52 protein-coding genes, 1 rRNA gene and 2 pseudogenes are annotated in these 51,012 nt (G+C 40.8%); 7 read left to right on the top strand and 48 right to left on the bottom strand.

The genetic code is table 11. The annotated features are described in order from the left end of the window. Both VIR50_RS09025 and VIR50_RS09020 read right to left on the bottom strand, forming a co-directional pair. Positions 1-339, bottom strand: a 16S ribosomal RNA gene (locus VIR50_RS09025); the annotation flags it as partial. Between the two features lie 458 nt (positions 340-797). Further along, positions 798-1,445, bottom strand: a complete 648-nt coding sequence (locus VIR50_RS09020) for a DUF1349 domain-containing protein (protein WP_331934799.1) — start codon at positions 1,443-1,445, stop codon at positions 798-800. Between the two features lie 91 nt (positions 1,446-1,536). On the opposite strand from VIR50_RS09020, the gene VIR50_RS09015 reads away from it, so the two are divergent. Continuing rightward, the gene (locus VIR50_RS09015) at positions 1,537-2,295 is read left to right on the top strand and encodes a response regulator transcription factor (protein ID WP_331934798.1); all 759 of its coding nucleotides are present in this window, start codon (positions 1,537-1,539) and stop codon (positions 2,293-2,295) included. Between the two features lie 688 nt (positions 2,296-2,983). On the opposite strand, the gene VIR50_RS09010 is transcribed toward VIR50_RS09015, so the two are convergent. The 5 genes from VIR50_RS09010 to VIR50_RS08990 form a co-directional block, all read right to left on the bottom strand. Beyond that, positions 2,984-3,994, bottom strand: coding sequence for a zinc ribbon domain-containing protein (locus VIR50_RS09010; protein WP_331934797.1), 1,011 nt, complete (start codon positions 3,992-3,994; stop codon positions 2,984-2,986). A 19-nt stretch (positions 3,995-4,013) separates the two neighbouring features. Further along, positions 4,014-5,810: a peptidase U32 family protein gene (locus VIR50_RS09005; protein ID WP_331934804.1), complete on the bottom strand. Its 1,797-nt coding sequence runs from the start codon at positions 5,808-5,810 to the stop codon at positions 4,014-4,016. A gap of 53 nt (positions 5,811-5,863) precedes the next feature. Beyond that, positions 5,864-6,781: a homoserine O-acetyltransferase MetA gene (metA, locus tag VIR50_RS09000; RefSeq protein WP_331934796.1), complete on the bottom strand. Its 918-nt coding sequence runs from the start codon at positions 6,779-6,781 to the stop codon at positions 5,864-5,866. An 89-nt stretch (positions 6,782-6,870) separates the two neighbouring features. Beyond that, positions 6,871-7,665 (bottom strand): immunoglobulin-like domain-containing protein, encoded by a 795-nt coding sequence (locus VIR50_RS08995; RefSeq protein WP_331934795.1) that lies wholly within the window; start codon positions 7,663-7,665, stop codon positions 6,871-6,873. 142 nt (positions 7,666-7,807) lie between these two features. Then, positions 7,808-8,620, bottom strand: coding sequence for a class I SAM-dependent methyltransferase (locus tag VIR50_RS08990; RefSeq protein WP_331934794.1), 813 nt, complete (start codon positions 8,618-8,620; stop codon positions 7,808-7,810). Between the two features lie 160 nt (positions 8,621-8,780). On the opposite strand from VIR50_RS08990, the gene VIR50_RS08985 reads away from it, so the two are divergent. Beyond that, complete coding sequence (locus tag VIR50_RS08985; protein ID WP_331934793.1) at positions 8,781-10,019, top strand: D-alanyl-D-alanine carboxypeptidase/D-alanyl-D-alanine-endopeptidase; 1,239 nt, start codon at positions 8,781-8,783, stop codon at positions 10,017-10,019. Positions 10,020-10,059: 40 nt separating this feature from the next. Next, complete coding sequence (locus VIR50_RS08980) at positions 10,060-10,413, top strand: hypothetical protein (RefSeq protein WP_331934792.1); 354 nt, start codon at positions 10,060-10,062, stop codon at positions 10,411-10,413. 92 nt (positions 10,414-10,505) lie between these two features. Here the strand turns inward: VIR50_RS08980 and VIR50_RS08975 are convergent, their stop codons facing one another. The 3 genes from VIR50_RS08975 to VIR50_RS08965 all read right to left on the bottom strand — a co-directional run bounded on the left by VIR50_RS08975 (position 10,506) and on the right by VIR50_RS08965 (position 15,377). After that, the gene (locus VIR50_RS08975) at positions 10,506-12,539 is read right to left on the bottom strand and encodes a M13 family metallopeptidase (protein WP_331934791.1); all 2,034 of its coding nucleotides are present in this window, start codon (positions 12,537-12,539) and stop codon (positions 10,506-10,508) included. Positions 12,540-12,626: 87 nt separating this feature from the next. After that, positions 12,627-14,576 carry an ABC-F family ATP-binding cassette domain-containing protein gene (locus VIR50_RS08970; protein WP_331934790.1) on the bottom strand — a complete coding sequence of 650 codons (1,950 nt, stop codon included), beginning with the start codon at positions 14,574-14,576 and terminating at the stop codon, positions 12,627-12,629. 537 nt (positions 14,577-15,113) lie between these two features. Then, on the bottom strand, positions 15,114-15,377 hold the full coding sequence (locus VIR50_RS08965) for a hypothetical protein (protein WP_331934789.1): 264 nt from the start codon (positions 15,375-15,377) through the stop codon (positions 15,114-15,116). A gap of 130 nt (positions 15,378-15,507) precedes the next feature. Between VIR50_RS08965 and VIR50_RS08960 the strand changes: the two genes are divergently transcribed. Next, the gene (locus VIR50_RS08960; RefSeq protein ID WP_331934788.1) at positions 15,508-17,631 is read left to right on the top strand and encodes a Tex family protein; all 2,124 of its coding nucleotides are present in this window, start codon (positions 15,508-15,510) and stop codon (positions 17,629-17,631) included. A gap of 302 nt (positions 17,632-17,933) precedes the next feature. Here VIR50_RS08960 and rplT read toward each other — a convergent pair whose 3' ends face one another. From rplT to VIR50_RS08915, 9 genes are all read right to left on the bottom strand, one after another. Then, positions 17,934-18,278: a 50S ribosomal protein L20 gene (rplT, locus tag VIR50_RS08955; protein WP_314754681.1), complete on the bottom strand. Its 345-nt coding sequence runs from the start codon at positions 18,276-18,278 to the stop codon at positions 17,934-17,936. A 42-nt stretch (positions 18,279-18,320) separates the two neighbouring features. After that, positions 18,321-18,518, bottom strand: coding sequence for a 50S ribosomal protein L35 (gene rpmI, locus VIR50_RS08950; protein ID WP_331934787.1), 198 nt, complete (start codon positions 18,516-18,518; stop codon positions 18,321-18,323). Positions 18,519-18,594: 76 nt separating this feature from the next. Then, complete coding sequence (gene infC / locus VIR50_RS08945) at positions 18,595-19,278, bottom strand: translation initiation factor IF-3 (RefSeq protein ID WP_331934786.1); 684 nt, start codon at positions 19,276-19,278, stop codon at positions 18,595-18,597. 183 nt (positions 19,279-19,461) lie between these two features. Next, positions 19,462-21,273: a leucine-rich repeat domain-containing protein gene (locus VIR50_RS08940; RefSeq protein ID WP_331934785.1), complete on the bottom strand. Its 1,812-nt coding sequence runs from the start codon at positions 21,271-21,273 to the stop codon at positions 19,462-19,464. Positions 21,274-21,425: 152 nt separating this feature from the next. Continuing rightward, positions 21,426-23,378, bottom strand: coding sequence for a threonine--tRNA ligase (thrS, locus tag VIR50_RS08935; RefSeq protein WP_331934784.1), 1,953 nt, complete (start codon positions 23,376-23,378; stop codon positions 21,426-21,428). Between the two features lie 820 nt (positions 23,379-24,198). Further along, positions 24,199-26,166 carry a tetratricopeptide repeat protein gene (locus VIR50_RS08930; RefSeq protein ID WP_331934783.1) on the bottom strand — a complete coding sequence of 656 codons (1,968 nt, stop codon included), beginning with the start codon at positions 26,164-26,166 and terminating at the stop codon, positions 24,199-24,201. A gap of 3 nt (positions 26,167-26,169) precedes the next feature. Next, positions 26,170-26,733 (bottom strand): peptide deformylase, encoded by a 564-nt coding sequence (def, locus tag VIR50_RS08925; protein ID WP_331934782.1) that lies wholly within the window; start codon positions 26,731-26,733, stop codon positions 26,170-26,172. A gap of 305 nt (positions 26,734-27,038) precedes the next feature. After that, a complete protein-coding gene (gene ruvX / locus VIR50_RS08920) occupies positions 27,039-27,455 on the bottom strand; it encodes a Holliday junction resolvase RuvX (protein WP_331934803.1) in 417 nt (138 codons plus the stop codon). Next, the gene (locus VIR50_RS08915) at positions 27,452-27,934 is read right to left on the bottom strand and encodes an SPOR domain-containing protein (RefSeq protein WP_331934781.1); all 483 of its coding nucleotides are present in this window, start codon (positions 27,932-27,934) and stop codon (positions 27,452-27,454) included. The genes ruvX and VIR50_RS08915 overlap by 4 nt, the downstream gene beginning before the upstream one ends. Positions 27,935-28,141: 207 nt before the next feature. Between VIR50_RS08915 and VIR50_RS08910 the strand changes: the two genes are divergently transcribed. From VIR50_RS08910 to VIR50_RS08900, 3 genes are read left to right on the top strand one after another with little or no spacing between them, the layout of a single operon-like run. Then, on the top strand, positions 28,142-28,357 hold the full coding sequence (locus VIR50_RS08910; RefSeq protein ID WP_331934780.1) for a YtxH domain-containing protein: 216 nt from the start codon (positions 28,142-28,144) through the stop codon (positions 28,355-28,357). Between the two features lie 29 nt (positions 28,358-28,386). Further along, positions 28,387-28,737 (top strand): phage holin family protein, encoded by a 351-nt coding sequence (locus tag VIR50_RS08905; RefSeq protein WP_331934779.1) that lies wholly within the window; start codon positions 28,387-28,389, stop codon positions 28,735-28,737. A gap of 1 nt (position 28,738) precedes the next feature. Further along, entirely contained in the window at positions 28,739-29,002 is a 264-nt protein-coding gene (locus tag VIR50_RS08900) for a hypothetical protein (RefSeq protein ID WP_331934778.1), read from the top strand. Positions 29,003-29,511: 509 nt separating this feature from the next. On the opposite strand, the gene VIR50_RS08895 is transcribed toward VIR50_RS08900, so the two are convergent. The 29 genes and pseudogenes from VIR50_RS08895 to VIR50_RS08755 form a co-directional block, all read right to left on the bottom strand. Then, complete coding sequence (locus VIR50_RS08895; protein ID WP_331934777.1) at positions 29,512-29,931, bottom strand: DUF5675 family protein; 420 nt, start codon at positions 29,929-29,931, stop codon at positions 29,512-29,514. Positions 29,932-30,771: 840 nt separating this feature from the next. Then, complete coding sequence (locus VIR50_RS08890) at positions 30,772-31,104, bottom strand: hypothetical protein (RefSeq protein WP_331934776.1); 333 nt, start codon at positions 31,102-31,104, stop codon at positions 30,772-30,774. A gap of 360 nt (positions 31,105-31,464) precedes the next feature. Continuing rightward, the gene (locus VIR50_RS08885) at positions 31,465-31,911 is read right to left on the bottom strand and encodes a hypothetical protein (protein WP_331934775.1); all 447 of its coding nucleotides are present in this window, start codon (positions 31,909-31,911) and stop codon (positions 31,465-31,467) included. Positions 31,912-32,581: 670 nt separating this feature from the next. Beyond that, positions 32,582-33,055: a hypothetical protein gene (locus VIR50_RS08880; RefSeq protein WP_331934774.1), complete on the bottom strand. Its 474-nt coding sequence runs from the start codon at positions 33,053-33,055 to the stop codon at positions 32,582-32,584. A 972-nt stretch (positions 33,056-34,027) separates the two neighbouring features. Further along, positions 34,028-34,396 carry a hypothetical protein gene (locus VIR50_RS08875; protein WP_331934773.1) on the bottom strand — a complete coding sequence of 123 codons (369 nt, stop codon included), beginning with the start codon at positions 34,394-34,396 and terminating at the stop codon, positions 34,028-34,030. A gap of 920 nt (positions 34,397-35,316) precedes the next feature. After that, entirely contained in the window at positions 35,317-36,762 is a 1,446-nt protein-coding gene (locus VIR50_RS08870) for a hypothetical protein (RefSeq protein ID WP_331934772.1), read from the bottom strand. Between the two features lie 213 nt (positions 36,763-36,975). Next, the gene (locus VIR50_RS08865) at positions 36,976-37,143 is read right to left on the bottom strand and encodes a hypothetical protein (protein WP_331934771.1); all 168 of its coding nucleotides are present in this window, start codon (positions 37,141-37,143) and stop codon (positions 36,976-36,978) included. 39 nt (positions 37,144-37,182) lie between these two features. Then, a complete protein-coding gene (locus tag VIR50_RS08860) occupies positions 37,183-37,605 on the bottom strand; it encodes a hypothetical protein (protein WP_331934770.1) in 423 nt (140 codons plus the stop codon). Beyond that, positions 37,602-38,150 (bottom strand): hypothetical protein, encoded by a 549-nt coding sequence (locus VIR50_RS08855; RefSeq protein ID WP_331934769.1) that lies wholly within the window; start codon positions 38,148-38,150, stop codon positions 37,602-37,604. Before VIR50_RS08855 ends, VIR50_RS08860 begins: the two co-directional genes overlap by 4 nt. Then, a complete protein-coding gene (locus VIR50_RS08850; RefSeq protein ID WP_331934768.1) occupies positions 38,151-38,876 on the bottom strand; it encodes a hypothetical protein in 726 nt (241 codons plus the stop codon). It abuts the gene before it with no gap. Between the two features lie 240 nt (positions 38,877-39,116). Further along, positions 39,117-39,635, bottom strand: coding sequence for a hypothetical protein (locus VIR50_RS08845; RefSeq protein ID WP_331934767.1), 519 nt, complete (start codon positions 39,633-39,635; stop codon positions 39,117-39,119). 51 nt (positions 39,636-39,686) lie between these two features. After that, entirely contained in the window at positions 39,687-39,869 is a 183-nt protein-coding gene (locus VIR50_RS08840) for a hypothetical protein (RefSeq protein WP_331934766.1), read from the bottom strand. A gap of 3 nt (positions 39,870-39,872) precedes the next feature. After that, complete coding sequence (locus VIR50_RS08835) at positions 39,873-40,016, bottom strand: hypothetical protein (RefSeq protein WP_331934765.1); 144 nt, start codon at positions 40,014-40,016, stop codon at positions 39,873-39,875. A 187-nt stretch (positions 40,017-40,203) separates the two neighbouring features. Then, positions 40,204-40,437: a hypothetical protein gene (locus tag VIR50_RS08830; protein WP_331934764.1), complete on the bottom strand. Its 234-nt coding sequence runs from the start codon at positions 40,435-40,437 to the stop codon at positions 40,204-40,206. A 95-nt stretch (positions 40,438-40,532) separates the two neighbouring features. Next, entirely contained in the window at positions 40,533-40,832 is a 300-nt protein-coding gene (locus tag VIR50_RS08825) for a hypothetical protein (RefSeq protein ID WP_331934763.1), read from the bottom strand. 127 nt (positions 40,833-40,959) lie between these two features. Then, the gene (locus VIR50_RS08820) at positions 40,960-41,376 is read right to left on the bottom strand and encodes a phage tail tube protein (RefSeq protein WP_331934762.1); all 417 of its coding nucleotides are present in this window, start codon (positions 41,374-41,376) and stop codon (positions 40,960-40,962) included. A 381-nt stretch (positions 41,377-41,757) separates the two neighbouring features. Next, complete coding sequence (locus tag VIR50_RS08815) at positions 41,758-42,033, bottom strand: hypothetical protein (protein ID WP_331934761.1); 276 nt, start codon at positions 42,031-42,033, stop codon at positions 41,758-41,760. A 241-nt stretch (positions 42,034-42,274) separates the two neighbouring features. After that, positions 42,275-42,469: pseudogene (locus VIR50_RS08810) on the bottom strand (phage head closure protein); the annotation flags it as partial. Between the two features lie 83 nt (positions 42,470-42,552). Beyond that, complete coding sequence (locus VIR50_RS08805) at positions 42,553-42,765, bottom strand: head-tail connector protein (RefSeq protein WP_331934760.1); 213 nt, start codon at positions 42,763-42,765, stop codon at positions 42,553-42,555. A gap of 107 nt (positions 42,766-42,872) precedes the next feature. Next, positions 42,873-43,682 carry a phage major capsid protein gene (locus VIR50_RS08800; RefSeq protein ID WP_331934802.1) on the bottom strand — a complete coding sequence of 270 codons (810 nt, stop codon included), beginning with the start codon at positions 43,680-43,682 and terminating at the stop codon, positions 42,873-42,875. A gap of 45 nt (positions 43,683-43,727) precedes the next feature. Then, positions 43,728-44,072 (bottom strand): hypothetical protein, encoded by a 345-nt coding sequence (locus VIR50_RS08795; protein WP_331934759.1) that lies wholly within the window; start codon positions 44,070-44,072, stop codon positions 43,728-43,730. Positions 44,073-44,074: 2 nt separating this feature from the next. Continuing rightward, a pseudogene (locus VIR50_RS08790) lies at positions 44,075-44,533 on the bottom strand (HK97 family phage prohead protease); the annotation flags it as partial. Positions 44,534-44,689: 156 nt separating this feature from the next. After that, positions 44,690-44,818 (bottom strand): hypothetical protein, encoded by a 129-nt coding sequence (locus VIR50_RS08785; protein WP_331934758.1) that lies wholly within the window; start codon positions 44,816-44,818, stop codon positions 44,690-44,692. Between the two features lie 75 nt (positions 44,819-44,893). Further along, a complete protein-coding gene (locus tag VIR50_RS08780; RefSeq protein WP_331934801.1) occupies positions 44,894-45,835 on the bottom strand; it encodes a phage portal protein in 942 nt (313 codons plus the stop codon). Between the two features lie 140 nt (positions 45,836-45,975). Further along, positions 45,976-47,376, bottom strand: a complete 1,401-nt coding sequence (locus VIR50_RS08775; RefSeq protein WP_331934800.1) for a terminase large subunit — start codon at positions 47,374-47,376, stop codon at positions 45,976-45,978. Positions 47,377-47,382: 6 nt separating this feature from the next. After that, entirely contained in the window at positions 47,383-47,601 is a 219-nt protein-coding gene (locus VIR50_RS08770) for a hypothetical protein (RefSeq protein ID WP_331934757.1), read from the bottom strand. Continuing rightward, entirely contained in the window at positions 47,598-47,969 is a 372-nt protein-coding gene (locus VIR50_RS08765; protein WP_331934756.1) for a phage terminase small subunit P27 family, read from the bottom strand. Before VIR50_RS08765 ends, VIR50_RS08770 begins: the two co-directional genes overlap by 4 nt. A gap of 291 nt (positions 47,970-48,260) precedes the next feature. After that, a complete protein-coding gene (locus VIR50_RS08760) occupies positions 48,261-48,623 on the bottom strand; it encodes an HNH endonuclease signature motif containing protein (RefSeq protein ID WP_331934755.1) in 363 nt (120 codons plus the stop codon). 42 nt (positions 48,624-48,665) lie between these two features. After that, positions 48,666-50,327, bottom strand: coding sequence for a hypothetical protein (locus tag VIR50_RS08755; RefSeq protein WP_331934754.1), 1,662 nt, complete (start codon positions 50,325-50,327; stop codon positions 48,666-48,668). Positions 50,328-51,012: the final 685 nt, after the last annotated feature.

The raw sequence follows: 51,012 nt of genomic DNA, 5'->3' as shown, positions 1-51,012 counted from the left end.
GACCGTGTCTCAGTTCCAATGTGGGGGACCTTCCTCTCAGAACCCCTACTGATCGTTGCCTTGGTGGGCCGTTACCCCGCCAACAAGCTAATCAGACGCATCCCCATCCCTTACCGATAAATCTTTACTCAACGTCTGATGTCATCTGTTGAGTGCGTGCGGTATTAGTCTGCCTTTCGGCAGGTTATTCCACAGTAAGGGGAAGGTTGGATACGCGTTACTCACCCGTGCGCCGGTCGCCATCACGGTTTGCAAGCAAACCGCATGCTGCCCCTCGACTTGCATGTGTTAAGCCTATAGCTAGCGTTCATCCTGAGCCAGGATCAAACTCTCCATTGTAAAATATTGATTATATACCCTTCTCTCATCCGAGGACAAAAGGAAGGCATACATTGATTGTCTGTTCAGAACGCCTGTCTTTATTGTAGTCTAAAAAAACCTTTTATGTCAAAAATTGACGAGTCGTTTCTTTTACCCAAATACACATATATTATAAAACATAAGTGCACTCGATTCTTGTACTACTACTTCTCTGTTTATGTAAAATTCTTCAAAGAACGCTTCTTTATACGGCGAAAATCTCATACAAGACTCTCAGCCTTGCTATCAGTGAATCATAACTAAGTAAATGGTTACTCATTTCCTGAATGCGGATGCAAAGGTATAGACAATTTTTCAAACCACCAAACCTTTTCAAAAGAAAATTATAAAAAAATATTGTTTTAGATAAGGTTTGATGGTTTTTCTATTAATATAATAAGGTGTATTTATTAATAGAGTGAGTTGTACTCCTTTGATTATTTATTTTTCTCAAGCCATTCGAGACGACGTTGATCGGGCAAATGCTTTACGCTGAAGCTATCGAATCGTGCCTCAAAACCCTCACCATCGGGACAAGCAGCGGCCATACCTATCTGCATAGGAGTGTTGTCTGCCATCCATGCGTTGCGCATCATGACATAATTAACGTCGTCAAATGAATAGTAAACTTCTACTGCATCAAGACGCCGAACAGCCTTTATCCAAACATGTTTCACCGGTTTCTCAAGTTCAATCACACTCCAATCACTGGTGTGATGGGTAACGACGCAGCTCAAATTATACTTGCCATCGACAAACTCTATGCCTGCCTTGATGTAATTCTCCTTATCGATTCGCAACATCAGACACGCCTGATCGAAACGAACTTTATAATTGCCCGACAGCTTAACTTTAGCTTCAAACTCACCGCCATAGGTCGCATAGTAAAACGGAGCGTCATCAACGGTGAATCCATAATGAGATATGCGCCAATAATCGCTATGAGGCGTCACTTGCATAGAGAGCTGATTACCTTTTATACTCCATTTCGCGGGTTCATTAAACCATTGCATTCTTTCGAGTGTTTGCGCGGTTCCTGCCAACGACAGCGTCGCACAAGCCAATGTAAACAAAATTTTCTTCATCTTTAGCCTTGCTTATTTATCAATTGATTTTCTTAACTTTGCAAAGTTAAACCATTTTTCCGACTGCCACAATACTGATTATTAACCATTTATGAGCATAAAAATCATAGACCAACTCAACGAGAATCTGCTGCGACAAGCATTTGATGGCAATGTTGTCACCGACATGGAACGCTATTACAGACACATAGCAGCCATGTACTCTGCCATGGAAAACAGCATAGCCGTGCTAAGCAACATGAAAGAATCACAAAGTTACATTTATTATGGTGGCGCAGGCGAGCGGCTCGGCATAGCCAACAAAGGCGACATTCACGAAATCCACTCTATTTGGGAAGAAGAAATCCTCAGCCACGTCTACCCTTCCGACCTCATATCAAAGCAACTCCAAGAGCTCCACTTCTTCCATTTCGTAAAATCACAACCCACAAACTGCCGACATGACTACTGCATGGAAAGCACCCTAAGGATGAGCGACGCCGACGGCAACCTGCACCCTATGAGCCATCGAATCTTCTATTTTTCACCCCAAGACAGCGAAAGTCTGCACTTTGCCTTGTGCATCTACAACTTCACTACGCAAGCCACAAACCAATCGGGACACATCATCAACACGGCCACGGGTGACGTTATACAACTCTTACCACGCGACTTTCTCAGTCCTCTTTCCGAACGCGAGACCGAAATTTTGAAGCTCATAGCCTACGGAAAACGTAGCAAAGAGATAGCCGAAAGCCTGCACATCAGCATTAATACGGTAAACAGACACCGACAAAACATCCTTGAGAAGCTCAACGTAAGCAACTCTATGGAAGCCTGCAACTTGGCACAAAGGCTGCAACTGATATAGTTTCACGCCCGCTGCACAAATATTCCAAACCTCCATTGGGCAAATAAGAAAGTCCATTTTGTAAAATAAAAGGAGTGTTTTTTAACACTTCCACCCCCTCTCATCCAGCGAAGAAAGAAATCGTAAGATAGCCACCGAATCCCCGAAAACAAACGGCTCACCATGCACAAATCGGCTTTGAACTTATCAAAGCTCCCCTTTTAAACGCCTGAAGACTAACTTTCTCATCCCAAAAGTCCTCTTTCATTCGCTCAAAAGCCCACTCCCAAACAGGCAAAAGCCCACAACAAGGCCCTCAAAGGCCATGTTTCTATCGTCCAAATCGGGCAAAACAGCCTATCATTCTTTACAAACCATTGATTATCAGAACTATATAAATATAATAAAAGTCTGCATATTTGCCAACAAGAAATGTTTTTTCACGAATATGGAACGCAGTAAAAAGAGAATGTAAAAATAATTCTTAGTTTTTAAGAACCGTTAAGAAAGCGGAACAAAAAGCGCCTATACGCTCCTTGAACAACGATCCACGCAACGAAAAAGTAGTTGAAACGGAACCATAAAAAAGGATTATCTGCTCCTCACCATAAGGAAATCAACTCATCATCCACCACGCCCTATCACTAACCGACGGGCCTACACCGCTCTCCTGCGCCCACAAACAAACGATGTGACGCACGGGAAAAGCCTAATCATTGATAACTCCGCAATAAGGGCACTTGCCTTTCTGCCGAAGCGTCGAGCCACAATTGCCGCACTGATACACCACCCTACTGTTGCGAAAATACTGTCGCAACGCAAAAATAATGTAGCCTATCAACAACAAATAGCCCACATAATAAAGCGTGGAGATACTGAACACGATATAATTCACCGCGCAAACGGCCGCCAATCCACACAGATACATCACGCCATCGGCCAACGGCAACTCATGGCGAACGTCGTCCACGGCCGCCAATCCCACAATAAGCATGGCCCAAACCGATATGAGGAATATCTCCAAAATCAATGGCACGGAGAACGGATTGAGCGTAGGATGGAAATAAAAGTGGCGCCACGTCTCGGGCGCGAACATCTGAATGCTGGCATAAAAAGTAGCCGACATGGCCACGATAACGCAAAGCAAGGTGGGATAAAACGAACTGATGTCACGAAAATGCACGATATTGGCATTCTGCCTCATGAGTTTCCGCATCAGATAAACTACGCTGATAAGGATGATAATGACGAGAAAAATAAGCAGATGAACGTTGGAAAAGGTGTTGATAAACTGCGAAATAGGGTCATCAGGCACCACCGACGGCAACAATTTGCTCTCCTGAATCCATCCGAAAGTATCCTGATCACGAGCCAGTTGCACCCATACGGAGTCGCCGGCCACCAACGAGTCGGGCTTGATGATCCGAATATCGGCCACCACTAAATGATTGTTCTTATATACTTTCAGCGTATCAACGGGCAAACCCGATAGGATTTCCTCGGGCTGTTGCCGCATCAGTTCCAACGAATCCTTATCAACGATGAAATTAAAGTTATTCGTATAGTGATGCGTCGCTTGAAAAGACAACGAGTCCTGCTGGTGTTCGTTGTATAAAACCATGGCTCCCCGACGCGGAGCCGTCTTGTGGTAGCACGATGTCAGCAAAGCTACCAGCACCACGCAAAGCCACACCCAACTTTTACTTTTCCAATGATTCATCACTTATTGCCTTATTTTCTTATTCCGCGTAGATATTCATCTGACACTCATCACACTTAAATTCGAGTAGAAAACGTCGTCCGTCACCCAGCGTCAGATAAAGCGGCTCACGCCAAGTGGGCTTCTGTCCGCCCCTCTTCACACAATAGCCGAGCGAGTAACGAATGCAATGCCTGCACTGCATGACCAGCGGTCTGCCGCTCTTTTGCTCCACCTCGTAGGCCGGTTCTATCGTTTGCAGTTTCTCATTTTCGTAAAACTTCACCGCCGAAGTGTTGGAAATATTGTACAAATAGGGATAGTTACGATATTCAGGTTGCCATATCAGATTGGTCCCTGCCCCTTCCGATGTGGCAGAAACGACCGTCCGGGCCCTTCCTTCCGCAGCTTCCGCCAGCCGGGCGACCAACTGCCGTCGCAAGTCGGCCAACAAACTGCTGGGCACAAAGTAGCTTTCAGCCTCATCTTTCATGATAACACGCTCACAACAGTAAGGAGTATTGCCCAATTTAGTGAGCTGTCGGGCGATGTTTTCGGCCTGTGGCTTCTGCGCTTTCTGGTGTTCAAAGTTTACGTTGACGGTCTGTCCGCCGGCCGTCAACCTGAATCCATCGGCCGTCAGGCCAAACTCCATCTCCAATTCTATCTTTCTTTCGGCCGTCTTTCCGGCCAACAACTTCTCAAAAGCCTCGTCATTATTACGGTAAAGGCCCGTTCCGGGGCGCAGATTATCGGGCATTCGCATGGGGAAAAGTCTGTTTCCCTCGGCCCTATTTACCCTGAAGCCCTCTAACTCGTGCTCCTCATTGATGAAACAAAGCCCATCGCCGTTGGCAAAGGTTGCCGTTCCGGCCACGTTGAAGCTGTTGCCCCGAATCTCTTTTACCGTGCCAACATACTCTCCCATGGCCTTGGGCGTGTCAAAACTGGCTATGTCGGGTCGACGACCTTGCAAGAAATAGGAAGTGAAACCACGGTTAAAAGTTTTTTGAAGATTGGGTTCAAAATAATAGCTCACCCGCCCTTGTGACGCCCGTCGATAGCGGTCAGGGTGTTCTTTTACTATGGTATCCAACCGTTGGCTGTAGGCCGAGACCACATTTTTCACGTAGTTGACGTCTTTCAACCGGCCTTCTATCTTGAAAGAGCAGGCACCGGCGTCGGCCAACTCCTTCAGATGGTCTATTTGGCTCATGTCCTTCAAGCTCAACAAGTGGCGTTGGCGCTCTATCATGCGGCCGTTTGAATCGGACAAATCAAACTTCATGCGGCAGAACTGGGCGCATTCTCCACGGTTAGCCGACCGCTTAAAGCAGTATTGCGACGCATAACAAACGCCCGAATAGCTCACGCAGAGGGCACCGTGAACGAAGGCTTCGAGTTCCACTTCGGGCAAAGCCTCGTGTATCTCGCCTATCTCCGCGGCCGAAAGTTCACGTGCCAATACCACTCTTTGGAAGCCCCGATCGCTCAACCACTTTACTTTCTCCACGCTGCGGCTGTCACATTGCGTGCTGGCATGTAGCTGGAAACGGCGGTCAGGCATATCTTTCAATATGCGGGACAGCACGCCCATATCCTGCAAAAGCAGTGCGTCGATACCGGCTTCGTCGAGTTCTCGTATCATGGCCATGGTGTCTTCAAGCTCATGTTCATAAACGATGGTATTCACCGTTACGTGCACATGGGCGCCAAATTGGTGGGCATAACGACATAACTTCGCTATATCTTCCACGCTGTTACCTGCCGCCGCCCGTGCACCAAACCTACTTGCACCTATATATACGGCGTCGGCGCCATGGTCAATAGCCGCCATGCCACATGCCAAGTTCTTGGCCGGAGCCAATAACTCAAGTGTTCTTGCTTCCACTATCGTATGTCTTCTATGTTGTAAGGAGTCTCTTGATAAACGTAATAGTCTATCCAATTGCTATAAAAAAGGTTGGCCGAGGAGCGCCATGTCACCATAGGACCATTATCGGGATTGTCGTTTCGATAATAATTCTCGGGCATTTCAACGTCATTGCGCTTACCTAAATCCCTGCGATATTCTATATCGAGCGTGTTGGGAGCATACTCTAAATGGCCCGTTATGAAGAATTCACGGCCATTGCGAGCCATGACTATGCTCACGCCGCTATCGGGCGACTCTGAAATGATGGAGAGTTCGGGTACTCGCTCTATATCTTCGCGTCGCACTTCGGTATGCCTGCTTTGCGGCATGAAGTACATATCATCGAATCCACGGAAGATAGGCAGAAGGCTATCGAGCGGATATTGGCGGAATATTCCAAACTTCTTTTTGGGTAAGGGATGTTTCGGCACACCGTAGAAATGGTACAATCCGGCCTGCGCAGCCCAGCAAATATAGAGCGAACTCGTGACATGCGTACGTGCCCAGTCGAAGATTGTGGTCACTTCAGCCCAATACGACACGTCCTCGAATGGCATTTGCTCCACCGGGGCGCCCGTAACTATCATTCCGTCGAACTTCTGTTGACGCAATTCATCAAAGTCTTTATAAAACATCATCATGTGTTCTACGGGCGTATTCTTAGGAGTGTGGCTCTTCAACTTCATGAAATACACTTCCATTTGCAAGGGCGTATTCGATAACAAACGAATCAAATCGGTTTCGGTGGTTATCTTCAACGGCATAAGATTCAGAACAACGATTCTTAAAGGACGAATATCTTGGTTATGAGCTCTGGTATCATCCATCACAAAGATATTCTCTTTCTTCAGAAGTTCTATAGCAGGAAGTTTATCGGGTAATCGTAATGGCATATATAATCGTATAAAATAATACGATGCAAATATAAGAATTATCCGTGAAAAAAAAGAATATTAGCCCCTTATTGGCCCCAAACGGCCGATTATTCAATGGCAAACTCGGTCATCAACCACACCTTTTTATGGTCTATCATGACGGGAAGATAGTATCTGTAACGCCCCGATGGCGTGGGAAAAGCGTCGGGAGACAAGTTCGCAGTGCTCTTTATAGTCTGCCCGGGGCCAACTCCTATCGCCATATCATGGATGAATCTGGTCATTGGAAGCGCCCTCCACTTGCCTTGTGAATCGAGAAAAGCCACGTCGTATTCCTCCCCATAGATTACCTCTTGATTGCCCTCATTATGCAATACGGCGCCAACTTTACGCACGTCGTGGGGATATGTGTGCTGAATCGGCGTGAGATAAAGGCCCAATGTGTCCCTCACGGCCTTATACTTGATAAGCCCCGGCGTCGTAGGACCTTCAAACTTCATGAACGGACCGTCCATCAAATGCTCTCGTACCAGCCTTCTGTTCCTTGGAGAATCGAATATCAACCAAACCGTAATATCGTTTTCACCCAATCCAAAGCCCCCCATCACGCCGTTAGCGGGCGTTCCTTTCAACCACTTTCGCTCCATTATCTGCATTATTCGCTGCAGTTCACGATAAGAATAGTGGCGTTTTTCATAAGTGGGAGCGCTTTTAAGAGTGTCTGCTCCCGGCCTATGAACACTGTCCTTTTCATATTTTTGCTTCTTTGAAGTCTTGCCGCTATCGGCTCTTAACTCATGTTTCCGCTTGTCAGCCGCTTTTGTTTTCTTCGTCGATTGCTGATGACAGGAGGTCAAGAAGAAAAGGAACAGAAGAAAAAAGATGGTAATGCTCTGTTTCATCGCTTATCAGTAAAATAATACTTTATACCTATCCGCAGGCAAATATAGTCATTATATTTCACTTCTTCCTATAAAACAAAACATTTAAAACAGCCCCGACAGCTTTTTACTTAGGCTATCGGGGAACATGAATCATACGCCGTTACTTTATCTCCAGCCTCACTATGCGCTGGTTCATGTGCGTATAGAAATAGGGAATCTTATACATTAGCCGGGCCCACAGCGGGAAACGGCCCTGCTCATGGTCGCTCATGAAATACTCTTTTGCCAAGTGCAACTTCGTATGCCATGCCTCCATATCCCGCGTATGGAGCTCGGACCACTTAAACTTAGCAGCCTTTTCCATCTTCTTCAGGGCGTCATGCTTCCGTTCTTGCTTCACAAGCATGTAGGCAAGCATATCCATCAACACCGTCGCGCCATCCAAACGATTGCACAGTTCCATGAAAAAGGCCTTCACATCGTTGGGTTCAAAGTACATCAAAACGCCCTCAATGATTATCAGAATGGGCTTGCCGGAGGCTTTCACCGTATCTACCCATTGGTAATCAAACATGGAAAGAGACAAGTAAGTATTCTTTTCGGTCTCACCCAAATACTGCTTGCGCAAGTCGATAGCTTCTTTCAGGTCGAGATCATACCAATGACCTACCTGCGGACAGCCCAACCGTTGGTAACGTGCATCAATGCCCGCACCGAGCTGAATGACCACCGCGTCAGGATGATTTTTCAAAAACTCCAGCGTCTCTTGGTCTATAAGGCTCGCCCTGACACAACATCCCACCTGCGACATGGCCGCTTTCTTGAACTTGGAAAAGTCATAATCGATCTTCCGAATCATTTCCACGGCCTTTTCATCATGAATGAGTTTACCGCCGTTTTCAGTCTCTGTAGCCTTTGCCCATAGGGTAATGAGCATAGTTTCGGGTATCGCCGAAAGTTGATTTGCTTCCATTTCTATATGTGTTTAATGGTTAATAATTGAGATATATTTACTGCGTTTCAAAGGTAAAAAATACTGAATGGCAGCGCAATACCCAAAAATATGGATTTGAAAACCGTCCTTTCTTCCAAAAGAAATCCGTAACTTTGCAATATACAAGTTGAATGTGACAATGAATTTTACGACATACTGCAAGAAATATTTTATCGTTTTCCTCGCTTTCCCCTTATTGGTAAGCTGCGGAAACGGCAAAGACAATCCCTCCAAAGACGCCCAATCATCCACCGCAAAGCCTCTTCCCATCGACACGGCATTGCAGTCCCGACTGAAAGCTTTTGCCGCTAAGCCACGCCCGAAAGGCAACTTTGGCTTTGCTGTTTATGACCTGACAGCCGACAAACCGGTATATGGCACCCATGCGGACATGGCACAATCGTCAGCCTCATGTATGAAATTGTTGAGCGGTGTGGCCGGTCTTCATTTGCTTGGAACCAAACATTTATACTCCACTTCTATCTATACGCAAGGTCGTATGGTGAAAGATACCTTGTTGGGCACCGTCACTTTCCAAGCCGGACTTGACCCGCAGCTCAACGCCCCCGACCTTAAGATGTTCGCGGAGGCCCTCAAACGCAAGGGCATTAAGCACATTAAAGGCAAGATTAACATGGACCTGACGCTTACCGAGCCCGTAACAAGCGAGGCACATTGGTACCCTTGGGACCTTTCTTTCTCACGTTATGGGGTTTTCTACAAAGGTTTTGACCGCGTAAAGAACGAGTTTAAGGCCGCCATACGCAACCAAGGCATTGTCGTTGCCGACAGTCAATTCGTCAAAGGCCGCATACCTAAAGGCTCACATTGCATCTTCCGCTTCTATCGTTCCATAGACCGAGTGACCAAACGCATGTGGAAGAACAGCTCCAACACCCAAGCTACCGCCATGCTTTACACCATAGGACACAAGATTAACCCCAAAGGCAACTACACGGAAAGCGGTGTCGGCTACCTTAAAAAGTTCATGCGGGAGGAATTAGGGCTGCAAGATACGACGCTGGTCATTCACGATGGTTGCGGACTATGTACCTATAACCACCTCTCGCCCAACGCTTTGGTCAGCATACTGCGCTATGGCTACCAACACAAACCTATCTATCGGCTGCTTAGAAGTCAACTGGCCATAGCCGGAGTGGACGGCACCATGAGCCGTGAAATGGCCGGTCCGAAGACCCGAGGCAAAATAAGAGCCAAGACGGGCACCCTCTCCCATCCTTACGGAATCAGCTCTTTAGCCGGCTATTGTGAGGGAAGCAACGGCCACTTGCTGGCTTTCGCCATCATGGATACCGACATGTCGGTGCTCGACGCGCGCGTACTGCAACGCAAACTATGCGAGGCTATGGTAGAATAAAGCCCACCGTAAATATTTCACCTATTATATATATAAAGCTATGACACTAAGAGATATTGTACTTTCAACCGATTTTGATAAAACGGCGATGGCCCTAAGCCGCCTCTACCCGGCCGATGTGAACTACGAAGCCGAGTACCGCCAGCTCTTTGAAGCGCTGCAAACGGTAAAGCCTACCTTTGGTTTCTTCGAGAATGTTATCATCATCAGCCGCCTGAGATCAGGCCTGCTGGCCGCCGCCAACGTATTCCAAGGTTCCGTCAGCGACCTTGTAAGTAACCAAGTAGACAACCCTGCCAATGCCACCGCCGAAGAAATAGCGGCTGTTTTCATGCACGATTTCATCAATGGGCGCGACAATGGGTTTGACAATTTCAAACATGCGCTCGACTGACGGCTGAAAACCTAATCATCAAAAATAAGAAAATGCGTATTTCCATCTAATCAATATGGAAATACGCATTTGTTTTTAACCTCGCTGAAGGATTACCACAACTTCAAACGTTGCTCCTCCGGAATGTACAGTTTGTCGCCTTTCTTCACATCGAAAGCCTTATACCAAGCGTCAATATGGGGCAACGCGCCATTTACACGCCACTCGCCCAAGGCATGAGGATCACGCTTTACTCGGTTGCGAATCTCTTGTTCGGTGATGTTTTGTCCCCAAACGCCGGCATAAGCCAAGAAGAAACGCTGCTCGGGAGTGAAGCCATCCAAATTCTTCAACGGCTTCTTGGCCATGGCATTCTTGAGCGCGCTCAAGGCCACTTGCAATCCTCCGTGGTCAGCCAAGTTCTCACCCAGCGTGAAACGGCCGTTGGAATGCAGGCCCGGCAATACCTCTATAGCGTCAAAGAAGTCAGCATACATGTCGGCACGCTCGTTAAATCCCTTTGCGTCGTTGGCAGTCCACCAGTCCTTCATGTTGCCATCGGCGTCATACTGACGACCTTGGTCATCGAAACCGTGTGTCATTTCGTGGCCAATCACTACTCCGATAGCGCCATAGTTGAACGCATCGTCGGCCTTGGCGTCGAAGAATGGATACTGAAGAATGCCCGCCGGGAAGCAGATTTCATTGGTTGTAGGGTTATAATAAGCGTTAACCGTCTGTGGAGTCATGAGCCATTCGTCCTTATCAACGGGCTTACCGGCTCTCTCTTCTATGACTTTGTTCACCTCAAACTCACGACAAGCCAGCACATTCTCGTAGAATGACTTGGCAGGATCAATGTTGAGCTTGCTGTAATCGGTCCATTTATTGGGATAACCTATCTTAACATAGAACTTATCGAGCTTCTGATGAGCCGCTGCCTTGGTGGTATCGCTCATCCAAGTCTGCGCGTCGATACGCTCGCCAAGGCTGATCTGCAGGTTGCGAACCAACTGTTCCATCATCTTCTTGGAGGTTGCGGGGAAATAACGCTGGCAATATATCTTGCCCAAAGCCTCACCCATCACGCTCTCTACCTGATTGGTAGCACGCTTCCACAATGGGTAATCCTCCTTGCGGCCGCTCATCGTGCGACCAAAGAAGTCGAAATTGGCCTCCCGAATCTCATCGCTGAGGTAAGCGGAAGACGAACTGATGAGGTCCCACTGCATGATTGCCTTTCGCGCGGCGGCGTTCTCGGCGCCTATAATCTTGTCGAGTCCCATCAAGAAAGCCGGCTGTCCCACTACCATTTCCTGAATGTACTCACTCTTCACGCCTTGTGCGTTCATCGATTGCTCCAAGTTCAGGTTAGGATAATTGGCCTGAAAATCCTTCAAGGTCATCTTGTTGTAGTTAGCTTGCGGGTCACGCAGCTCGGTCATGCTCTTGGAGATGAGCGCCAACATGGTCTCATGCTGGAACACAGCCTCCATCTTCTCACGGGCAACAGCCTCCGAGAAACCGTAAAGACGGAACATCTTGACCAGATATTGCTTGAAAGCCTCACGTATTTGGACCGTAGCTTCGTCGTTATTAACGTAGTAATCTTTCTGTCCCAAGGTAAGTCCGCCTTGTCCGATGTTGAGAATGTTCATTGTAACATTCTTCTCATCGGCCGCAAATCCGGAGCCATAGCTCTCGCCCAAGCCCATGTAGGGATACTTCAGTTGTATGGCTTTCAAGGCCTCTTTGCTCGTGGCGGCCTCAATCTCGTCGAGCAACGGCTTAACGGGAGCTATGCCTTCCTTGTTGCGACGCTCCACGTCGAGCGCCTGCTTATAGAAATCAGACAGCTTCTGCTCGGTCGTTCCCTTCTTGTAAGTCTTCTTCTGAAGCTCTCCCAAGATAGTGTTGATACGCTTGTTGTTATCCTCCTGCAACTGGTCGAAGCTGCCAAAGCGGCTGTAAGCGGCAGGTAACGGGTTGTTCTTCTGCCATCCTCCGGTTGCGAACTCGTAGAAATCGTCAGCAGGACGCACTGTCTTGTTGAGATTCTGCATTCTCAATCCCGACTTGCTTTGGGCCGCGCCGGTCAACGGCATGGCTGCCATGGCCATAATCGGGAGAATCGTTTTCATGTTCATTGTTGTAAAAATTTATGTTGATTAAAATTCTTTCAGCTTTATGTTCCCACGCTCCGGCAAGGTTCTTCATACACTGCCGGCAAAGGGCTACCGCGCTTTCACTTCCTCCAAAGCCTCCGATAGGCCAAACCACTCTTCGTTAGCCTTGTCCAATTGCTTCATGAGCTCGGTATATTCGGTTATCAATTCCATGTTGGAAGCATTCTCGGACTTACACAGCAAACGGTCAATTTCCACCTTGCGAGCCTCGAAACGGGCAATGCGATCTTCGCATTCCTTGACCGCTTTCTCCGCTTTGCGCACTTTCTTCTGCTGCTCCTTATGGTCCGCATAACTCTGCTTGCCTGCCGAGGGAGCGCAGTCGATAGCCGCGGTGGGCTGTTGCGAGACTGCCGCCGCGGCCGATGAAGATAACGCCGCATTGATATTCTCGGCCTGATGAGCCCGCAGATAGTCGTAGATACCACCCAAATGCTCACGCACCCGACCGCCACCAAACTCATACACCTTGTCTACCAGCCCGTCGAGGAACTCTCGGTCGTGGCTCACAATGATGGCTGTACCGTCAAAAGCCTTAATGGCTTCCTTGAGAACGTCCTTTGACGGCATATCCAAATGGTTGGTCGGCTCGTCGAGAATCAGCAGGTTGACAGGCTCCAAGAGCAACTTTATCATGGCCAAACGGCTGCGTTCGCCGCCGCTAAGCACCTTTACCTTCTTCTCCGACGTTTCTCCGCCAAACATGAACGCCCCCAACAAGTCATTGATGCGAAGCCTCATGTCGCCCGTAGCCACACGGTCGATGGTGTCGTAAATACTGATGTCCTCATCGAGCAGTTGGGCCTGATTCTGCGCGAAATAGCCTATTTGGATGTTATGTCCTATTTTCAATTGCCCCGTGTAGGGAATCTCGTCCATGATACACTTCACAAGCGTGGATTTACCCTCGCCGTTCTTACCGACGAAAGCGACCTTCTCGCCACGCTTTATCGTAAGAGTTACGTCGGAGAAAACCGTGTGGGCACCGTAATCCTTGCGTAACTCGTCACAAATAACGGGATAATCGCCCGACCGAAGGCAGGGGGGAAACTTCAGGTGCATCACTTTGTTATCGACCTCATCCACCTCTATGGGCACAATCTTTTCGAGTTGCTTGATACGTTGCTGCACTTGCACGGCCTTGGTAGCCTGATAACGAAACCTATCGATGAAGGCCTTGATGTCGGCTATCTCCTTTTGTTGGTTTTCATAGGCCCTGAGTTGCTGCTCACGACGCTCCTTGCGCAGCACCACATACCGGTCATAGCTCACCCGATAATCCTCTACCCGACCGCAGGTTATCTCCAACGTGCGATTGGTAACGTTGTTGATAAACGCCCGGTCATGGCTTACCAACACCACGGCCTTGGCACTTTGCGACAAGAACTGCTCCAACCACTGGATACTTTCTATGTCAAGATGGTTGGTAGGCTCGTCGAGTAACAACACGTCGGGCCGCCTTAGCAATATCTTGGCCAGCTCTATACGCATGCGCCAGCCGCCGGAGAACTCGCTCGTAGGACGGTCGAAATCGGCTCGTTGGAAGCCAAGTCCGCTGAGCGTGCGCTCTATCTCGGCCTCGTAATTGTCGCCTCCAATCATCATGTAGCGCTCATGTTCCTGCGTGAAGGTCTCCACCAATTGGCTGTACGACTCGCTCTCATAGTCTGTGCGGTCGGCCATCTCCTGCTGCAAGCGCTCCAAGCGTTGCTTCATTTTGGTGTTGTCGGCAAATGCCTTGCGGGTTTCCTCCTTCACGGTGGTGTCATCCTGCAACTTCATTACCTGCGGCAGATAGCCTATTGTCGTGTCATTGGGAACGGCGACATTGCCGCCCGTGGGCTTTTGCAAGCCACATAATATCTTCAACATGGTAGATTTGCCGGCTCCATTCTTTCCAACCAGCGCTATACGGTCGCGATCGTTGATGACGAAACTTACATCCTGAAACAATGGTTTAACCCCAAATTCTACTTTTAATCCTTCTATCGAAATCATAACATCTGTCTGTATTCCTTGCAAAATTACGTCAAAACGACCAATATCGCAAAAAAATCAGATTCCTTTTTATAAAAGATAAGAAAGCGACTGCGGTTTTGTTTTATTTTAATTCTTTGAAAAAATAAATTCAGAATATTATTTACAAAATGCTCAAAATGCGGGCGTTATTTCGCGATAGAAAATCTTTGGGCGGAAATAACGTGATTTTTGGCTGTTTTGTAAGTATAAGATTATCAGACGGTTGTATTTTCTTTACAAATCGACGGGGCTGTTTCGGGCCCTCAAAGCAGGTGTTTTGACAGTTTTACCATGGCCTTTCAACCCTATGAAAGTTATGCTTTGAGGGGCTGAAAGGGCTGCTTTCAGCAAACGAAAAGGGCGCGTCGATACAGCCGAAGGCACGATTTGGCCGGTAGAAAGATAAAGTTCAAGGCTGTCATACGCTAAATGACGCCGAGAAAGAGCATGAGAAAATGGGATAAATATTTTACAAAATACGGCTTGCCACACATGTCTTTTTCCCGCAAACGACGGTCATTCGCCGACCGAAAACCACTCCGACTGCTCCAACCGTGCCACGGCCTGCGCCATGTCGGCCGCGAAACGATCGTGCGACCGCAAGAAATCCATACGCCCATCGGCCAACCACGCATAGAGCGCGGGGCTCATTTGCTGGGTGTAAGAGTCGATGGCGTACTCTATATCGTCACGCTGCCAAGCCATTGTTGAGCGATCGTAAACCTGCCATTTCTGATGAAAAAAGCAATAAGCTGCCTCCACGCTGTCTTTCGTTATCATACTTCACGGATTGATGGACTGCAAAATTATCACATTCTTCCCAATTACCCAAAAGGTCGACTTAATTTTATGCCACGCAAACGGTTGCCGTAATTTTTCCTTATCTTTGCACTCCTAAACCGTTAAGAAGATGAATATTTTTACCGATAAGATAGCTCGGGAGCTGCAATTGGCAGCCCCGCAGGTGGATAACGTGCTGCAACTGCTCGACGAGGGCTGCACCATTCCCTTCATAGCCCGCTACCGCAAGGAGCGCACCGGCTCGATGGACGAGGTAAGGATTCAGCAAATCAGCGAGCTGAACAATAGGCTGAAGGACATGGCTAAACGCAAGGAAACCATCCTGAAGACCATTGCCGAGCAGGGAAAACTGACCGACGAGCTGCAAAAGCGTATCGATGAGTGTTGGGACGCTACCGCCTTGGAGGATATTTACCTGCCTTTCAAGCCCAAACGGCGCACAAAGGCGCAGATAGCCCGTGAGCAGGGACTCGAACCATTGGCCACGCTCATTATGCTGCAACGTGAGCCCCATCCGGACAAGGCCGCCGAACGCTATGTGAAAGCGGGAGTTGAGAGTGTCGAGGCCGCACTGAAAGGAGCGCAGGACATCATCGCCGAGACCGTGAGTGAGGATGAGCAAACCCGCCAACAAGTAAGGTTGGTCTTCAAACGCAGCGCCGTGATTACGTCAAAGGTCGTGAAAAGCAAGATGCAGGAAGAGGGCGCGCAAAAGTATTCTGACTATTTCGACTTCAGCGAACCGCTAAAGCGTTGCTCCGGCCACCGCCTATTGGCCATGCGCCGTGGTGAGAACGAGGGTATGTTGCGGGTAAGTATCGACGTGGAAGAGGAGGAATGCACCGACCGCATCAAGCGTCGTTATGTGCATGGCTTGGGCCCTTGTCAGTGCCTTGTGGGCGAAGCGATTGACGATGCCTACAAACGGCTGATACGACCGTCCATCGAAACGGAGTTTGCCAATGCCGGTAAAGAGGCTGCCGACGACGATGCCATCCGTGTGTTTGTCGAAAACCTGCGCCAACTTCTTTTGGCCGCGCCGCTCGGACAGAAGCGAGTGATGGGTGTGGATCCGGGCATTCGCACGGGCTGTAAGGTGGTGTGTCTTGATGCGCAGGGCGATTTGCTTTTCCACACGGTCGTGTTTGCCGTTGGCGATAAGGCCAAAGGCGACGCGCTCAACAAGTTTGCGGGGATAGCACGGCGTTACAATGCCGAGGCCATCGCTGTGGGAAATGGTACCGCCGGTCGTGAGACGGCTGATATATTACGACAGATAAAGGACATCCCTACTTACGTGGTGAGCGAGGATGGGGCGTCTATCTACTCGGCGTCGCCTATTGCCCGTGAGGAATTTCCCGATGAAGATGTGACCGTGCGTGGCGCTGTTTCCATAGGACGACGACTCATGGATCCGCTGGCCGAGCTGGTAAAGATTGACGCCAAAAGCATTGGTGTGGGCCAATACCAGCATGACGTGAACCAAACGAAGCTGAAACATTCGCTGGATATGACCGTGGAAAGTTGTGTCAACTTGGTGGGTGTGAATCTTAATACGGCTTCCCGGCAGTTGCTGACCTATGTAAGTGGACTGGGACCGACGCTGGCCCAAAACATCGTTGATTATCGACGGGAGAATGGAGGCTTCACTTCGCGTGCCCAACTCAAGAAGGTTCCCCGATTAGGCAATGTGGCCTATCAGCAGTGCGCAGGCTTTTTACGGCTGCCCGAAGCCAAGAATCCGCTCGACAACTCGGCCGTCCATCCTGAGAGTTATCACATTGTGGAGCAGATGGCCAAGGACCAAGGCTGCACCGTAAAGGAGCTTATTCAGGATAAAAACAAGCAACAAGCTATCAACATAGGCCAATATGTAACGCCGGAGGTAGGACTTCCCACCCTCACCGACATCATGAAAGAGCTTGAGAAGCCCGGTCGTGACCCACGTGAGCAACTGGAAGAATTTGCTTTCGATGAGCATGTACATACGGTTGACGACCTTATCGAGGGCATGGAGCTGCCCGGTATCATCACGAACATCACTAATTTCGGTGCCTTTGTCGACATAGGCGTCCATCAGGATGGCTTGGTCCATATCTCACAATTGGCCAACCGCTTCGTCAGCGACCCTAACGAAGTGGTGAAACTCCATCAGCATGTGCGTGTAAAGGTCATCGAAATCGACCGCCGACGCAACCGTATCGCCTTGAGTATGAAGCAAGTAAACGCATAATATGAAGCAAGTAAACGCATAAGAGGAGGTCCACATTACTCGTGGACCTCCTCTTTTTTCCCTCCATCCTTCATTTCTCATAAAACATGATAGTTCTTTTCAACAGCCCGCTTCCTCACTACAAGCGCCTTCCCCACTTACTTCAAACCCGAAAACTTCCTTATTCACAAAGCCTATTTACATAAGAATAATACCTAATAAACAAACTATCGAAAAGAATTTCACAAGATAACAACAATCAAAAAAGCGTAGACTACTAATAGTAATCTACGCTTTTATTATGATAATGTAAGTTCTTTTATTTACTTAACCTTATCTACAATAGCCTTGAAAGCCTCAGGGTTGTTAACAGCGAGGTCAGCGAGAACCTTACGGTTAATCTCGATACCGGCCTTGTGAAGGGCACCCATCAATGTAGAATAGCTCATGTTTTCCAAACGAGCTGCAGCGTTGATACGCTGAATCCAAAGTGCACGGAATGTGCGTTTCTTGTTACGACGGTCGCGGTAAGCATAAGTAAGACCCTTTTCCCAAGTGTTCTTTGCTACTGTCCAGACATTCTTTCTTGCTCCATAATAACCCTTAGTGAGCTTCAGAATTCTTGTTCTCTTTGCTTTTGACGCAACGTGATTTACTGATCTTGGCATAGTTTTCTTCTAATTTAAAAAGTTCGACTAAAAAGTTAATAATTAACGGAGGCAGAGCAAGTCACGAACCTGCTTCATGTTTGTTACATCAACCAATGTCTGATGTACAAGGTTTCTCTTCTGCTTCTTTGTCTTCTTAGTCAGAATGTGACTGTGGTAAGCATGATGTCTTTTGATCTTACCAGTACCGGTGAATGCGAATCTCTTCTTTGCGCCGGAGTTTGTCTTTACTTTTGGCATTTTTTTGAATTTTAAATTGTTATTATAATCCGATGGCAACGCATATACCGGGCGTTACGCATCTTGTTTTTGTCAATTAATCTTCTGCGCTTTCAGCAAGTTTACGTAAGGCTTCACCACCTTTAGCGTTGGCAAGTCCATTGTTTTCAGCAATCGTTTCTTGCTCTAAAGTCTGACCTGCCTTGGCCTCAGCCTCACGCTTTTCACGATCCATCTTCTGTTGGCTCTTCTTTGCTATGCCCGCTTTCTTCGGCGAAAGATAAAGGAACATCTTCTTACCTTCCAACTTTGGCATTTGCTCTACCTTGCCATATTCTTCCAAATCATTGGCAAAACGGAGGAGAAGTACCTCACCTTGTTCCTTGAAAAGGATGGAACGACCGCGGAAAAACACGTAAGCACGCACCTTATTGCCCTCATTGAGGAACTCCTGAGCATGCTTCAACTTGAACTGATAGTCGTGCTCATCGGTCTGGGGGCCAAAACGTATTTCCTTAACCTCCACCTTTACCTGCTTCTGCTTCATCTCTTTCTGATGTTTCTTCTGCTGATAAAGGAATTTTGAATAGTCGATGATACGGCAAACAGGCGGTTGTGCATTCGGGGAAATCTCTACCAAGTCGACTCCTTGCTGATGAGCTAAGTCCAATGCCTTACGTGTCGGCATGACCTCGGCGCCACCTTCGCTTACCACTCTTACTTCACGTACACGTATTTGTTCATTAATACGGTACTGACTTTTCATTTTGTCATTCTTCATTCAACTATTTTGATGTAATGTGCTTATTTTTGCTAAACGGCTGCAAAGTTACGCCTTTTCGGCCAAACGGCCAAACTTTTGTCTTTATTTTTATCAATATAGCGCAACTCAACCTACTCATAACCAATTAAGAAATGCATTTGGAGGAGGAATCTATCGCCATTTGGTTTTCACCCATAGCTTCTACTTGCCTACAATATAGGCCGCATAATGCGCTGACAAACATTCGGTAACCCGCTGTTTGTACAAATCCATGCTGTTTCGGGGAACCGTTATCGTGAACTTCTCGAAGCTATTAAACAGATTCTCGCCCATAGCCGGTGGCACCTCTGACTGAAACTCGATGTTCTTCAGGCGATGGCAATAAGTAAAAGCATTATCACCAACAAACGAAACCGACGCGGGCAGGACGATATGATCTAAATTCTCTGCATTTGAAAAGGCTGCGTTCTTTATACTTTTAAGACTGGATGGCAGTTCTATCACCTTGGTATTAAAACAGCAGGTAAGGCCTTGTTCCGCAATTTCGGTAATACCTTTCGGCACCATGATTACCTCAGGAGCCTTTCCAACCCAGCCAACAAGGCAGGTATCATGGGCTATGATAAAGAAATTATCTACCTTTTTATATCGGGGATTAGCTATATAAAGTCCTTTACCATCCGTCATCCGCGCGAAATAAGGTTGCAATACCGTCTTTTTTCCCAATACTTTCAGCAATGAAAGCGAATCACAATCCGTAAAACTACGGCTCATCAACGTATCAACCTGAGCAGGGATAACAATAGAACGCAGGTTACAATTACGAAAAGTATGACGAGAAACACGACTCACCGACGTGAAATGACGAAACTCATCGAAACGAGTTATAAAACTACGGGCGAACGCCAACCGAACATCCTTTACCGAAGCAGCCTCGCGATAGCTCAAATAGCCATCACCATCGGTGTCCCAATTGGCCACACAAATTTGACCAACCTTAGCTTCCTTAAAGACGATCAACCCCTTGGCTTTAGCCAATGCGGGATTAGGATTGGCATAAGGCTTGACTTGTTTCCTATCAAACCGATAGTATCGGCTACCCTCCGCGTCACGGCTCAATAACAAACAACCACGCTGTATATCAAGGATATAAAAAGCACTACTGTCGATTTTCCCCTCCGGCGACTTGGTTATCACCACCAACTTGTCATTATTGAAATGCCATTTCCACTCTTTTTGCGCAGGAACTTTCTCACTGCCCATGACCATAACGGGGAAATCCGACCGTGAAAGCAGACGAACATTCAACGCTCCTTCATTGATATGCTTATCGCTAAGCATAACATTCACTTCCTCGTCTTTCTCGTTGTAGTCCCACCAACCGGCCATACCGCTGATACCGAAGACCTTATACGCATTCATCTTACCATTGGAAATCTCGGGAATGACGACTACCCTATCGCTTTTATTGATACGTCCCAACAGCCGCCCCTCGTTCCTTGCGGCAACCACATCAAACACTCTGACAACACCCGACGGGGTCTTCACCGTGAGTGAAGTCGCATCAATATGTTGCACTACGCCATAAACATTGAAATCAGCCGAAGAGTTTAACCGCATACTCATGGGCATTCGCCAACGATAGCGTATGGCATTGCCCGCTTTATCGAACGCCACGGAACGGGCCCGTATGCGCATAGTGGCCGACACCAAAGAATCAGCCAAAGCCTTGTCGGGTGAATCCAATACGCGCGCATGGGTCAAACGGCCATCTTTCTCTACAACAAACTCCACCTGAATATCCATTCTTAACGCAGGCAATGCGGCAAACCTTGTATGGCTAAACACTTCCAACCACTGCCTCGACGGCTCATGCCGATAATTGAGCACGGGCATTTGAGCACAATTATCGTAAATAACCGTGTCCTCACTCCGGCCCTCCGCCCGCGCCGCATTTACGCTAAGGACCAAAAGCAGCAGGAACCTTAAAAGACGAAAGCAATAACTGTTCATTAAAAATCTACTTTCATTAAATATCCAACATTTACCGACAAACACATTCTTCACCTATTTATATATAATGTAAAAACCATGAGCAGCCCATGAAAAACAAGAACTCCCCAAGCCCAAAAGGCCTGAGGAGTTGGTATTCTACATATTTACTATTAATCGTTAAGGGCTTTCAGCATATCGGCGATTTCGTCATTGATACGCTGCGCAAACTCTTCTTTGCTCATGGTGGCTTGCTCGCCACCACCCTGCTTACGCATGGAAACAAGCCCTTCGGCTGCTTCCTTCTCACCAACAATCACCATATAAGGCACACGCTTCAACTCGTTGTCACGAATCTTGCGGCCTATTTTCTCATTACGATCATCGATAAGTGAGCGGATATTGGCCTTTGCCAAGAAGTCGGAAACCTCTTTAGCGTAATCGTTATACTTCTCGGAAATAGGCAAAATAGCCACTTGGTCAGGCGTAAGCCACAAGGGGAAATGGCCAGCGGTATGCTCTATCAACACAGCGGTGAAGCGTTCGAGTGAGCCAAACGGCGCACGGTGAATCATCACGGGCGTTTGCTTAGAGTTATCCTCGGCGGTATACTCCAACTTGAAGCGGGCAGGCAGGTTGTAGTCTACCTGAATAGTTCCCAACTGCCACTTGCGACCAATGGCGTCCTTCACCATGAAGTCGAGCTTAGGACCGTAGAAAGCGGCCTCGCCAATCTCCTCATGGGCTTGCAAACCCATTTCCTTGCAAGCCTCACGAATGGCGTTTTGGCTTTCTTCCCATATATCGTCTGAACCGATATACTTCTCTTTATCCTTCGGATCACGTAGCGAAATCTGTGCCTCATAGTTCTCAAAATTGAAGGTCTTAAAGACTTTCAAGATGATGTCAATGACATTCTCGAACTCCGCACGCACCTGATCGGGACGCACAAAGATATGGGCATCGTCCTGCGTAAAGTTACGAACACGGGTCAATCCATGAAGCTCACCGCTCTTCTCGTAGCGGAATACGGTACCAAACTCTGCGATACGCAACGGTAAATCCTTGTAAGAGCGGGGCTTACGGGCGTAAATTTCGCAGTGGTGAGGACAGTTCATAGGCTTCAACATGTATTCCTCATCCTCCTCGGGAGTGCGGATGGGCTGGAACGCATCCTTGCCATAGTGGGCATAATGGCCCGAAGTAACATAGAGGCTCTTGCCTCCAATGCCCGGAGTTATCACCTCTTTATAATTATAGGGGCGCAAAAGTCCGCGTAAGAACTCCTGCAGGCGCAGGCGCAAGTCGGTTCCCTTGGGCAACCAAATGGGCAAACCCTTACCTACTCTATCGGAGAACATGAACAGTTCCATCTCCTTACCTATCTTGCGATGGTCTCGCTTCTTAGCCTCCTCAAGCATGACCAAATACTCATCGAGTAGCTTTTTCTTGGGGAAAGTGATACCGTAGATACGGGTCATCTGCTCACGCTTGGCGTCGCCACGCCAGAAAGCGCCGGCAACACTTGTTATCTTGATAGCCTTGATGGCACCCGTAGAAACAAGGTGCGGACCACGGCAAAGGTCGGTGAAGTTACCTTGTGAATAGGTAGAAATGGTGCCATCTTCCAAGTCTTGGTCGATATGTTCGCACTTATACTCCTGTCCGTCGGCCTTAAACTCTTTAAGCGCGTCGGCTTTCGATACTTCCTTACGGACTACGGCCTCGTCTTTCTTGGCCAATTCCCTCATCTTCTCCTCTATCTTAGCGAAGTCGTTCTCGGAAATAACTTGTCCCGTAGGAGGCATTACGTCGTAGAAAAATCCGTTCTCCACGGCCGGACCGAAACCAAATTGGATACCGGGATAAAGCTCTTGCAGGGCCTCTGCCAGCAAGTGGGCTGATGTGTGCCAGAACGTGTGCTTACCTTCTTCATCGTCAAACTTATAAAGCGCTATCTTAGCGTCTTCCATTATAGGACGATTCAGCTCTACTGTTTCGCCATTAACTCCGCAAGATACAACGTCACGGGCGAGAGCCGGCGAAATGCTCTCGGCGATTTGCAAACCAGTTACGCCCTGTTCATACTCACGAACAGATCCGTCTGGGAATGTGATTTTTACCATAACAACTAGTATTTTTTTAATCAAGGGCAAAAATAACACTATTTTTCCGAATGGGGTAACAAATGTATGGAAAAGTGAAAACCTTTTGCCGGTAAGACCGAAATAAGTAAGAAAGTGCTTACATATCCATGAATTATCACCCGGAAATAGAACGTTTTTAAAACAAGTGCTTAATCTTCCTAAAACCAAATGCCCCATAAATAACATGACGGGGCCTTCAACAATGCTCCGGTTATCTACGAATCAAACTATGAATTATATTTACAAAGCGGTAAAAATACGTGCGTTATTTTAGAAAATAAAAAACATCGGCCCGAAATAACGCATTTTTCAACACATTCATAAAGCATTATTAATCAACGCCTTACTTACCATCTACCCTTTTATTGCCCTATTTCAGCCAAATGATATACATGCTTTGAGCCGCTCAAAGGGGCCTTTCCACTTGACGAAAAGGCTATATCCGGCGACTGATAGTTGCACTATGGCAAGGCGAAAGCACCGTTATGAAGCGATAAAAGCATTACATCAACCACATTGGACGCCAAGCGTTACCAATCCGAAGCCCACTACTCCTCGCTTCGGCAGCTAAACGCGACAATTTTACACGCACTTTTTTCGGATAAAAATCTTTACAAAACAAATAAAGGAAAGACCCTCACGGCCTTTCCTTTTCTATTTTTATCTTTGCCATTCGGCAAGATATATTTATCAAAAAATATATTACGATGGGAGAAAATATTGCTTTTTACCTTCTGCTTCCCATCAGTCAATTTGCCATCTGCCGCATAAAGCGAGAAGAGCATTTACGTCTCATCCTTTATTTGGTATAACGCTTCAAGATGGCATAGGCATCGTAAATACCCAATTCGCCGGCCTTGCTCAAATCGCTGATACCCTCTTTCTTTCTGCCTGCAAGCACTCGGCAAACGCCTCGGTTGTAATAGGCCTCGGCCAAATTGGGCTCCAACGAAATAGCACGGGTATAATCGTCGATAGCCTGCTCATAATTCTTTTGCGAAGCATAGATGTCGGCCCGATTATAGTAAAGGTATGAGCTGGTGGAACTCAACTTGATAGCTCGATTCAGGTCGTCAATGGCCAACGCTATCTTCAACCGTTGGGCAGCGACGTCGCCACCCGTGAAACGGCAAAGCTGGTATCTGCACACGCCACGCTGCCAATAGGCCAGCACGTTCGTCGTATCTTCCTGAATGTAAGTGTCGAAATCGGCGATGGCGGCGTCAAGGTTCTGTACCACGCTATAGGTCACCGCACGCTGCAACAACAGCGGTAGCACGGTGGCAATCTGCTTGGTCGACGCGATTTGGGCCGACAGATGGTCTATCTTGTCAAAGTAAACTCGGCTCTCGTCCTCGGTCAGTTGGCGCGGACTGCACGATACGTAGATGTGCTGCGTGGGCTTCTGAGCGGCGTTAAAGGCCTCGACGGACTTGTCGTAGATTTGGAATGAGTTTACACCATTGCTGTAAGGAGTGTAGGAAAGCATGAACATGGGAAGTATTTCCAGCTCGACGTTGCGGTTCTGCACGTGCCCGCGGAATGCGCTTTTGTACTCATGCTCCACCGTGTTCTCGTCTTCCACCACGATTTGGTTATATTTCTCGGGATCAACCTCGCTCCGTTTTCTCACCATTCGCTGCATGTTCTTGGTCCAACGCGGCTGAATACCCAAGTGCTTGTTCATCTGTGCCTTGAATATTCTGAACTCATCCAGCTCGGCTTTGGCCGTCATGCCCAACCGCCGATAACAACTAGCACGATAACTCAAGCCCGTCCAGAAATTCGGAAATTGGTCTATCACCGTTGAATAATCACGAATGGCCGCACGCAAATTACCGGTCTTGTCATGAAGCACGGCACGGTTGAAAATAGCCATCACGTTTTGAGGTTCCATTTTGATGACATAATCAAAATCAGTGATGGCACGGTTGTCATCGCCCAACTGCATTCGGAGCAGTCCCCGGTTATAATGCGCGAGGAAATTGTTAGGGTCTAAGTCGAGCGCCATGTCATAATCGGCCATGGCTCCACGCAAATTGTTGACATTAAGGCGTGCCAATGCCCGGTTGACGTAGTTGTTTACGAACTTAGGTTTCAGATGAATGGCCTTTCCAAGCTCCGTGTCGGCGTCCTTCCACTTCTTCCTCGACAAGCTGATATAGGCTCGTGTCGTCCACGCATCTGCGTTATAAGGGTCTAAAGTCAAGCACTTATCCAGCCATTTGACCGCAGTCGTCGTGTCTTTCTCCAACAAGTAAGTCTCTGAATTCAGCGCATAGGCCTGCGACATCTTGCCCCACCTGCCTACAATGGTATCAATATCCAAATGCACCTGCCGATAATCTTTCACGTTCATACGGCAAATGGCACGGTTCAACCAATAGTTCTGATTGGTGGGATTCAAACGGATAGCGTGAGAATAATCATCAATGGCCCTATCGTATTTCTTTTGTCGTATTCGGGATATGGCCCGTAGGTCATATACATTATCCACAAAAGGGTTGAGTCGGATGGCTTCCGTGGCGTCGCTCTCAGCGCCAGAGAAGTCATCAAGATAGAATTTAGCAGCCGCCCGATACTGCCACGGCTGATAAATGTAAGGCTTCAACTCGATGATACGATTAAAATATTGTATCGAAAGAACGTAATCATCATAGCTTAAAGCAATTTGACCGCTTGTCAATAAACGGTCAATATTGTACTGCGCCTTAGCTCCTACAGCTATAACGAGTAAAAGTTGTAATAAAAGAGAACGACGACTCAATGTTTATTTTCTTACATTTTTCGTGCGATAACCGCAACGGAACCTGCCTTGAATAATCGATTTCAATTTGTTTTTGATGAGTTGCTTGCGCAAAGGTGACAATCTATCCACGAACATATTGCCTTCCAAGTGGTCAAACTCATGCTGCATGACACGAGCTAAATAGCCTTCTACCCACTCGTCATGCTCTCGGAAATCCTCATCTCTATACACTACACGGATGCGAGTGGGCCGGGTAACGACTTCATGGATACCGGGAATCGAGAGACAGCCCTCCTCCATGGTTTCCTTTTTGGCGTTTTCGTCCACTTCTACGATATGCGCGTTGACATAAGCTTTGCGGAAGTCCTTGTATTCGGGGAACTCTTCACTAAGTACATCCAAATCTATCACCACCACACGGATGGCCTTTCCTATTTGAGGAGCTGCCAATCCAACCCCTTCACTCGCTGTAAGCGTTTCAAACATGTCGCTTACCAACGCTTTCAAATCGGGGTAATCGGCAGGAATATCTTGGGCTACCTTCCTCAAAACCGGGTGCCCATAAGTATATATAGGTAAAATCATTGCTTTTTATTCTGTTGTTATTGCCTTGACAATATTCTGTATTTAATGGATAATAACAAGCTCCTATTCCGTTAAATCTCAAGTGACTTTCTTGACAAATATCCACATCATTACTAAGAAATGCTTACATCATTAGTAGGATCTGTTTACATCATTTATATGAAATACTTAGTTCATTACCAACAAAGCCTAAATATCTTCTTTTAAAGATGCAAGTTTCTGCCTGCGGAAAGTCCACGTTCGTTGTTTAAAATATTCAATTCTTACGTTCCAAAATATCGAATTGACCTTTCAGAATGCCCGAATTATTTTCTTGACAACAGCCAATCTTGCAAGATAATTGTAGCTGAGATTTCGTCTACAAGACCTTTATTATCCCTTCTTACTTTCTTTTTTACGCCACCATCTATCATCGCCCTATGGGCCAACACCGATGTAAAACGCTCATCATAATACTCAATGGGTATTTCAGGATGTAGCTTTTTCCATCGATTAACAAAGGCCTCCACACGTTTCAGGTTCTCGCTTGGCTGCCCATTCATCTGTAGCGGTTTTCCTATAACAATCCTCTCTACAGATTCTTTTGTAATATATGTCTCAAGGAAATCAAGCAAAGTAGCCGTAGAAACTGTGGCCAATCCATTCGCAATAATCTGCAATGGATCGGTCACAGCTAAGCCGGTGCGTTTACGACCGTAATCTATTGAAAGTACACGCATTATTTTTTGAAGATCAGCCAAGCGCCATTGTAAGCACTACGCAACTGATCGCGGCTGCGGGCAGCGTCACTCTTTGTATCAAAAGATGTAGCCACAACACGATACATGTTTCTTTCCGCATTGTAAACGATAGAAGGATTGTAGCCATTACTCTTCAAAGTATTCTGCAATCCCTCGGCGTTGGCCTTCAAAGAGAACGAACCTACCACTACTCCAAAAGCTTTCAAAGCCGGGCCGTTCACCACGCTGAAGTTCTCAGAACGTACAACTACGTTATCACTATTATCCACAACAGTAGTCTGAGTGGCAGGACGAGTTTCCAATGGAGTTACCACCGGAACATCAGTCTGAGGCTCAATATTTCTGGCTTCTTGTGCTTTGGCCTTATCATAGGCTTTCTTATATGCGCTTTCCGACGAACCACAACTTGCCAATGTCAATGCGAAGCACAAACCAGTGCAAGCCCACATGTATTTCTTCATAATCTTTCGGTTTATTTATTTAATATTACTCATTATTTTATGTTGGCGAAGATACGAAATATATGGTAAAGCATGAAAAATATCTTACATAAAGTTTGTTAAATCACACTAAGCCAATGGATTTAATAAAAATTAGTGGTAAAAATATTTGAAATAATAAATCTTTTATCTACATTTGCGTAAAGGTTTAATTTAAACATTTGAATTATGAAGACATTAGGTTACATTGGCGCATTTCTTAGTGGTGCCATCGCAGGTACAGCAATAGGTTTACTCCTTGCTCCGGCAAAGGGTGAAGATACAAGAAGCAAAATAGCAGACGCCGTTGACGACTTTTGCAAAAAGCACGATTTGAAGGTTTCCCGCAAAGATGTTGACGACTTGGTAGATGACATCAAGGATGCGACTGACATAGACGAATAAGTTTTTCCAACCAAAAGATACAACATATTTTGTTTTCAAGCGATCAAAATATTGAAACTATCGGGCAGTTGGTCGAAGTTGTTCGGCATTATATCGGCCTGCAAAGCGAATATGTCAAGCTTGACGTAGTCGAAAAGATAGTCCGACTGCTGACTGCGGTATTGATGATGGGGATATTAAGTCTGCTTCTTATCCTCGTCTTCATCTATCTTTCGTTCGCCGCTGCCCATGCGCTGGCCCCTATCACGGGCTTAGCCTGCGCATTTCTCATTATTGCCGGTTGTTATTTCGCCGTCTTTTTGCTTTTTATCATTTTCCGCCGGAAGTGGATTGAGAAACCGCTCGTTCAATTTTTGGCAAGTATTTTAATGCAAAAATAACATGACAAGACCTCTTGAGGAACCATTGTTCGCTTATAGGAATCTCGACGAAATTCGACTACGCAAGGAAATGATTCGAAGAGAAATCCAGACAGATGATATTAAGATAAAGGCCCTATGGGGAGAATTGTTCCATAACAAACAAGCTTTTACCGCCTCAACTCCATCCAAACGCTTTTCAGGGCTCATGAATACAGGTGCCGGAATACTGGATGGGGTTATCCTCGGTTGGAAACTTTATCATAAATTCAAAAAGAAAAAGTAAACAAAAGGCCCAACTTCGTTAATTTCGATTTATATAAGTTAATAATAACTATATATTTATCAGAACATACAATGCAAAATTGCATTATTTAAAATAATGACTAACTTTGCATTGTGTTTTTCATAGTATTAGATTTAAGGTTAACAAGGTTGGAGTACGGCGGTACTCCTTTTTTTTATGCCCTTATACTAACACATAACTACTTGGTAATCAATAACTTAGGTACAAAATAGAAGTAACAAAAAGTGTCTTGGTGTACAATTTGGTGTACACTTTTGCAGAAGGATTGTCAAAACTGTATATATTATATATCAATCTTATACCCCCAAAAAGACATTATAATGGCAAATAAAGTTTCAAAATTACAGTTCGTGTAAAGGATATTTGGAGGGGGTTTCAGCACATTCTTCTCTAAAAAATCACCCCCCTACCCATATAAAAGAAAATAAGGCCATAACTTCAACAATGAAGCTATAACCTTATTAACTAAAGAAAAGAAATATAATATATTAATCAATTATAATAGTTATATCTTTTGCAGGTTTGAGTAGTTCTATTAGTTTTGTAAGTGTAACAAAGGAATGTGTTATCATTCCTTTTATAGTATTCCTTCCAACCAATATACATCCTTCCGTATGGTTTGACAAATTCCCTTGGTGTATTCTTATTCCTTCAAAACCTTTTACATTGACTATAAAAGGCAATATCTTCTTAAATCTATTGGATTCATTAAGTATTACTTTATATGTCCCTTTTGGTATGGCAGTTTTGCCAAAGACTTTCTTTGCTTTTATACTTAAAATATTATCATTGTCTTTTAACCCTCTGTCCTTGTCTTCCAATGTGTCACAGAAGTATATGCCATCTATATATAGTTTACCAATGGTATAATCTTCCTTATAATACATTCTTTTAAGATTGAGTATCATTTGATTTGTTTATTATTTCATTTATTTTTTCTATTAGCTTAGTTGAAGTCATTGATTCAAACTGTCCTAATTTGGTCTTAAAGTATATGCTAATGCCAAAGATACTACCACCTGAAACAAATGCCTAAGCAATATATATAAGTACTCCGTTAGCTATGTCAAGCGTGATACCAAAGCTTATAAAAGCTATTAATATACCACTTACAATCAAACATATAGCTATAATGTATTGGATTCTGTCCTTTACATTTAATTCTTGCCACCTCTATGATTTCATTTTTTCTTTTTAAATTTATATATAATATATTATAACACTGATTCCAACCAACAATTTAAATCTGAACTAAATATATACTTATGTTCCCTTGCATCTATCTTTAAGTTCTCCCCTTTATGTGTTATACTTGTGTCATCGTGCATTATAATTCCTTTAAAACTAAAGACATAAGTGTTTTTACCTTTTATTACGTCCTTTATGGTAATTTCTCTGCCATTTACTTCTTGGGCCTAATCTAACACAATTTGAATGTGTTTGCTATAATTTCTAATTGAAAACGGTGTAACCAAGTAATCATCATCATTTTTAACAAAATAGCTAAATACACTTGAATCACTTGATTGATATGTTTCTGATTCTTTTATAACCTTTATGTTTCTCTTTGTGGCAACATAAGTAGATGAACTCATAGAATCACTGTAACCAAAGTACTATAGACCTCTGTCAGAAAGTCTAACACCATTAGAATCCCATTTGAAATTAATACCATTAACGTCGAAAAGTACACTACCCTTGCTTCCAAGCTTGGCAAAAAAGCCATTGTTAGCAACTTTTGTGAAACACTAATCATCTATAAGTGTTCTTGTTATGGTATAGTCTGCATCAAGTTTCCAAATTGCATAAGGTGTATTGGTATTTGTGTTTATATATTCTCCTTTGGTATTTCTGATTCTGCCTTCTAAATTAAGTCCACTTAATTGAAACTGTAATTTATACTCTCCTGCATCAGTGAAATTATGATAGAAATATATATTACTATGATTGACTGATAGGGGTAATGACTGTAGAACTTTTACAAAACTTCCATCAGCCCTAAAAAGTTTTATATCACATCTAACATTTACATTATAAAACTTCACTAATTGACCATAATGTCTAAAAGTAAGGTTAAACATACTGAATTTTATAGCTTCCCCCTTACCAACTATTATGTTGGTCTATTTTAAGCTCTCAATTGGGTAAAAGTCTACTATATTACTTTGCCTATCATAATTACTTACATCTATGTTACAATTAGCTGACACCACTGTTTCTACTTGCTAACTGTTAATTGTAGTGTTTCCTATATCATCAGACTTTATTTCAACGGACGGCATACCCTTCTAATTATAAAGTGTGAAGCCATCCTAACTATTTTTGAGCTATAAATTACCATTGATAGTTGTATTAGATGAATTTAATGTAATCTAACCATCTCGTAGGTTTATACCTGCCTTACCCACTTTTAGTTCTATTTCCTCTGTGGACTGTTTAATCTATGACTCAATGACATAGTTAGTACTATTAAACTTATGTATCACATCTCCATCCTCTACCATTATCTGTGCAAGATATACAGTAGGTTTAGAAGTTTCAAATACTAACCTAAATGTTTTAGCACTTCCCTTGGTTTCATTGAAGGTTAAGTAATACCTATTTAATTCTTGGTTAATTGGTAATGTACTGACTTGTACGTCTTTTATTTTAAAGGATTCTTCAATAGGGAACGTATAATTAGTGTCAAGTGGTGAATTGTCATATTGATATATCTTTAATCTGATTTTAGAAGGGTCTTCACCAGTGAATTTGTCAAACGATACAGTATATTTACCACTTACATTAGCAAATATAGGTGAAACTAATTGATGGTCAAATTGAAATGCTGGTTGCTCATTAATATATTTATGACCACTCCAACCAACACCAGTTCCAGTACCACTCAATACGTTTACACCTTTTATACCTTTTACCTAACTCTTTAACTCATTGGATGTTTGGGTTAATGTGCTGACACTCTTCTCTGTTGTAGCTACCTTACCATTTAACTGATTAATGGTTGTAGTATGTGAAGTTACAGTAGTTTGTAGCCCATTGGCAGTCTATTCTACTTTAGTTAATTTGTTAGTGTTTTGCTTAACTTTACCATCTAAAGCATTTACCTTCTATGTATTACCTTGGATAGTAGAAGTAATCTAATTTAACTTAGTATTAACATCAAAAACTGTTGCAGATTCAAGCTTAATAGGTAATGTAAATGTATCAACTATATCACCACCTTTATAAAGTGTGATTTGTATTGCCTAACAGTTTACATCATACTTAGTGTTAATGTTAGCTATAAACTTACCACTATTGTCTATATTAATTTGATTTAGTACATTGGAATTGCTGTAATTCCATTTCACCACATTAGCAGCAGTTTTTGATGTACCCTTCTTTGCTACACCAATAGAATGTTCTAATACACCTAATTCCAAGTGTATTTTAAGATTCTTATTGATATCAACTAAAGCTGTTGAATTTATATCATAAAGGGCAAACGCTTTATTTGCCCTTTTTATTGAAAAAGTCTTCTATGCTAACATATTAATTTAATTCCACACAAAAACCTGTCTAAGCACCAGCTAACAAATCAGCTGATGTTAAGTTAATTTTATAGTATTGGTCAGTGGCACTAAATGGAGCATCTTTATAACCACTTGTACCCCAAGTTGTATCTAAATTGTTGTTAGTTGAGTACCTGCTCACCCTCATTTTATGTGCATTTAAAAAGGCTACTTCCGTTATATATATACCACCTTGAAGCACCTTAAACCACACTGGCAAAGTACCACCATCTATCATACCATCACCTTGTGGCTGAAATATAGCAATGTCATAAGGGTCTGTACCATCATATAAAGTATATGTAGTTGAAACTGTCTTATTATAGGTAGCACTTCCACTATCAGTGTCCTTTATACTGCATCTAAAAACCCCTACATTGGTTATGGCAGAAGCAGGAACAGTAATTGTATTGGTTGTAAAGTTGCTTACACCATAGTTAGTAGCAGTACTAAGAGTTTTCCATTGGCCATTTACAAGCATATCCCAAGTATATACTACATTGGTTGTGTCTATATCTCCACCTCTCCAAAGGTCACAGTGTATTTGAAGTGTCTTGGTACTATTAACGAAAGTGTCTCCCAATGGGGCATAGGCTATGGCCAATATATTGGCACCAGTATTCTCTAACTTTGATATATTGATAGAAGCAGTAATAGGTGTCTTGACTAATGAAATTGGTTCTGTATAAATGGCGTCACATTTAATGGTGATACTATTGCAATTGTCAAGATTTACTTTTAACTGCTGTTTTACACCTCCAACAACGGGAGTAAGTTTCTATGTTGCCACAGCACCGTTTTCTCTATTTACAGTCCAAATGAAATTGCTAACGTGTGCTATCTAATCCCCACTTAAACCACTTATAAGCAGCATTGGTGTAATGGTCATTGGTGTTTGAGCATAGTTAGGAGCATAAGCCTTGGCGTCCTTTTGATATATCTGTGTTAATGCCTTGTCAGTTTGCAAAGAGAATGTAAGGGTTTTACCGTTTACAATTCGTTTAATGCTGAATGTCTTCTATGAAAGTATATTTGCCATTATTAAATTTGAATAGTTTTTATTATGTTTTTATTTTCCTCATCCATAAATTTACAAATGAAAGAAGTATCACCGTTTAAATCGTCATAGGTAATGTGTAATGTGTTTCCTATGTTTATATGTGTACCGTCCCAAGCAACATCACCTTCTATGTACTCACTTTCTCTATACCAAATAAATCTATTGGAGGGTAAGGTATCTGTTATATCAACTTCGTCAAACCATACTTTGATTATAAAGGTAGCTTTCCAATTGGTCTACCCCTCCCTCACCAAAGAAAGTGCTACCAGCAGTACTAAATGCTTCAACCCTATAACCTGAATGACTAACCTTTACGCCAGTATTCTTATTATTAACCCACCAATATTCATCTTTTATGTATGGGGCATTATCTTCAGCCTTTTCCTCTATATACTATTGTATGGTCTCTCCGTTCTCTACCTTGAAATCACCTCTGAACTTATTACCATTGGCAGCAATCACATTATATTGATGGTTGCTTAGGTTAAATTCATTGATACCTTTATATTGCACTAAAGACGGTGCTTCCACTGTTGCATCAGGTGACTTATATGCACTAAGTATGATTGCTGATTGCCTTTGCAAATCATTTCCTCTATAACCAAGTTGTGACAACTCATCACCTACTGAAGGTATTGAAGAACCATCTTTAATAGAATCTGACAAATCAATATAATGGTAATCTGCATCATCTATTTTTGTAGTACCAACACCATTTACAAGACGCCAGTAGTACTTATATTGATTTGCATTGAAGGTCATACATATTGCCTAATCTTGGGTTAACCATTGATTAGTGATAGACCTTTTGCCATCAGAAGATTTCCAATAACATCTATAATCTCCGTTGATTTGCTTTTCTACCTTGTCTATTTTACAGTTGGCTTGGGTTAATATCAAAATACCTCCAACACTCTTCATCTCATCTATTATAAGTTTGAATAAATGAGCTTGCTTTGTTACTGTTAAATTCTCTACTGTTATATCACCACCTAATATAGTCTTTATAGTAGCTTTTACTGCTTCCAGTGATTCTTTTACATTTAAACTATTGGTATCAATTTGCTTGGAAGTGATATTTTCTATATCACCTTTTTTTGATGTGATTGAATCACTTTTTATATTTCCAGTAACAGAAGCATTATTAATATTAATTGAATCACCTTCAATATTACCCTTTGCATATATATTACCAACTTCCTTAAGGTCTCCCTTTATATCCTTTGTATCATCAAAATACTAACCCCATAACCTATGTGGCTCAAATGAAGACCCCTCATAGCTGTTAATGATGGTGTTAGCTAACTTACTATCACCAATGGAATTACCTTTTTTTGATTTGGTATATTGTTCAATCTTAATCATATTTCTTTTAATACTAAATGTGTCTTATTTTCTTTTAAATCAGTATTAATTGATTGCACGAAGAAAGACCTATTTAACACCTTACTAATATAAATATCTTTGAAATTTATATTGTTATGTGCATCCATTTCTAAAATTAACTTTGGCTATGAATACTCATTATAATAGGCATTTATATAGTGTTCTTCTGCTTTAGCTGTTTCGTCTGTAGTAGCATTATATATACTTAATATAGGCATATTAGTTGAACTATCTATTACTGAATTTAAGCAAACCTTTGGTTCTAACCCATTTTCAATGTATTCTTGAGTGGTTAACTAAGTCATAAATTTAAACTCAATATCATCTTTAGTTGAAATGAATCTATCAGTTTCAGCACTGCAATATATTATATCTTTCTTCTCTCCAATGATATCACTGTGATTTGATTTAATCTTTGCTTCAAAATCCTTTATGATTATATTTTCTACATTGGCCAATATAAACTTTGTATTGGTAGTCCATTTAGTATGCCTGAAGAATGTGGGGTGTCTTCTTGTAATATTATCCCAAGTTGTATTTACTGGGCCCAGTATTTTAAAGGTTAGCTTTCCAACCAATGCGTCACTTCTATTGATTGGTATTGCTGTTCCTTCTGCATCCACATTCATTTCATAGCTTAAAGTGTTTTGTATTGGAAACTCTGTACCTATTATATAATCACCTATCTTTGGATTAACACCAAGGCTGAATGTGGTTTTCTTCTCTCCATCTATTATAGGTTCTTCTCCAATCTTAACCCATTTAAAAGAAGAGTTGCCATACTCGTCTATATCAGTTTCTATACATCTCTTATCACCAATTATAAGCTCACACTCTAATATTGGCACCTTGCTAAACTTATCAGAACCATCACCAACAGTACTATAGTTATACTTTAATGTAGGTATTGCTCTCTCTTGAGTGTATGGTGCAAGGTTAGTACCTTCTTTAAGATAGTGGGAAGGGTCTTTGTCTTTTATAGTTGTGGGTGTATAGAATTTACGAGTATAATAAAAGTCTTTATTTTTACCGTGTACTACATTAAGTTCTCTGCCGTGTTCTGTTCTTTTTACACCATTTTCAAAGCATTCTTGATATGTTCCCCCTCTCCTAAGTACATTGCTTGAAGATTCATATACTATTGGTTGAAGCAGTATTTTGCCACTAAAAATCAAATAGTTTGTGGTATTGTCATCAATAGGTGAATATATGGCTGAAGCGTTGTCTCCATTATATTCAATCATTCCACTATGTTCCATCAATTCATTGTCACTTGGGCAGTGTCCGCTTTGAGAGTGGTCTTCATTACCATTGACGGAGATATAAAGGTAATTGCTCATATTGATTTTTGATTTCAATGAGTTGTCATTTGCATCTGTTTCGTTCTCCACATTACCAAAGCTAAGCATTGCTGGCGTCAGTCTGTTTTGCTGTATATATTGTGCTATTTCCCATTGTGTTTTGCCTTCAAAAAGGTCAGATACCAAGGTTTTATTTTTACCATATAGCTTCCACTTTGTAGAATCCATCACTTGCAAATACCAATCATAACTGTTACCGTGGTCAGCATTGAATGGTCTTCCTTGAACCATATCATTAATAGCATTATTAGCCCTATTTCCATCACCATTTCCAACATACTCACTACAGTACCTTTGCTTACTATCGAATTTTGAAGTTAAGCTACTTTTATCTAACGGGTTCTCTATTATATCTTCTAAATTTTCTGTTTCACACTTCACTTGAATCTAATTATATACATCAGCTATGGTTATAGTTGTATCATCAGAAGAGTGAAAAGAACCATTTATATTAATGGTTTGTGGATTAACTGTTTTGGTTGAACCATCAGTAATGCAGTACCATTGGTTAGTCTTATTTTTGATAGTAGCCCAATCATATATATAGAAATCTTTACCCTCTTGAACAATATGTAGATTAAGATACTGTAACATCTAATTCAATATTTCCTCTTCCGTCCATATATCATCAAAACCATCACCAAAAAGGTAAGATTCAGCAATGCTTAAATCTTCAAAAACTGTTTTTTCTTTACCTTTTGTTAAACCCTTTGACAAATCATAATATATCTTTCCTCCAAGTGGTTTAAATATACCGTCCAATATGTTTTTAAAAGACACTACGTTAGCTGTTGATTTAATCTATTTATAGTTCTTTACGGTGGTCTTCTTATAGTTATAGTATTGCAAGGTTGACAATGAATCAGTACAGTTTATACTAAACTCATCAATACTGTTTACAAAAGGTTGATTGAATGTAGTTGGTTCTACGAAACCATTAAAGACAGTATTAACACCATCTGTTATAACTACTGCTATGTTTCTGCTGTTAAAAGCAAAGAGTTTATCACCAATATAACTATCTGTTACTAGGTTTATAGTAGCATTCTTTTTGATGATATGAGTAAAGGTATTTTCAATGTTAGTTTCTATAGATACGGGACTGCCAGCAAACTGTAAGCCCCTATTACCTATAGTTATAGTTTTATTAAAGCCATTGTCATTCCTCAAAGTAAGAGTATATAACTTGTTTTTTATGTCTCGAAATTGGCCTGTTAGTATCATATATTTTTGTTTACTTTACCTTTTATACCTTTATAATTTTTTAAACTGCCATATATGTCAGAACCTCTAAGCTTAAATGATACTGTCTGTGTACCACCTCCTACAGCCCCACCTTCATCTAACAAGTTGAAGAGATTCCTTTGTTGTCTTCCGTTAAGTATCATTTCACCAGCGTTTACCTTTGCAGTTAACATATCACCGTGAGTATTTCCACCAGTTATAATACCACCGTTAGCAAAGCTACCCATACTCTTTACTTGACTGACCATTGCAGCCAATTGAGTAGCACCAAGGGCAGCAAAAGCAACCCAAGCCCAAGGACCTAACAAGGCAGCTTGTGACGTAGCAGTGGCATAGCCCTGAATCATAGTAGCAATGGCTTGAGCCATCATTCCTGCTATATTTAATTCAGGAATTTCAAAGCCTTGACCAATCATTGATAGACTGCTACCAAAAGAATTTAGGGCGTCAGTGGCGGAATTTAATTTTGCTTCCACATTTGATTCTATGTTTAACTTAATTGGGTCTATACCTATTTGCTCCAACTATGTTTTTATGTCTTCTATCTGTTTGATTGCAGTGTCTTTGTCAATTATACCCAACTGTCTTTGCTTGATGATAGTATCAATCATTGACTGTGCATTGTCAAACGAATCTAACTTGTTTTGATTTTCGACTGTTACCTTTTTAACCTTGATAGTGGTAAAATCACTAATGTTGTCAATACATTCTTGCAAATCATTAACTTTAGTAATGAGTTTTAACCTAGTGTCAATAGTTAAATTTTCGTTGGTTAGCCTTTTTTGTATGTTGTTTTTTTGCTCATTTAAGTCAGAAATAGAACCATTGGCATATCCTTTAACTTCTTTTGATTTAATAGTTTCTTCTAATTTTGCTCGTTCTTTTACTAACTTGTTTCTTTGTGTTTCCGTTAGGTTTGCATTCTGAAGAACATCATTTATGCCTTTAATTTGTTTCTCATAATCTGTTATAGAACCTAATTCAAATCCTCTGTTTACGTCTTCTATCTTCCGTTTCCAAAAATCAATATCTTTGGCCACTTCTTTAAATTGGTCTGAATGCACATCTAAACCATTTAACTTTTGCTGCAATACCGTTACATTCTCTTGCATTTCTTTTAATGTATTGGCGTCAGCATTGAATGTAGCCTTTTTTGTGGAATCTGTTTTAGAAGTGTTTTTAGTGGAAACAGTTTTATTAGATTTGTTTGAATGTGCTATTGCAGGAACCTTTTCTAACTCTTTAGCCATAAGATTAACCGTATTGTTAGCTTCAGACTATAACCCCTATAACTGTTTCTAAAACCCCTATACATATTTATTTCCGTCACTCTTGCCAGTGTTATATATATCAGCACCTTTTTGGCTGAAGACCCATTGGCCAGCACTGTTAACACTTCCATATCTGCTATTTTTATAAGTGTTATCATTTATGGTTTGACCAGCAGTAACCTTTGGTTTAGAAGCAGCTTCAGCGGTAGCCTTTGCTTGCTACGTGTTAATCTTCTCTATTAATTCTATTTGCTTCTTGTAATTCTCTGTAAGCTTTGCTAAGTAGGCAGCAGCCTTAGCCCTTGCCATAAAGCCTTGAACTACTGCATTAGTATTTTTGTTAAACGAATCTTCTACAGAGTTAACACCATTAACAGCTATACCTAATTCCTCTAACTTGTTTTTATTTTCTTCTATCCATTGTTTTTTTTGATGTGTTGTTGATAGTGCCTTCCACTGTGCTTTTAATTGGCTATAACTAGTCATTAAGCTAGCGAAAGAGTTGGATAGAGTGTTAGTAAAGGTATCTACTGATTCTTTTGTGTTGTCTATTGCTTTCTTATGCTCTTCTTCTGCTTCTGTTGATTTACTTGTGGCAATACCATAAGTGAGTAATGCACCAGCACCAATGAGAAGCAAACCAGTGAAATCACCTAACAAAGCTTTGCCAATTGCTTTCGTTACATTCCAAGTCTTATTAGCCAAATTATTAGCAGCTGTGGCAGCTGTATTAGCCACAGTTCCAACGGTATTTGTCGTGGTTGCAGATGTGTTGGCAGCAGTTACTATCTATTTTAATTTCAACATTAAGATACTGTCTTTGTTAAGTGTGTTAGCCAATGACTGCACACCGTTAAGAATGCCTAATGCACTCTGTACCTTTAATATAGCTCTTTCTACATCTTCATTTTTAGTGCCTAACAATCCCATTACACCAGTTGCTATAGTGGCAGCTCCTGCTAATCCTTGCATTGCCTATATACCAGCATCCAAATCTGCGGTGTCTGAAGAAAGCAGCCTAGTAGCTTGGGTTGCATCACCAATGGCGTCTTTATACTCTCCTGCCTTTGCTGCCATCTTGGTGAAAATTTCAGTATTATTGAGACCGTCAAGATTCATCTAAGCCATTGTAGTCTATAGTTCCCTTAGCTTTCTCTTTAAGGGTGCTGATGATGATTCAATACGTTGAAATCTTTCTGCTATCTAATCTAATTTACTACTAGCATTTCCAACTGTATTCAGTTCCTATTTTACTTTACTTAGTGTTCCAGTTAAATTGTCCTCCGCTAGGAATTTTACTTTATAATCACTCATTTTTTATATTGATTTTATAATATTGGTCAGCTTCCCTTTTTAATCTTTCTATTTCTTCTTTACTTATAGTTGTTTCTTCTTCTTCTGATTCTTCTTCCTTTTCCCAATGAAACTTGACTATATCAGTAAATGACAATTTTCTTTTACTATTGGTTTGAGCTATAAGGTAGGCTATAAGTCTGCTACTTTCCCACTCGTCTTTATGGGCATAGTATTGATATTTCATTATAGCCCTTACCTCGTACATTTCCATTTCATCTAAAACATAGTTAGGCGGAAAGTGCAGCTGTAAAACCAATATGGAGTATAATTCAGATATACTTAACTTTTTTTTTCGTTGGAAGAATCATCATTAAATATTGCATCTTTCTTTAATGCTTCTTCGTTTATATTGGTCAGCTGTTTTAACAAAGTTGAATCAGAATCCAATGCGTCTATAAACTCATCCCAATCTAATACATTGTCTTTGTTATTGGCCAAAATCAAGCAATAAAAGAATATATAATTGTCAAGCAATGACTTTATAGCAAAGGGTTTATGCGTAATTTGCTCGAAAATAAAAAGTGCTCTGATAGTGTATTTAATCTTATAATCTTTATTATTAATCTTGATTGTCTTCATTATATAAATATCTTTTCTTGTTTTTTAGTATAAAAAAATAAGTCCCTATATCTTTAACTAAGGTATAGGGACTTATATATTTTGATTAGTGCTGTGATACTTTAGTTAAAGCTCCTACACCAGTAAACTATACTGTAAAGGTGGCATACTCACCATTAGGTGCATTAAGTTCTAATGACGTAATAGTAGCTTTACCACTATACTTAGGAGCTGTACCAGCAGTCCAACCGCTTTCAGGTACTTCTGTTACCTTCTCTGTCTTAACACCAAACACCATATCGATTGGCTCCATCTTGACCATTGCATCAAAGAGTGCATCATAAGTAGTACCAGCGTCACCAGTAGCACTAAAAAGGTTTTCTGATTGACCAGCCCAGCTAAGGTTTGATACTTCACTGGAAGCCCAAGCACCACCTCCTTCGTCCTTGTTACTTGTGTCTTGAGTTTCACCATTGATTGAAAGTGAATGAGATGTGGCAAGTGCAATAGATTTGCCACCAATGAACATCATAAGGTCTCCACCTTTTATTTTTTTGTTAGCCATTGTTTATTTCTATTTTAAAATTTAAATTTTGTATAAAGGTATTGTCTAAAAATTCCTCTGAAGCGTCTTCTAAAACTATATCAGAAATGTCAATATCAGCCAATACCCCTTCTTTATGTTCTAATGATTCCCTTACCAACTCTGCTATTTCTATTCCTTCTTTATATGTTTCAGTAGCTATATAAATTTCTATATTGGCTGTTTCGTCTGTGTAATCCTTATTATCACCTTGATATAATCTACTTCGTCTGTATATGATAAAGGGAAAAGTGGTTGTCTAATCAGCAATCAATGGGTAAATCTTCTTCCCAACTATTTTAGTTAATTTACTATTTTGCTGAAGCAACTAATATATAACTTTGCCAATTTGTAAACTGCTAATCATAATTCTTTATCTAAAACTTTTTCTATAGCTTCATATATTGGTGTTTCGTTGTTTCTTGCCTTCAAGAAGAAATGTTTGGGTATTATTATACCCCTATACCCACCGTTACCTTCTCTTTTAATATGATGTGAATCAATATAACCACTTACATTATGACCTTTGGTATATCTGTGTTTTGTACCCTTCTCAAAGAATTTCAACCTAAAATCACCCATTATATTAACTGAAATTTCTTGGCATACATTGTCTCGCTTAATATTAACTCCTTGCATTAAGGTTCTTCCGTTGAATCTTGATGGAGAATTAACCCTAATATTAGTTTTAGTAAGCTCATTCTATGTTTCCTTTTTAAGGGCTTTAGCACCCTCATATAAAGCCTTCATTATAACTTCGCTTCGTCTTGTGGAATCTATTTTTGAAAGCATTTCTTCAACCTAAGAACGGTCTACTTCTACTATATTACTCATTTATTAACTCTGTTACTATACGTAAAAACTGTTTACCTTTATCATACTATAGGCTTAGGATTCTGTATTTCTTACCATTCCATTCAATTCTGTCTTTCTCATCTATCTTATGGTAATACCTAACCGTAAAAATCTTGCTATAATTGAAAACAATCTCTTTATTTTCGTTAGTTCTATTTCCTGAAACAAACTGTACAGCTGCTTTAGTCCTTATAACTTCGTTCCAATGTATATCATTGCCACCAAAACCATTCTAATCAATTGTGGGTCTCTCTACTGTTATGATTTCGTTTAATCTACCACTTTCCATAATTTACCCTCCAATTACATTACATCAAAATTTCGATTTAAATTGATAAGGTACTTATATGTATAAGGAACTTCATTAATTGAACTATATGTTGTTGTGTCCCTATTGTTATATAAGTTCCCAACTAAAAGAAGAATAGATTGCATAACGGATGGGGGCAATGCACCCCCATCAATCATATCTTTAAGTTTTATATTGGAATTCTTTTCAACAGCATCTTCAGCCACCTATATCAATTGAATGATATAGGAATCATCATCAGTGAAACTATCGTCTATATTGAGATGTTTTTTAGCTTGATTTAATGCTATATACATTATTAATTCTTTTATAATTACTTAATTACCTTCTTTGCAAATGCTTCATTCCTGCGTGGCTTAGCGTCAAAGTAAGCATTAATCACCAAACGTACTTTACCATTAGCAGCTTGTGTATATGGGTCTACTGTCAAATCAATACCACCCCACTGGCCAATGACATAATCAGCCCAATTACCAAGTACAAGACCCTTTGGAGTTACAGAATTAGTTGAAAGTACCTTTATACCATCAACTTCGTCACCACTCATAATATAACCACTAACAGCATTCTTAGTGTCTTTTAAAGTAGTCTTCAAAGCTGCCTTTGTGGCAGGACTAACTAAAAACATAAAGTTACCACTTACATTCTTTTCTTCTAAAGCTTGCTCCATTGCTACAATTGAAGCGAAATCAACAGCAGCATTATCAGCCACAACACCGTTGAAGAGACCTGCAGGCTGTTTGGTAGAACCAACTTCCTTGCCAAGAATTGTAGATTCAAGCTTCTCACTGATAGCACGTACAATGTCATTTCTTAGCATTTGCTCTGCTGAAACAGAATCTTGTATTAAGAACTGCTTGGAAATGTCAAGATAGGCTGTAAGACGCTTTGGCTCAAGATTAACCTCACTGAATTTACCAGCACCATCAGCAGCTGCACTATTTTCATCAGCCCAAGCTACATTAGAACCATCATAAACTGGAATTGATACATTGCCTACCAAACCACTCATATAAGTAGCACCAGCAGCAGTAAGTACCAAGTTATTTCTTAATGGTTCAAGAATGTTTAATTTGTCTTGAGCTACCACTTCTTTACCATCAGTTGCAGCTGTAGCCTTTATATCAGCTCTCTCTTCAATTGGTAATACAATCTGACCACCATATGACTATCCTGCCTTACGCATTTCTTCAATGCCTTGATTTACAACCTCTTGGCTTCTTTCGTCTAAGTTTCTGTTATTTGCAATATCATTAATTGCTTTCAAAAGAGAAAAATTTTTCATTGTTTTTCTAACTTCTTTATTTAAATTCTTAATTTCTTTTTGTTTTTCTAAATCCAAGTTTAACTTTCTTAGCTCTTCCTTGGAATCTTCTATTTCCTGACAAATGGAGTTATATTCATTCGTTTCATCCTCTGTTAGTTTTCGTTTCTCTGATTCTCCATTTGCTAAAACTGCATTAGCTTTGATTGTCAATAGCTCAATTTTATCAGTCAGTTCTAAAGTATTCATTACTATAATTTTGATTTTAGATTTTTATAATAGTCTTCTAATTCTTTTGCTTCTTTGTTTTTAAGTATATCCAATCCCCTTGTATTTACAGTAGTTTGGTTATAGGCAGCTTGGTAAACTGGTGACACGTCGTAAATGCCTTTAATTTTCTTTACGGTTCTTATACAATCTCCGTTGTCATTTCGTTTCCAATCGTCTTCACCACAAATAAAAGTAAAAGAAGAAGTTGTAATATCACCCCTCTTTATGCCCTCTAACAACTCATCACCTAGGACTGTATTAGGTGCTTCAAATTGGTAATATAGACCAAAGTTGTCAATCTTTAACTTCAATGTACCTGAACCCTTGCAATATTTTGCTAAAAGTCCTCTATCAACGTTATGATTAAGCACACACAATACAGTAGAATCATTTATAATATCATTTAACGCTGTTGGCTCTATAATTTCATAGAACCCCCCTAAGTCGTTTGAAAGCTAATTGAAAACAATTGCATAACCTTCAACTCTTCTTGTATCTTTGGTTAATCCTACAAAATCTGTATTTCTAATTTCCCTCATTCTATATTATATATTTATAAATATTAGATTAATTAAAAAAAGTCTAATTTAAAGAAATTATTTTTTTGATTCTAATATTATATTTTCTTTTTCTTCAACCTCTTCTGTTGGTGTTTGATTCATCTTCTTCAAACTCATCATATTAACTTGTACGTAGGTTTCATTACCATCTTCCAACTGTGGCAAGTCCAAGTCTCTTCTAATCTCGTTTGGTGTAATAGCTCCTATTTGGAAGAGTGTGTTATAGTAGTTTGCTAATGACTATTTGTCAGCCCTCAAAAGGGCAGCCGTATCAAACCTAACATCTATGCTTTCTCTCTCTGACGGTTTATATAACTTTCTTTCAAATTCTTCTTCAAACTTCTCTAAAAGTGGTTGTAATGTGTCTGTCAAAAATGCCAATTGCATCTGCTCAATGGTGTTATAACTGCTCTTTGAAAGGTCAAATGCCTTTACTGGTGATACACCAAAGAATCTACATATATCAACCACATTGTATTGCCTTGACTCAAGTAGTTGGGCATCAGATGGATTAACAGAAATGCTTTGAAAACTTAAATCTGCATCAAGTATAGCAACTCCATTTGGGTTACCATTGGTGCTAAATGCTTGATTCCAACTGTTCTTTAATGTTTTCTTCTTCTCCGTTGTGAGTGGTGCATTAGCCTTTAAAATACCAGCCAAGTTTCCACCACCTTTAAAGAAACCAGCAGCATTACCTTCACTGTCACTTGCAATTTGAAGGGTTTTCTTTGCATAACTTAAAGTACTGACCCCCTCATAGCCATCAACAGTATAGTTAAGAATGTGTATCATATTGCAACTTTCTATTAGTTGATTCATTCCCACCACACTATACTTAAGCTCATCTCCTATATGTATTGGCTTGTGAATGGTTACGTTGCCACTAGGTATATAGTGCAATGCAATACAGTTACCTTTTGAATCTCTTTCAATGAGGGCATAAGCATTACCATTAAGAAGCATTGAAGACATCATCAAAGAAATGAAGGTAAACCTTGTCATATTTTGGTTGGGGGTTCTACTCAATACACTATATGTACTGTGTTTTGTGTACTTGGTTTTATAACCATTTTTGTCTAATCTAAACGGTTCTAATGGCAGTTGGGCTGCACTAGAAGCAATTACATTAACACATCTATAAACAGCACTTAAAAGCATTGCCTTGTCTTCAGCATATATTGAAGAACAGTTATAACCAAGGTAATCACCAAAGATGTTTGCTCCACTTCTCTCTTCTTTTTCCTACTTTTTCTACCAAAAAAATCTCATTATATATTTGGTTTTTGCTCTTATTTTTTTAACGTATATATAAATATTAATTACATTACAAAAATATCATTTGTGGCTGTAGGGTAATCAAGATACATTCCTAATGCTTGTATCATTGCTATCACACCATCAATCTTATTGTTTTTTGAAGCCTTAACAGGTTTACAATTGCTGTTCCAATCTTCTTTTAGTGTTACATTCCTAAAGCACCACCTTGTAATATCATTATTATCAATTTTTACCTTACCACTTAAAATCAATCTCTCTAACTCTTTCGTTGGTTGATTGAAATTCCCTATACTTTGGCTATATTCCTCTAAAGGCAAACCTTGCTCTACTCCATTAATTGCAAACTGTGTTGCATTCCAGCGGTCGTAGGCTACCTTATATATCATCACCTTTTGCCTATTTTTGATTAAGTCCTTTAATATATAATCATAGTCAACCACATCACCACTTGTCAAATTCAACATACCTTGATTATACCATAGTTTATACATCTCTTTATTGGGACTTTTCTTTAAGCAACTTTGTGGCAAGTAGTAATCTGTGTGAAAATAATATATACCATCCTTTGGTAACATATAACTAACTGCTGTTAAGTCACTTGTTGAACTTAAATCAATACCAACATAGCAAATTTCTTCCGTATTGAAATCACTTATATTAACCTTTATAGAAGACTTATGTATATAACTGTCTGGAATCCATACATCAACACTATCACACCATATATTAAAGCTTTTGGTCTTTACCCCAACCTCTTCTGACGGGTTGTTTTTTGCACTTACTACTTGCTCTTTCAGGTATTTTGGTGTTACTGTTATGCCTAAATTTGGTGCACATTTTATCCAATTTGATTCATCTGACCAATCATCATCATCATCAAGTGAAAAAATGGCTATAAACATTGAATCATCAGTTTTCAAATGGTTTAGCACATCTATAGCAGTGGTTCTTAATTGGTAGCAAGGCAATGTCTTGTCAAAACCAGCTGTAGTTATAGTACAAAGATGTGGGTTGTCTCTCATACCCATTGATGATTTAATAACATCCCTTACCTTACTGTTTTTAGCACTATGGTACTCATCTATTAGTCCAAAAGAAGCATTAAAACCATCTAACTTTGAATCATCAGCTGCAAAAACTTTAAGCTTGCTATTATTGGCATTTAAGGTTATAGTATCTCTATATATCCCCATTATTTTACCTTTTGGGTCTAACTGTTTTGCGAAATTTGAACAAAATTCAAATGCAATCTTGGCTTGCTTTTTGCTATTGGCTGCCAGGTCCACTTCTGCACCGTCTTCACCATCTGCAATCAAGTAATACAAACATAAAGCAGCAGCTAGGGCGGTTTTACCATTCTTTCTAGATACTTCTATATATGAGCTTGTAAACCTTCTTGTATTGGTGTCTTTTCTATAGAATCCAATAATGTTTGCTAGGATAAACTGCTACCAAAACTCTAAAATGAACGGTTTTTGTGATGATTTACCTTCAAAGTGGGATAGCAATTTTATAAAGGCTATAGCCCTATCAACCTTAGCTTCATCAAACAGCAAGTCTGGCCTTTGCAAGTCAGACTTAAATCGTTGGCAAGCCAAGTACATCAGCTTCCCTACTTTTATTTTCCCGTTTAATACATCATTTGCATATTGAATATATTGTTTCACTTTTTTAAGAATTTAAACAATGCTGATTCATCTTCATCTGAATCTGTTAATATATTTAATTTCTCTCTGTCTTTAGGTGTCAAACCAAACTTTTCAAAGAGTTTTGTAATTTGGATTTGAGCATCATTCATAATTTTTATGGATGGATTGGGGATGTTATTACCCCTACTTCCTATTGAACTTATACCGTTTTCAGTTATATCTTTTAATGCCATCAAGTAAATTTGATAGTTGGTTGCTAACAAATTCAAACCAATCTCGTCAACTTCCTTTATTTTTTCCTCCTTGTTTAGGAAATCTACAACCTTGTTAATATAGCTGTTTACTTCTTTCTGAAGCTTGATTGGCAAGTTATATTTATATTTCATTTTGTTTTCCTCTCTATGCTTTTCACATTTATGAAATCTTGATAATCTAACCAAAATTGCTCATCCTCTAATTTGTGTTTATAAGCTACTATTGAAGCAACATTGGTTAACATCATAATGTATTTAGTTAGATTATATAGTTTCTCTTTGGTATTCATAGTTTAATGCTAAAGTTAGTTACCTTGCTAGGATTTGAACCCAGACTTAGAAGGTTAGAGCTTCCAGTGCTGACCATTACACCACAAGGCAATTTATATTTATAACTATAAATATCACCTACTTTTTAAAAAGTTAATATTTTTCAGGATATTTCTTTTTCATTGCTTCAACTTCCTTCTCAAGATTTAAACCATAGGTAGTACCATTTCTATGTAAAAATGAATGACATTGTTTGCATACACTAATCAAATTGTCAACGTCAGTTAGCTTGTCATATATTACTGCTTTGTCACTATAATGAAATGGTGAATCCTTATGGTGTACATCCTCTGCTGGTGTTAATTTCCCATTCTGTTGACAAATCTCACATAATGGGAAATGCTTGATATAAGCATCCCTTAAGAGTTTCCATATATAACTATTATAACTCTCTGACCTTCTTTGTTTGTTTCTATTTATATTTGATTTCTTTTTGGCTTTATATAATGTTGGCATTGTTTTCTTTTAATAATAAATATCAAGCAAAAATCAAAATGACTAAGGTGGGGAGAATGCAATTATACTTTCATTGTCATTTCTATAAAAGCTGTGTATTGGTATATGTTTTCCTCTCCTTGGTGTTATGTTACTTAACACTTCTGCAATCTGTTTTAAGGCTTGTTTACGTGTTATATATAATGTACAATTTAGGGTGTGGCTAAGGTCTATAACTCTTATGTTTATAATCTTTCTTCTTGAAGTCCTTTGAACTTTAGCAGTACTTTTTGCTAACCTATATTCCTCTTCAAATTCAGTTATATAGTTATAAGCTGTCTTCCTTGAAATGACAATATCATTGTCAGATAGGGTCATTATAAGTTCATTGGCAGTCATATTATATGTGTATAATGCCTTTGCAGCTTGCTTTTTACTTGTAATTAAGTTATTTTCTTGATATACTCTTTTAAGTGTTTTCCTATCACATCCTATCTTTTGAAGGTTCTCATTGAAGGTTAATGTGGTGTCAATCTGATTGAAGATGTTCTTTCTGTTTTCTATACCCCTTCCAATGGCTACAATCTTCTTTTTTTCTTGAGTTGAAAGATTTGGATTTGCTATAATCTTCTTTGTGCTGTATGATATTGTGTCAGGGTCTTTGCTGTCAATGTATGATGCAATGTTATATAATTCCTCTTTTGTGATTTCATCTTTGGTATTATCAATGAAATGTAACATCTCCATTACCAAGCAATATAATATACCTCCAAGGTCAAGATTCCCTTTGTGTAACGCTTTTTGAACCATTCCAAGACCAAGCAAGTTCTTTCTTCTTTGTTCACCATCTCTTAAAAGCCTTGGTACAATTCTTCCTTTAATGTCTTTCTTGAATCGTCTGTTTAGCTCTATAAGATTGCCATTGGTAACAGCATAGCCATCTGCATTATAAGCAAAAGAATCTCTGTTTGATTGCATCCATAGGTAATCATTTTGGTGCATAAAAGCAAACTTATCAAGTGGCATTTCATAAAAATCTTTTAATACTTTTTGAAGTAATGGCCCACTGTTTGATGACTTATATTTGGTTATATTGCTTGATTTATAATAAATGCTTGCTTTTTTCTTTATAAAAGATTTTTCTTCTTGGTATGGCCCATAACTGTTGAAATCATTAACACTATAAATTATATCTTCAAATTTAACATTGCAATCCTTGGCATTGCCATAGAAAGCTCTCGAAACTTCCTTGCCACAGTTGTCAATTGTATTAAAATCATAAGATTTCTTAAGCATTGAAATGATTTTATAGTAGATTTCCTCATATTGTTTAATGTCAGTGATTTTCTCATTGAAGAAGTAAATGAATCTATATCTATTACCTTTGCCCTCCAAACCATTGGAAATGGTCTCATAACCTATGGTTGGTTTACAAATGACTTTATCCCAAGCTTCATTAAAGGTAGGGATAGTGGTGGTGGTATTGCTTTCAATGTCAATACCTATATATTGAGCTGAAACGAAATTGGTTGTTTTCTTCTCATTAGCCGTGAAAGTGCCATTGAGAGAGTGTATATTGGTAAAAACATAACCTTGCTTGATTAGCATTAAGAAAGACATAAAATCAACGGTTCTATTTGTGTAAACCATTGAAGGCCAATCAGTCTTAGAAGGTTTGTCTTCAAATTTCTTTGTACTAACTGCTATTGAAATGAAGTGTTTCATAGTTATTAATTAAAATAATTTAACTAATTATTTTTACCTCCATCACTGTTTTTAAAAATGGAACTAACATTTGCAAGTGTTAGTTCCCAATTAGTTAAATTAAATATTAGTACAATGATGAAAGTGTCAGTATCTCTACTAACTATATATAAATATCATTAAAATTTGAAAAAGACCAAAAATGATGATAAAAATATCATTTTTTTAAAAAAGAATCAGCTTTTACACTGATTCCATAGATTTCATATATTGAAATTGCTTGAAAGTAGCTTTATATAAAAAATAAAAAAAGTTAAATTAATTTCAATAGAAATCTTTAATTTAAATTGAAAAGGTACAAAAAAACATATTGAAAAAGAAATATTATTTAAATTATTTTAAGTTAAATTTAACAACTAAAGATTAAACAGTTAATAAAGAATTTGATTTAAGGCTATTTCCTTTCTCTCTAAGCAATTATAATTTAATTTTGGTATAGTTATAAGGTTAAAGGTAAAATAAAGCCTTAGAGAGAAAATATTTGAGTTATATAATTTCTTTTGATTTAATTTGATTACCTAACAATTTATATGGCTTGCCTTGGATGGTAGCCTAATACCAAGTAATAATTTTTGTATTTTTTGGGAAAGACATTGAGATATAATTATTAGATTGTTTTTGTTATATTATTTTTCTTTATCTATTT

The sequence above is a fragment of the Prevotella sp. genome (assembly GCF_036570325.1).
Lineage (GTDB): Bacteria > Bacteroidota > Bacteroidia > Bacteroidales > Bacteroidaceae > Prevotella.
The sequence above is the reverse complement of the archived record's forward strand: the minus strand, read 5'-3'. Positions and strand labels throughout refer to the sequence as shown.

Coding starts and splice junctions, on each gene's coding strand:
- VIR50_RS09020 (WP_331934799.1), bottom strand. CDS start 1,445: ATGAAGAAAATTTTGTTTACATTGGCTTGTGCGACGCTGTCGTTGGCA.
- VIR50_RS09015 (WP_331934798.1), top strand. CDS start 1,537: ATGAGCATAAAAATCATAGACCAACTCAACGAGAATCTGCTGCGACAA.
- VIR50_RS09010 (WP_331934797.1), bottom strand. CDS start 3,994: ATGAATCATTGGAAAAGTAAAAGTTGGGTGTGGCTTTGCGTGGTGCTG.
- VIR50_RS09005 (WP_331934804.1), bottom strand. CDS start 5,810: ATGGCGGCTATTGACCATGGCGCCGACGCCGTATATATAGGTGCAAGT.
- metA (WP_331934796.1), bottom strand. CDS start 6,781: ATGCCATTACGATTACCCGATAAACTTCCTGCTATAGAACTTCTGAAG.
- VIR50_RS08995 (WP_331934795.1), bottom strand. CDS start 7,665: ATGAAACAGAGCATTACCATCTTTTTTCTTCTGTTCCTTTTCTTCTTG.
- VIR50_RS08990 (WP_331934794.1), bottom strand. CDS start 8,620: ATGGAAGCAAATCAACTTTCGGCGATACCCGAAACTATGCTCATTACC.
- VIR50_RS08985 (WP_331934793.1), top strand. CDS start 8,781: ATGAATTTTACGACATACTGCAAGAAATATTTTATCGTTTTCCTCGCT.
- VIR50_RS08980 (WP_331934792.1), top strand. CDS start 10,060: ATGACACTAAGAGATATTGTACTTTCAACCGATTTTGATAAAACGGCG.
- VIR50_RS08975 (WP_331934791.1), bottom strand. CDS start 12,539: ATGAACATGAAAACGATTCTCCCGATTATGGCCATGGCAGCCATGCCG.
- VIR50_RS08970 (WP_331934790.1), bottom strand. CDS start 14,576: ATGATTTCGATAGAAGGATTAAAAGTAGAATTTGGGGTTAAACCATTG.
- VIR50_RS08965 (WP_331934789.1), bottom strand. CDS start 15,377: ATGATAACGAAAGACAGCGTGGAGGCAGCTTATTGCTTTTTTCATCAG.
- VIR50_RS08960 (WP_331934788.1), top strand. CDS start 15,508: ATGAATATTTTTACCGATAAGATAGCTCGGGAGCTGCAATTGGCAGCC.
- rplT (WP_314754681.1), bottom strand. CDS start 18,278: ATGCCAAGATCAGTAAATCACGTTGCGTCAAAAGCAAAGAGAACAAGA.
- rpmI (WP_331934787.1), bottom strand. CDS start 18,518: ATGCCAAAAGTAAAGACAAACTCCGGCGCAAAGAAGAGATTCGCATTC.
- infC (WP_331934786.1), bottom strand. CDS start 19,278: ATGAAGAATGACAAAATGAAAAGTCAGTACCGTATTAATGAACAAATA.
- VIR50_RS08940 (WP_331934785.1), bottom strand. CDS start 21,273: ATGAACAGTTATTGCTTTCGTCTTTTAAGGTTCCTGCTGCTTTTGGTC.
- thrS (WP_331934784.1), bottom strand. CDS start 23,378: ATGGTAAAAATCACATTCCCAGACGGATCTGTTCGTGAGTATGAACAG.
- def (WP_331934782.1), bottom strand. CDS start 26,733: ATGATTTTACCTATATATACTTATGGGCACCCGGTTTTGAGGAAGGTA.
- VIR50_RS08915 (WP_331934781.1), bottom strand. CDS start 27,934: ATGAAGAAATACATGTGGGCTTGCACTGGTTTGTGCTTCGCATTGACA.
- VIR50_RS08910 (WP_331934780.1), top strand. CDS start 28,142: ATGAAGACATTAGGTTACATTGGCGCATTTCTTAGTGGTGCCATCGCA.
- VIR50_RS08900 (WP_331934778.1), top strand. CDS start 28,739: ATGACAAGACCTCTTGAGGAACCATTGTTCGCTTATAGGAATCTCGAC.
- VIR50_RS08895 (WP_331934777.1), bottom strand. CDS start 29,931: ATGATACTCAATCTTAAAAGAATGTATTATAAGGAAGATTATACCATT.
- VIR50_RS08890 (WP_331934776.1), bottom strand. CDS start 31,104: ATGTTTAACCTTACTTTTAGACATTATGGTCAATTAGTGAAGTTTTAT.
- VIR50_RS08880 (WP_331934774.1), bottom strand. CDS start 33,055: ATGCTTGTAAATGGCCAATGGAAAACTCTTAGTACTGCTACTAACTAT.
- VIR50_RS08875 (WP_331934773.1), bottom strand. CDS start 34,396: ATGACCTTCAATGCAAATCAATATAAGTACTACTGGCGTCTTGTAAAT.
- VIR50_RS08860 (WP_331934770.1), bottom strand. CDS start 37,605: ATGATACTAACAGGCCAATTTCGAGACATAAAAAACAAGTTATATACT.
- VIR50_RS08850 (WP_331934768.1), bottom strand. CDS start 38,876: ATGGCTAAAGAGTTAGAAAAGGTTCCTGCAATAGCACATTCAAACAAA.
- VIR50_RS08840 (WP_331934766.1), bottom strand. CDS start 39,869: ATGCAAGGATTAGCAGGAGCTGCCACTATAGCAACTGGTGTAATGGGA.
- VIR50_RS08835 (WP_331934765.1), bottom strand. CDS start 40,016: ATGAATCTTGACGGTCTCAATAATACTGAAATTTTCACCAAGATGGCA.
- VIR50_RS08830 (WP_331934764.1), bottom strand. CDS start 40,437: ATGAAATATCAATACTATGCCCATAAAGACGAGTGGGAAAGTAGCAGA.
- VIR50_RS08825 (WP_331934763.1), bottom strand. CDS start 40,832: ATGAAGACAATCAAGATTAATAATAAAGATTATAAGATTAAATACACT.
- VIR50_RS08820 (WP_331934762.1), bottom strand. CDS start 41,376: ATGGCTAACAAAAAAATAAAAGGTGGAGACCTTATGATGTTCATTGGT.
- VIR50_RS08815 (WP_331934761.1), bottom strand. CDS start 42,033: ATGCAAGGAGTTAATATTAAGCGAGACAATGTATGCCAAGAAATTTCA.
- VIR50_RS08795 (WP_331934759.1), bottom strand. CDS start 44,072: ATGAATACTTTAGAACTGACTGATAAAATTGAGCTATTGACAATCAAA.
- VIR50_RS08765 (WP_331934756.1), bottom strand. CDS start 47,969: ATGAAATATAAATATAACTTGCCAATCAAGCTTCAGAAAGAAGTAAAC.
- VIR50_RS08760 (WP_331934755.1), bottom strand. CDS start 48,623: ATGCCAACATTATATAAAGCCAAAAAGAAATCAAATATAAATAGAAAC.
- VIR50_RS08755 (WP_331934754.1), bottom strand. CDS start 50,327: ATGAAACACTTCATTTCAATAGCAGTTAGTACAAAGAAATTTGAAGAC.